Annotated in this window: 54 protein-coding genes and 1 tRNA gene; 33 read left to right on the forward strand and 22 right to left on the reverse strand. The window is 65.6% G+C overall.

Features of this window, described 5'->3' with window-relative positions; translation table 11 throughout:
- The first annotated feature begins 216 nt into the window (after window positions 1-216).
- A tRNA-Ser gene (locus tag CH339_RS16045) sits at window positions 217-306 on the forward strand.
- A gap of 285 nt (window positions 307-591) precedes the next feature.
- Here CH339_RS16045 and CH339_RS16050 read toward each other — a convergent pair.
- Complete coding sequence (locus CH339_RS16050; RefSeq protein WP_111435385.1) at window positions 592-1950, reverse strand: MFS transporter; 1359 nt, start codon at window positions 1948-1950, stop codon at window positions 592-594.
- A 603-nt stretch (window positions 1951-2553) separates the two neighbouring features.
- Between CH339_RS16050 and CH339_RS16055 the strand changes: the two genes are divergently transcribed.
- The 7 genes from CH339_RS16055 to CH339_RS16085 all read left to right on the forward strand — a co-directional run bounded on the left by CH339_RS16055 (window position 2554) and on the right by CH339_RS16085 (window position 10547).
- On the forward strand, window positions 2554-4515 hold the full coding sequence (locus tag CH339_RS16055) for an FTR1 family iron permease (RefSeq protein WP_201241021.1): 1962 nt from the start codon (window positions 2554-2556) through the stop codon (window positions 4513-4515).
- Window positions 4516-4738: 223 nt separating this feature from the next.
- Window positions 4739-5245, forward strand: coding sequence for an iron transporter (locus CH339_RS16060; RefSeq protein WP_170138549.1), 507 nt, complete (start codon window positions 4739-4741; stop codon window positions 5243-5245).
- Between the two features lie 168 nt (window positions 5246-5413).
- Window positions 5414-6877, forward strand: coding sequence for a Fe-S-containing protein (locus CH339_RS16065; protein WP_111435387.1), 1464 nt, complete (start codon window positions 5414-5416; stop codon window positions 6875-6877).
- A 3-nt stretch (window positions 6878-6880) separates the two neighbouring features.
- The gene (locus CH339_RS16070) at window positions 6881-8185 is read left to right on the forward strand and encodes an ABC transporter permease (protein WP_111435388.1); all 1305 of its coding nucleotides are present in this window, start codon (window positions 6881-6883) and stop codon (window positions 8183-8185) included.
- Window positions 8175-9332 (forward strand): ABC transporter permease, encoded by a 1158-nt coding sequence (locus CH339_RS16075; protein ID WP_111435389.1) that lies wholly within the window; start codon window positions 8175-8177, stop codon window positions 9330-9332. Before CH339_RS16070 ends, CH339_RS16075 begins: the two co-directional genes overlap by 11 nt.
- A gap of 4 nt (window positions 9333-9336) precedes the next feature.
- Window positions 9337-10047, forward strand: coding sequence for an ABC transporter ATP-binding protein (locus CH339_RS16080; RefSeq protein ID WP_244669140.1), 711 nt, complete (start codon window positions 9337-9339; stop codon window positions 10045-10047).
- A gap of 11 nt (window positions 10048-10058) precedes the next feature.
- Entirely contained in the window at window positions 10059-10547 is a 489-nt protein-coding gene (locus CH339_RS16085) for a TlpA family protein disulfide reductase (protein ID WP_184443263.1), read from the forward strand.
- A 49-nt stretch (window positions 10548-10596) separates the two neighbouring features.
- Here CH339_RS16085 and CH339_RS24400 read toward each other — a convergent pair whose 3' ends face one another.
- A complete protein-coding gene (locus CH339_RS24400) occupies window positions 10597-10920 on the reverse strand; it encodes a c-type cytochrome (RefSeq protein ID WP_170138551.1) in 324 nt (107 codons plus the stop codon).
- 57 nt (window positions 10921-10977) lie between these two features.
- Between CH339_RS24400 and CH339_RS16090 the strand changes: the two genes are divergently transcribed.
- The gene (locus CH339_RS16090; RefSeq protein ID WP_170138552.1) at window positions 10978-11478 is read left to right on the forward strand and encodes a TlpA family protein disulfide reductase; all 501 of its coding nucleotides are present in this window, start codon (window positions 10978-10980) and stop codon (window positions 11476-11478) included.
- Here CH339_RS16090 and CH339_RS16095 read toward each other — a convergent pair.
- Window positions 11471-12244 (reverse strand): LamB/YcsF family protein, encoded by a 774-nt coding sequence (locus CH339_RS16095; RefSeq protein WP_306461183.1) that lies wholly within the window; start codon window positions 12242-12244, stop codon window positions 11471-11473. The genes CH339_RS16090 and CH339_RS16095 overlap by 8 nt on opposite strands.
- A 118-nt stretch (window positions 12245-12362) precedes the next feature.
- Between CH339_RS16095 and CH339_RS16100 the strand changes: the two genes are divergently transcribed.
- Window positions 12363-13283 carry a LysR family transcriptional regulator gene (locus tag CH339_RS16100; protein WP_111435393.1) on the forward strand — a complete coding sequence of 307 codons (921 nt, stop codon included), beginning with the start codon at window positions 12363-12365 and terminating at the stop codon, window positions 13281-13283.
- Here the strand turns inward: CH339_RS16100 and CH339_RS16105 are convergent.
- The 3 genes from CH339_RS16105 to CH339_RS24735 all read right to left on the reverse strand — a co-directional run bounded on the left by CH339_RS16105 (window position 13251) and on the right by CH339_RS24735 (window position 16240).
- Entirely contained in the window at window positions 13251-14729 is a 1479-nt protein-coding gene (locus tag CH339_RS16105; protein WP_111435394.1) for a tripartite tricarboxylate transporter permease, read from the reverse strand. The genes CH339_RS16100 and CH339_RS16105 overlap by 33 nt on opposite strands.
- A gap of 109 nt (window positions 14730-14838) precedes the next feature.
- A complete protein-coding gene (locus tag CH339_RS16110; protein ID WP_111435395.1) occupies window positions 14839-15306 on the reverse strand; it encodes a tripartite tricarboxylate transporter TctB family protein in 468 nt (155 codons plus the stop codon).
- 1 nt (window position 15307) lies between these two features.
- Entirely contained in the window at window positions 15308-16240 is a 933-nt protein-coding gene (locus CH339_RS24735; protein ID WP_170138553.1) for a tripartite tricarboxylate transporter substrate binding protein, read from the reverse strand.
- Window positions 16241-17148: 908 nt separating this feature from the next.
- Here CH339_RS24735 and CH339_RS24405 point away from each other — a divergent pair.
- On the forward strand, window positions 17149-17466 hold the full coding sequence (locus CH339_RS24405; RefSeq protein WP_146610211.1) for a hypothetical protein: 318 nt from the start codon (window positions 17149-17151) through the stop codon (window positions 17464-17466).
- Between the two features lie 49 nt (window positions 17467-17515).
- Window positions 17516-18091 (forward strand): hypothetical protein, encoded by a 576-nt coding sequence (locus CH339_RS16125; protein WP_111435398.1) that lies wholly within the window; start codon window positions 17516-17518, stop codon window positions 18089-18091.
- 25 nt (window positions 18092-18116) lie between these two features.
- Here CH339_RS16125 and CH339_RS16130 read toward each other — a convergent pair whose 3' ends face one another.
- The 5 genes from CH339_RS16130 to CH339_RS16150 form a co-directional block, all read right to left on the reverse strand.
- The gene (locus CH339_RS16130) at window positions 18117-18434 is read right to left on the reverse strand and encodes a hypothetical protein (protein WP_111435399.1); all 318 of its coding nucleotides are present in this window, start codon (window positions 18432-18434) and stop codon (window positions 18117-18119) included.
- Window positions 18435-18578: 144 nt separating this feature from the next.
- Window positions 18579-20093, reverse strand: a complete 1515-nt coding sequence (locus tag CH339_RS16135; RefSeq protein WP_111435400.1) for a DUF1254 domain-containing protein — start codon at window positions 20091-20093, stop codon at window positions 18579-18581.
- A gap of 63 nt (window positions 20094-20156) precedes the next feature.
- Window positions 20157-21098 carry an HlyD family secretion protein gene (locus CH339_RS16140; protein WP_111435401.1) on the reverse strand — a complete coding sequence of 314 codons (942 nt, stop codon included), beginning with the start codon at window positions 21096-21098 and terminating at the stop codon, window positions 20157-20159.
- Window positions 21098-21340: a DUF3302 domain-containing protein gene (locus CH339_RS16145; RefSeq protein WP_111435402.1), complete on the reverse strand. Its 243-nt coding sequence runs from the start codon at window positions 21338-21340 to the stop codon at window positions 21098-21100. The genes CH339_RS16140 and CH339_RS16145 overlap by 1 nt, the downstream gene beginning before the upstream one ends.
- 16 nt (window positions 21341-21356) lie before the next feature.
- Entirely contained in the window at window positions 21357-22403 is a 1047-nt protein-coding gene (locus CH339_RS16150) for a helix-turn-helix transcriptional regulator (RefSeq protein ID WP_146610212.1), read from the reverse strand.
- 494 nt (window positions 22404-22897) lie between these two features.
- On the opposite strand from CH339_RS16150, the gene CH339_RS16155 reads away from it, so the two are divergent.
- The 5 genes from CH339_RS16155 to CH339_RS16175 all read left to right on the forward strand — a co-directional run bounded on the left by CH339_RS16155 (window position 22898) and on the right by CH339_RS16175 (window position 26586).
- Window positions 22898-23227 carry a hypothetical protein gene (locus CH339_RS16155; protein ID WP_111435404.1) on the forward strand — a complete coding sequence of 110 codons (330 nt, stop codon included), beginning with the start codon at window positions 22898-22900 and terminating at the stop codon, window positions 23225-23227.
- A 22-nt stretch (window positions 23228-23249) separates the two neighbouring features.
- Entirely contained in the window at window positions 23250-23693 is a 444-nt protein-coding gene (locus tag CH339_RS16160; RefSeq protein ID WP_170138554.1) for a cysteine rich repeat-containing protein, read from the forward strand.
- A gap of 76 nt (window positions 23694-23769) precedes the next feature.
- Window positions 23770-24777 carry a DUF1214 domain-containing protein gene (locus CH339_RS16165; protein WP_111435406.1) on the forward strand — a complete coding sequence of 336 codons (1008 nt, stop codon included), beginning with the start codon at window positions 23770-23772 and terminating at the stop codon, window positions 24775-24777.
- A complete protein-coding gene (locus tag CH339_RS16170; RefSeq protein ID WP_201241022.1) occupies window positions 24774-25466 on the forward strand; it encodes an acid phosphatase in 693 nt (230 codons plus the stop codon). Before CH339_RS16165 ends, CH339_RS16170 begins: the two co-directional genes overlap by 4 nt.
- Before the next feature lie 310 nt (window positions 25467-25776).
- On the forward strand, window positions 25777-26586 hold the full coding sequence (locus tag CH339_RS16175; protein WP_111435407.1) for an outer membrane protein: 810 nt from the start codon (window positions 25777-25779) through the stop codon (window positions 26584-26586).
- A 58-nt stretch (window positions 26587-26644) separates the two neighbouring features.
- On the opposite strand, the gene CH339_RS16180 is transcribed toward CH339_RS16175, so the two are convergent.
- The 4 genes from CH339_RS16180 to CH339_RS16195 all read right to left on the reverse strand — a co-directional run bounded on the left by CH339_RS16180 (window position 26645) and on the right by CH339_RS16195 (window position 30356).
- Complete coding sequence (locus tag CH339_RS16180) at window positions 26645-27190, reverse strand: PilZ domain-containing protein (RefSeq protein WP_111435408.1); 546 nt, start codon at window positions 27188-27190, stop codon at window positions 26645-26647.
- Between the two features lie 261 nt (window positions 27191-27451).
- A complete protein-coding gene (locus CH339_RS16185) occupies window positions 27452-28738 on the reverse strand; it encodes a TRAP transporter large permease (protein WP_111435409.1) in 1287 nt (428 codons plus the stop codon).
- 35 nt (window positions 28739-28773) lie between these two features.
- Window positions 28774-29247, reverse strand: coding sequence for a TRAP transporter small permease (locus CH339_RS16190; protein ID WP_111435410.1), 474 nt, complete (start codon window positions 29245-29247; stop codon window positions 28774-28776).
- A gap of 62 nt (window positions 29248-29309) precedes the next feature.
- Entirely contained in the window at window positions 29310-30356 is a 1047-nt protein-coding gene (locus tag CH339_RS16195) for a TRAP transporter substrate-binding protein (RefSeq protein WP_111435411.1), read from the reverse strand.
- Between the two features lie 192 nt (window positions 30357-30548).
- Here CH339_RS16195 and CH339_RS16200 point away from each other — a divergent pair, with 192 nt between their 5' ends.
- Window positions 30549-31019, forward strand: coding sequence for a MarR family winged helix-turn-helix transcriptional regulator (locus CH339_RS16200; protein WP_111435435.1), 471 nt, complete (start codon window positions 30549-30551; stop codon window positions 31017-31019).
- 153 nt (window positions 31020-31172) lie between these two features.
- On the opposite strand, the gene CH339_RS16205 is transcribed toward CH339_RS16200, so the two are convergent.
- Window positions 31173-31847, reverse strand: coding sequence for a L,D-transpeptidase (locus CH339_RS16205; RefSeq protein WP_245408158.1), 675 nt, complete (start codon window positions 31845-31847; stop codon window positions 31173-31175).
- Between the two features lie 392 nt (window positions 31848-32239).
- On the opposite strand from CH339_RS16205, the gene CH339_RS16210 reads away from it, so the two are divergent.
- Complete coding sequence (locus CH339_RS16210) at window positions 32240-33655, forward strand: pilus assembly protein (protein ID WP_111435413.1); 1416 nt, start codon at window positions 32240-32242, stop codon at window positions 33653-33655.
- Between the two features lie 83 nt (window positions 33656-33738).
- Here CH339_RS16210 and CH339_RS16215 read toward each other — a convergent pair whose 3' ends face one another.
- Window positions 33739-34224, reverse strand: coding sequence for a hypothetical protein (locus tag CH339_RS16215; protein ID WP_146610213.1), 486 nt, complete (start codon window positions 34222-34224; stop codon window positions 33739-33741).
- Between the two features lie 119 nt (window positions 34225-34343).
- Here CH339_RS16215 and CH339_RS16220 point away from each other — a divergent pair, with 119 nt between their 5' ends.
- On the forward strand, window positions 34344-35348 hold the full coding sequence (locus CH339_RS16220; RefSeq protein WP_111435415.1) for a Gfo/Idh/MocA family protein: 1005 nt from the start codon (window positions 34344-34346) through the stop codon (window positions 35346-35348).
- 103 nt (window positions 35349-35451) lie between these two features.
- On the opposite strand, the gene lepA is transcribed toward CH339_RS16220, so the two are convergent.
- Complete coding sequence (gene lepA / locus CH339_RS16225; RefSeq protein WP_111435436.1) at window positions 35452-37257, reverse strand: translation elongation factor 4; 1806 nt, start codon at window positions 37255-37257, stop codon at window positions 35452-35454.
- 174 nt (window positions 37258-37431) lie between these two features.
- Between lepA and CH339_RS16230 the strand changes: the two genes are divergently transcribed.
- Complete coding sequence (locus CH339_RS16230; protein ID WP_111435416.1) at window positions 37432-37935, forward strand: MarR family winged helix-turn-helix transcriptional regulator; 504 nt, start codon at window positions 37432-37434, stop codon at window positions 37933-37935.
- Here the strand turns inward: CH339_RS16230 and CH339_RS16235 are convergent.
- Window positions 37932-39572 (reverse strand): pentapeptide repeat-containing protein, encoded by a 1641-nt coding sequence (locus CH339_RS16235; protein ID WP_111435417.1) that lies wholly within the window; start codon window positions 39570-39572, stop codon window positions 37932-37934. The two genes, CH339_RS16230 and CH339_RS16235, sit on opposite strands and share 4 nt — an antisense overlap.
- A 162-nt stretch (window positions 39573-39734) precedes the next feature.
- Between CH339_RS16235 and CH339_RS16240 the strand changes: the two genes are divergently transcribed.
- The 8 genes from CH339_RS16240 (at window position 39735) to CH339_RS16275 (ending at window position 46955) form a co-directional block, all read left to right on the forward strand.
- Window positions 39735-40100, forward strand: coding sequence for an XdhC family protein (locus tag CH339_RS16240; protein ID WP_111435418.1), 366 nt, complete (start codon window positions 39735-39737; stop codon window positions 40098-40100).
- Window positions 40100-40735, forward strand: a complete 636-nt coding sequence (locus tag CH339_RS16245; protein WP_111435419.1) for a LysE family translocator — start codon at window positions 40100-40102, stop codon at window positions 40733-40735. Before CH339_RS16240 ends, CH339_RS16245 begins: the two co-directional genes overlap by 1 nt.
- A gap of 1 nt (window position 40736) precedes the next feature.
- On the forward strand, window positions 40737-41435 hold the full coding sequence (locus tag CH339_RS16250) for an XdhC family protein (RefSeq protein WP_111435420.1): 699 nt from the start codon (window positions 40737-40739) through the stop codon (window positions 41433-41435).
- Window positions 41432-43105, forward strand: coding sequence for an NTP transferase domain-containing protein (locus tag CH339_RS16255; protein ID WP_111435421.1), 1674 nt, complete (start codon window positions 41432-41434; stop codon window positions 43103-43105). The genes CH339_RS16250 and CH339_RS16255 overlap by 4 nt, the downstream gene beginning before the upstream one ends.
- A gap of 727 nt (window positions 43106-43832) precedes the next feature.
- Entirely contained in the window at window positions 43833-43997 is a 165-nt protein-coding gene (locus CH339_RS16260; protein ID WP_276329884.1) for an SDR family oxidoreductase, read from the forward strand.
- 45 nt (window positions 43998-44042) lie between these two features.
- Window positions 44043-45248 carry an acyl-CoA dehydrogenase family protein gene (locus CH339_RS16265; protein ID WP_111435423.1) on the forward strand — a complete coding sequence of 402 codons (1206 nt, stop codon included), beginning with the start codon at window positions 44043-44045 and terminating at the stop codon, window positions 45246-45248.
- Window positions 45249-45840: 592 nt separating this feature from the next.
- Window positions 45841-46302 (forward strand): GNAT family N-acetyltransferase, encoded by a 462-nt coding sequence (locus CH339_RS16270; RefSeq protein WP_111435424.1) that lies wholly within the window; start codon window positions 45841-45843, stop codon window positions 46300-46302.
- 92 nt (window positions 46303-46394) lie between these two features.
- On the forward strand, window positions 46395-46955 hold the full coding sequence (locus CH339_RS16275) for a hypothetical protein (RefSeq protein ID WP_146610214.1): 561 nt from the start codon (window positions 46395-46397) through the stop codon (window positions 46953-46955).
- Window positions 46956-46964: 9 nt separating this feature from the next.
- On the opposite strand, the gene CH339_RS16280 is transcribed toward CH339_RS16275, so the two are convergent.
- On the reverse strand, window positions 46965-47447 hold the full coding sequence (locus CH339_RS16280) for an Lrp/AsnC family transcriptional regulator (RefSeq protein WP_111435426.1): 483 nt from the start codon (window positions 47445-47447) through the stop codon (window positions 46965-46967).
- Window positions 47448-47594: 147 nt separating this feature from the next.
- Here CH339_RS16280 and CH339_RS16285 point away from each other — a divergent pair, with 147 nt between their 5' ends.
- On the forward strand, window positions 47595-48908 hold the full coding sequence (locus tag CH339_RS16285) for an aspartate aminotransferase family protein (RefSeq protein ID WP_111435427.1): 1314 nt from the start codon (window positions 47595-47597) through the stop codon (window positions 48906-48908).
- Between the two features lie 422 nt (window positions 48909-49330).
- Here CH339_RS16285 and CH339_RS16290 read toward each other — a convergent pair whose 3' ends face one another.
- Together CH339_RS16290 and CH339_RS16295 are read right to left on the reverse strand one after the other, a co-directional pair.
- On the reverse strand, window positions 49331-50167 hold the full coding sequence (locus tag CH339_RS16290; RefSeq protein ID WP_111435428.1) for a TrmH family RNA methyltransferase: 837 nt from the start codon (window positions 50165-50167) through the stop codon (window positions 49331-49333).
- Window positions 50164-51162: a class I SAM-dependent methyltransferase gene (locus CH339_RS16295; protein ID WP_111435429.1), complete on the reverse strand. Its 999-nt coding sequence runs from the start codon at window positions 51160-51162 to the stop codon at window positions 50164-50166. The genes CH339_RS16290 and CH339_RS16295 overlap by 4 nt, the downstream gene beginning before the upstream one ends.
- 331 nt (window positions 51163-51493) lie before the next feature.
- On the opposite strand from CH339_RS16295, the gene CH339_RS16300 reads away from it, so the two are divergent.
- The 3 genes from CH339_RS16300 to CH339_RS16310 all read left to right on the forward strand — a co-directional run bounded on the left by CH339_RS16300 (window position 51494) and on the right by CH339_RS16310 (window position 55061).
- Entirely contained in the window at window positions 51494-52108 is a 615-nt protein-coding gene (locus CH339_RS16300) for an SRPBCC family protein (RefSeq protein ID WP_111435430.1), read from the forward strand.
- An 88-nt stretch (window positions 52109-52196) separates the two neighbouring features.
- Entirely contained in the window at window positions 52197-52685 is a 489-nt protein-coding gene (locus CH339_RS16305; protein ID WP_111435431.1) for a (2Fe-2S)-binding protein, read from the forward strand.
- Between the two features lie 30 nt (window positions 52686-52715).
- Window positions 52716-55061, forward strand: a complete 2346-nt coding sequence (locus tag CH339_RS16310; RefSeq protein ID WP_111435432.1) for a xanthine dehydrogenase family protein molybdopterin-binding subunit — start codon at window positions 52716-52718, stop codon at window positions 55059-55061.
- Window positions 55062-55098: the final 37 nt, after the last annotated feature.

Consider the following 55098-nt stretch of genomic DNA (forward strand, 5'->3'; position numbering starts at 1 on the left):
GCGGATGCATCCGCGCCTTGGAAGGATTTCAATTGTCTTCGTCCTGTCGTCATTTAGTCCAGTCGCCCGCCGGCCTCAATGGGCGTTGCCCGGGAAAGGGTTTGCGAGGCATCAACTCATTTTCATCGGATCGTTACATTGGCTGTCGGAAGCGCTTGAAAGCGCGGCCATCATCGCTATAGTCCCGCCCTGTTCCGGCGCCCTCGCGCGCCGCGCGGAGGGGTGGCCGAGTGGTCGAAGGCGCACGCCTGGAACGCGTGTATACGGGTAACCGTATCGTGGGTTCGAATCCCACTCCCTCCGCCATTTTCTGACTTCGCGCTGTCGCCCTCCGGGCTTCGCTCCAGTCGGGACCTCGCATCGGCTCGGGCGGCTGCTCGCCTTGCGAACTCTTTGAGTTCGAACGTTCTCCCCATTTGTCCGGCATTTTTCTCGCTCACGGCGGTCTCGCTGCGCTCGACGCCTCGGCGGGGGCAGCGAGACCGGCCGACGCCCGGTCGGGCTTGCGAACCCTTGCGGGTTCGGACTGGGCTCGGCGCCGCGACTATCGCGCCGTCGGGCAGTTCTTTCAGGTGCCGTGAGCCGGGCGGTTCAGGCGTTGGTCGCGTCGCCGCCGGGACCGGACGCGCTCTGACGACCCCGCGGCCATTCGCCGTGTAAATCGTCGATCACGAAGGGGTGGCGGTGGCGGCCGGGCGCGGCGGGTTCGCCTTCCAGAAGATGCGGGTGGTCGGCGGCAAGGTCGGAATGGTCGTGCTCCGGGGCATCGTCGTCGGCGGCCGGCCAGACCACGACGGCGAGCAACCCGCCGACCGCGGTGATCGCTGCCAGAACGCCGGCTGCCACGGCAAGGCCGGCATTTGCCCCGAGCCAGCCGGCCAGCGGATAGGTCACCAGCCAGCAGGCATGGGAGAGGGCGAACTGGGCGGCAAAGACGGCCGGACGGTCCGCCTGGTGCGCGGAGCGGCGCAACAGCCGCCCGGACGGCACCTGCGCCAGGGAAAATCCGGCGCCGATGGCGAACCACAGCACCAGCAGCATGGCGTAGCCGCCGAGGAAGACGGCAAGGGTCGCGGAGACAAACAGCAGCATCGCCCCGCCCAGCATGACGCTGCGGTCGGACAGGCGGGTGAGCAGCCGCGGCAACAGGACCGCGACCAGCATCGATCCGGTCCCGAAGCTTGCAAGGGCGAGCGCCGTTGCCCGCTCGCCGAGCCCGAACGAAGCCTGGACGTAGACGACGGTGTTGACGATGACGATCGCGCCCGCCGCAGCGGTCGCCAGGTTGACGGCCAGAAGCCCGCGCAGGCGCGGCGTCGCCAGATAGATGCGCAGACCGCGCAGGGTCCGGTCGTAGAAGCTTCGTGTTTCGGTTGCCGTTGCCGCCGGCAGGACCACGGAGACGACCAGCGCGGCGGAGGCAAGAAAGCCGATCGCCGTGCCGACGAACAGGTAATGGAAGCCCATCACCGTCAGAAGGGCCGCGGCAAGCACCGGGCTGACGAGGTTTTCCAGATCGTAGGCGAGCCGCGACAGCGACAGGGCATTGGTGTAGCTCGCCTCGTCGTCGACAATGTCGGGAATGGTCGCCTGGAAGGCCGGGGTGAACGCGGCGGAGGCCGATTGCAAGGCAAAGATCAACAGATAGACCTGCCAGACCTCGGTGACGAAGGGCAGAAAGGCGACGATCGCCGCCCGCACGAGATCGAGCCCGACCAGCAGCGCCCGGCGCGGGAGGAGACCGACCACGGCCGCGGCGACCGGGGCAACGCCCACATTGGCGAGCATCCGGATGGCGAGCGCCGTGCCGAGCACCGTGCCCGCCCTGTCGCCGGCAAGGTCATAGGCAAGGAGCGCCAGCGCCACCGTGGCAAGGCCTGTGCCCAGAAGCGCGACGATCTGGGCCAGGAACAGGTGCCGGAAGGTCGGATTGGCGAGAACGGCAAACATCTGGAAGAGCGGTCCGATGGTGCAAGGGGCGCAAAGGTACGCCGTTGATCGGAAACCCTCGGGCGCAGGACTCAGCGGGCGCGGGATTCCATCGGTGCATTATGGCGGCACGTGGCACCGTTTACGATGGCGGCCCGCGCGAAAAGGTCACAGGGTCCGGCGATTTTTTTCGCGCATGCCGGGCCGCCGAATTGCAGGGCGCAGGCACGCGGCGTGTCCGGAGGGGAAGCGGCATCGTCCGCGGGCGGCAAGATTCCGCGCCCCACGGGCGCCTTGCAGGCGCGGTTTCGCGCGCCGGACCTTCGCAACAGCGCATATCGCGGCGGCGGCTCCGCATCAAAAAATGGTCCGGGACCTAGTCAATTTACCGGATGCAATTGCGAATTAATTGCAAATACGCTTTATACAGATGACCTGATCGCATCGGCGGGGGCCTGGCCTGCCGCGGCGACTTGATCGGGATCAAAGCCGGAGACGACCGGCCGGGCCTAATGTGTTGCGACTGAAACGCATTGGCTTTTGCAAAACGCCATGCCGCCGGAGTCCCGCAGGTCGGGCCGCGCGGCGGCCGTGTCGATGCGCGAGACTGTGGAGCGACGAGACGTGTTTTTTCGAGTGATTGCCCTTGCCCTGTTGATCTGCGTTGCCGCAGTGCCGGGCCATAGCCTCGCCGAGCCCGACTACCGCGGCATGATGGAGCGCATCGAGGCGCTGCTGAGCGAGGCCGCGGCGGACTACCGGGCAGGCGACGCCGACAGCGCCAAGGACAAGGTGCAACGCTCCTATTTCGAGATTTTCGAGAACCTGGAAGGGCCGATCCGCGTCAACGTCTCGGCCAAGAAGAACATCGTCCTTGAGGGCGAATTCGGCGATATCCGCAAGCTGATCATCGACGGCGCTCCGGTCGAGACGGTCGAGGCGCGGCTCAACGCTCACATCGCGGCGATCTGGGCCGTGCTGCCGGAGCTGGAAGGCGGCCACGTGCTGGAAGCGGAACCCGCTGCCGGCGCGGCGACGGCTCCCGAAACGGCGCAGGCGGCCCCGGCCGAGCCGCAGACCGTCGAGCCGCACTGGGTCAGCGTCACCGAGCGGATCGGCGCGCTGATCGACAGCGCTGCCGACGCCTATGAGGCGGGTGATCCGGACAAGGCCCGCGACCTCATCACCGAGGCCCAGTTCGACGGCTACAAGAACTCGCTGCTGGAGACCGTCGTCCGGCGCTATGTCAGCCAGGCCCAGGACGTTGCCTACAACGCCGAATTCCGGCGCATCTCCGGGCTCGTCGACGACGGCAAGCCGGCGCGCATGGTGCGCGCCTCGGGCCAGGTGCTGGTCAACGACATGCAGGATGTCCTGCCCGGCCTGCCGCTGATCGAGGGCACCTCGGTCGTGGAAGAGGCCCCGCAGGAGACCGGCGAACGGAATTGGCGCACCGTTGCCGACAATGTGCTCGACGAGATGCGAAAGGCCATAGCCCTGCATCAGGACGGCGACACCGGCAAAGCGGTTGGCGCCGTTCAGGATGCCTATTTCGATGTCTTCGAGGGCTCCGGCATGGAGAGCACGCTGGGCGCGCGCGACGCCGGCCTGATGAGCCGCATCGAGGCCCATTTCAGCAAGCTCATGGGCCTGATGAAGAGCGATGCTTCGGCCGGTGATCTGGATGCGGCGCTCGCAACCATGTCCGCCGACCTCGACGCCGCCGTTGCGCTCCTCGGCAGCGGTTCCGACACGCCGTGGGCGCTGTTCCTCTATTCGCTGATGATCATCCTGCGCGAGGGCTTCGAGGCGATGCTGATCGTCACCGCGGTCATCACCTACCTCGTCAAGACCGGCAACCGCGACAAGCTCGGCGTCGTCGTCAACAGCGTCGTCGTCGCGCTCGCCCTCAGCGTCGCCACCGCGGTGCTGGTGAAATGGGTGTTCCAGGTCTCCGCGGCCAGCCAGGAGGTGCTGGAAGGCGCCACCATGCTGCTCGCCACCGTCGTCCTCTTCTCCATGAGCTACTGGCTGATCTCCAAGGCCGAGGCCGAGAAGTGGATGGCCTATATCAAGGACACCATGGCCCGCTCGCTGTCCTCCGGATCGCTGAAGGCGCTGTGGTTCGTCGGCTTCCTCGCCGTCTACCGCGAGGGCGCGGAAACCGTCCTCTTCTACGAGGCGCTGACCGCCAATGCCGAGACGTCTGCCGGCCTCTGGGCGATCGTCGGCGGCTTTGCCCTCGGCTGCGTCGGCCTTGCCGTCATCTATCTCGCGTTCCGCCTCGGCGCGGCGCGGCTGCCGATCCGGCCGTTCTTCATGGTGACCAGCGCGCTGCTCTACTACATGGCCTTCGTTTTCGCCGGCAAGGGCGTGATGGAGCTGATCGAGGGCAAGATCATCGCGCCGACACTGGTGCCCGGCATGCCGGAAATCCCGTTCATCGGCCTCTATCCCTATCTGGAAACCCTGGCGCCCCAGGCCGTTCTCATCGCTGCCGCGCTGCTCGCGCTCGTCGCCGTCGGCCGCCGCAAGCCCCCGCACAAGGAGCCCGCCACCGAAGCCTCCGAACTGAAAGCCTCCTGACAGGAAGGGCCCGAGACAGATCACCGGCGCTTCCCGTCACAGAATTGCAAATGATTTTCATGAGCAATTGCGAAGCGTCGATTCCCCACCTCCAAACGTCACGCGGACAGGAAAGGAGAGAATCGACCGCAACGATGTCACGTCGCGATGCGCGCACACGCATCGCATCAACAGGCAACACCATTTGGGACAGAACATCATGAAAATGCATTGTGTTTTCGCAATGGCGACGGCCATCGGCCTGTCGCTGCCGCTCGCCGCGAACGCCGAGGAGTTCAAGGAATTCCCGATCGGCGAGGCGCTGGAACTGAACACGCTTGAGGTCGCCGCCGTCTATCTGAAGCCGATCGACATGGAACCGCGCGGCATCGACCTGCCGGCCTCCCAGGCCGACATTCACCTGGAAGCCGACATCCACGCCATGAAGGGCAACGCCAACGGCTTCGGCGCCGGCGAATGGGTGCCCTACCTTACCGTCTCCTACCGGCTGGAAAACCAGGATACCGGCAAGGTCATCGCCGGCAACCTGATGCCGATGGTCGCCGTCGACGGCCCGCACTACGGCTCCAACATCAAGATGCCGGGCGCCGGCAACTACAAGCTGACCTTCCACGTCGATCCGCCGTCGCGCCAGGGCTTCGGCCGCCACACCGACGAGGCGAGCGGCGTCGGCAAGTGGTTCCAGGCCTTCGACGCGGACTACGATTTCAAATACGTGCCGATCGAATAGCCGGCGCGCAATGCGGCGGTGCGCTGTCATGACCTGCGCCGCCGGACAAGAAAGCCTTTGCAGGGATTCGTTCCGGGTTTGCCCGGAGCGGGTCCCTCAAGGCGTCTTCAAGACCGGGACGATAGTCCCGCAACACCACCAGACCCGGAGGCGGCGGAGCGGCCTTTCATGATTGTCTATCTCACAAATATCGCCGAGGCGTTCCTGCCGGCGGCCCTCATCACCGGGATTCTCGTCGCGCTGGCGCCCGGCGAGACCAAGCGGCGCGATGTCGTTGCAGCGGCATGGGCGGTCGCGGCGGCGCTCGGCGTCGGCTGGGTTGTCTATGGCCTTGCCGCGGCAAACGGCGTCGAGGTTCGCGCCAAGACCGTCATCCGGATCGTCGCCATCGCGGCGCTCGTCGGCGCACTGGTGCTGGCGGTGCTGCGCTGGCGCCTTGCCGACCGGCGCCGCGTCTGGTTCGTGATTGCCACGATCGGGGTTGCCGCTGTTCTGGCATTCCAGGCAATGTTCGACGTCCTTTCCGGCACGGCCGACCGCAGCTTCACGGCGACCGCCGTCCTCAACACCGAACTCATCGCCAATTCGGCGGCCGTCGCCCTCGGTGCCATTCTCATGACCGCGCTGACGGCGTTCGTTGCCCATATGAGTCGGCGGGTGGTTCGCACGGCGACCGGCGTCCTCGTTGCCGCCGCCGCCGTCCTTGCCGCGACCTGGGGCGCGGAGGTCATGCTCGGCGCCCTGCAGATGGGCCTCCTTGAGGTGACCTCGGGCCGCGTCAGCTTCGTCGCCAAGGCGACCCAGTATGGCGGCTCGACCGGCTATGGCGCGCTGGTCCTGCTGGCACTCCTCGCCGTGGCTTTCTTCCTTGCTCGTCCTTCAAGCGACGACGGCATGAGCGAGGCGAGCGACGGACGGGCGGAACGGCGCAAGCGCCGGGCCTTTGCCCTCGGTGAGGCGCGCTGGCTGCGGGCGACGCTTGCCGTCGGCACGTTCCTGACGGTGACACTCCTCTATTACGACCTCTACGCCTCGCTGCCGCCGACCCTGTCGAAGGCCGAGGCCGCCGTGCCGAACGATGAGGGTGTCGTCCGCGTCCCCATCGACAGCGTCAAGGACGGCAAGCTCTACCGCTTCGCCTATATCGCCTCCGACGGTCACCGGGTCCGGTTCTTCCTGATCAACCGCTACGACGAGGACCACGTGAAGATCGGCGTCGTCTATGACGCCTGCATGATCTGCGGCGACGACGGCTACATCCAGGACGGCAACGACGTCATCTGCATCGCCTGCAATGTGCGCGTCTTCGTGCCCTCCATCGGCAAGGCCGGCGGCTGCAATCCGATCCCGCTGGAACACGCCGAGGACGGCGGCGACATCGTCATCGCCGCGCGCGAGCTGGAGCGCGGCGCCAAATACTTCTCCGAGGTGGTCGCGATCACCGTCACCGACCCGGTGACCGGCAACGACCTGATCAACCTCGAAGCGCCCTACCGCTACGACTTCAAGGGCAACACCTTCTTTTTCGAATCCCAGGATTCCTACGATGCGTTCAAGGCCGAGCCGGAGAAATATGCCGGCGAGGTCGAGGGGCGCCTCTACCGGGTCCAGGGCCACCAGACGCGAGGATAGGCGATGTATCTGCGCATGATCCGGCAGTCGTTCTTCGAGGGGCGCAAGCGCAAGGCGCTGGCGGCGATCACCGTGGCGCTCGCCGCCGCCCTGATCACGACGCTCCTCAACCTTTCCGTCGACGTCGGCGACAAGATGGCAAAGGAGATGAAGGCCTACGGCTCCAACATCCGAGTCGTCCCCAAGAGCGAAAACATCCCGCTGAAGATCGGCGGCGTCGACTTCAACCCGCTGAAGGGCCGCGACTACCTCGACGAGGCCGAACTCACGAAGATCAAGGACATCTTCTGGAGCAACAACATCGTCGGCCTGGCGCCGTTCCTGGACGTGCCGGTGGAAATCGCCGGCAAGGACGCAGGCCGCGTCTCCCTGATCGGCACCTATTTCAGGAAATCCATGCCGCTGCCGAGCGACGAGGAGTATCGCACCGGTGTGCGCATCACCCATCCCTACTGGCAGGTGACCGGCGCCTGGCCGGACGACGAGTCCGCATCCGAAGTGCTCATCGGCCGGTCGCTGGCCCGTCGTCTCGGCGTTGCGGCCGGCGACACCATCGGCGTCACCCGGCCGACGGAAGGGTCGGGCGGATCGGCTGAGGCGAGCTACCGGATCACCGGCATCCTTGCCACCGGCGAGGCCGAGGACAACGCCATCGTCGCCCCGCTCGGCGCCGTGCAGGCGCTCGCCGGCCTCCAGGGCAAGGTGCAGTCGGTCAGCGTCAGCGCGCTCACCATTCCGGAGAACGAGCTGTCGCGGAAGGCGATCCGCGATCAGGACTCCCTCAGCACCTCCGAATACGACGTCTGGTACTGCAGCGCCTTCGTCAGCTCCATCGCCCACCAGATCGAGGAGGCGGTGATCAACGCTTCGGCCCGGCCCGTCTGGCAGGTCGCGGCCGGCGAGGGCGTCGTCATCGGCAAGTTGCAGGTCCTGATGCTGGTGGTGACGCTCGCCGCCTTCGCCTCGGCCGCGATGGGCGTCTCCTCGCTGATGAACACCGCGGTGATGGAGCGGGCGCGCGAGATCGGCCTGATGAAGGCGCTCGGCGCCGCGGAGTGGCAGATCCATCTCCTGTTCCTCACCGAGGCCGTCATCATCGGCGTCGTCGGCGGCATTCTCGGCTTCCTGGCGGGCTCCGGCCTTTCCCAGGCGGTCGGCTGGGCGGTGTTCGGATCCAGCCTCGCCTTCCACTGGATCGCGGTTCCCGTCGTCATCGCCGTTTCCGTTGCCACTGCCCTTGCCGGCTCGATCCTGCCGGCGCGTTCGATCACACGGCTGATGCCGGTCGAGGTGCTCTATGGCCGTTAATTCCAAGCTTCGCTCCGCCTTCCTGTGGCGGATGCTCGTCAAGGCGCTGACCGTCAGGAAAGGCCGCGCCGCCATCGCCGTCGCCTCGATCATGGTCGGCGCGGCGGTGGTCTTTGCGCTGACCAGCCTCTATCTCGACATCTCCCGCAAGATGAGCGAGGAGCTGCGCGCCTACGGAGCGAATTTCTTCGTCGGCCCCGCGGCTTCCAGCCCCGACCGGCGCTTCGACCTTGCCGCCTACCGCAGGATCGTCGCCTCCGTTCCGGAGGAGAAGCTGGCCGGCGCCAGCCCCTTCCTCTATGGCGTCGTGCGCCTCGACCTCGGCAATGCGGTGCTCGCCGGCGTTGACTTTACGGGCCTCAAAGCCATCTCGCCCTACTGGCAGCCCGAAGGCGGCTGGATCACCGTCGATTTCGACGAGCGCAACTGCATCGTCGGGCGCGGGCTCGCCGACAAGATGGAGTTGACCGTCGGCAAGACGGTCACCGTCTTCAACCGCGACAAGACGTTCCGGACCGAGCTTCGGGTCAAGGGCATCGTGGAGACCGGCGAGGCCGCCGACGAGCAGATGTTCGTCAACATGTCGCTGGCGAAAAAGATCTTCGGCACCGGCGGGCGCATCGACCTCGCCATGCTGAGCGTCGTCGCCGAAGGGACGGAGGCGGACGCGCTGGCCGCGCGCATCAACACCCAGTTCCCCGAGGTCGAGGCCAAGCCGATCCGCAAGATCTCCCAGTCCGACGGGCGCATCCTCGACAAGATCGAGGGTTTCATGGCGCTGGTCGCGGCGATCATCCTCGTCATCACCACGCTGTGCGTGAACGCCATCCTGTCGGCGATGGTGGTGGAGCGCACGCCCGAGATCGGCCTGCAGAAGGCGCTCGGCGCCGACGACCGGGCGATCGTGCTGCAGTTCCTCGCCGAAACGGTGCTGATCTGCCTTGTCGGCGTCGCGCTCGGCCTCGTCGTCGGCTTCGCGCTGGCCCAGGTCCTCGGCCAGACGGTGTTCAGCGCCTGGGTGTCCCTGCGCCCCCTCGTCGTGCCGCTGACCGTCGGCATCTCGCTCGTTGCGGCCATTGCTGCCGCCGTCATCCCGATCCGGAGCGCGATCGGCGTCGTTCCCGCCCGCGTTCTGAAAGGAGAGTAATCTTATGGACAAAAGGATTGATTTCGACACCGCCGCGATGTTCGCGAGCGATTATTCGCGAACCTCCAAGCCCGTCATCGAGACGGACGGCCTGACCAAACAGTTCGGCACTGTCGCTGCGCTCGACGACGTCGACATCTGCATCCGCGAGGGCGAGTTCGTCGCCATCATGGGCCCGTCCGGATCGGGCAAGACCACGCTCCTCAATATCCTGTCCTGCCTCGACACGCCGAGCGCCGGCACCTACCGGCTGGACGGGCTCGACGTCTCGACGCTGACGGAGCCGGAGCGGGCGGTGATCCGGCGCGAGAAGATCGGCCTCGTCTTCCAGCAGTTCCACCTCATTCCGTATCTCACGGCGCTGGAAAACGTCATGCTGGCCCAGCACTACCACAGCGTCGCCGACGCCGACGAGGCGATGGAGATCCTCCAGAGCGTCGGCCTTAGCGCCCGCGCCAGCCATCTGCCGTCACAGCTTTCCGGCGGCGAGCAGCAGCGGGTCTGCATCGCCCGCGCCCTCGTCAACGAGCCGGCCATCATCCTTGCCGACGAGCCGACCGGCAATCTCGACGAGGAGAACGAGAAGCTGATCATCGAACTGTTGCAGCGGCTGCACGAGGACGGCCGGACGATCGCCCTCGTCACCCACAATCCGGAGATGGGAGCGCTCGCCGACCGCACCATCCGCCTGCGCCACGGCAAGTTGGACGGATGAGGAAGGGGACCATGACGATGCTGCGGTTTTTTCTCGTGATCCTTGCCTCCGCGTTCCTCATCGCCTGCGAGCCGGAGGCGACCGTCGAGGTCGGCAAGGCGGCGCCCGACCTGACGGTGATGGATCTCGACGGCCGGCCGGTAAAGCTGTCGGAGATGCGCGGCAAGGTCGTCTTCGTGAATTTCTGGTGGTCCGGCTGCGGCCCCTGCCTTGCCGAGATGCCGGAGATCGACCAGGTCTACCGGCGCTATCGCGACGAGGGCCTGGAAGTGCTCGCCGTCAATATCGGCCAGGACGTCGACACCATCCGCAACACCAACCGCCGGCTCGGCCTCGCCTATCCGCTGGTGTCGGACGAGCTGAAGATCTCCACCAAGCACTATGGCGTCGCGTTCGCGCCGACCTCTTTCCTGATCGACCGCGAAGGCGTCGTCCGCGAGCGCATCAACGGGCCGGTGACCGAAGAGACGCTGACGCAAAAGGTCGCCGGTTTTCTTTGAAAGACGGCCGGGACGGACGGGCGGAAAGATGGCTAGCCGCAAAAGGACCTCAGGGCTTCGGGAAGGTCGCGATATAGGCGGCGAGCGCGGCGATGCCGTCGTCGCCGAGCCCGCTCTTCATCTTGTCCTGCATAGCCTTGTGCTCGCCCGGACCCTGGTATTCGCGGAGTTTTGCGACGACCTCATCCGTCGGCACCGTGGCAAGGCGTTTGGAGCGGCCGAGCGCCTTCATGCGGCCGTCACCGCCATGGCAGGCGGCGCAGCGCTCCGCGTAAAGGGATTTTCCATGTTCAATGAGCGCTGCATCGTCTGCGGCCGCGACGGACGACGAGAGAACCAGAAACGCCAGGGTGATCGGAAAGGGACGCGGCATGCTCAGAACTCGCTCGACTGGATTCGCGGTGGCGGACATGGCCACACGATGCCGCCAATGAGAGGCATCCGCAATATGGGCGCGGCCGCAGCGGTGTTATGTCTCGGCTTCGCACTTGCCGGCTGCCAGGGTGAGACAACGGCAAAGGTCGGCGAGGCGGCGCCGGAACTCGGCGCCATCGACCTTGATGGCAACACCGTCCGGCTCGCCGATTTCCGCGGCGACGTCACGGTCGTCAATTTCTGGCAGGGCGGTTGCGCCCCGTGCCTCACCGAAATGCCGAAGATCCAGGCCTTCCACGAAAAGCACATGAGCGACGGGGTGCACGTGCTGGCGGTCAATATCGGCGGCGGCCCGCGGATCATCCGCGACACTATCGCCGAGACCGGCGTCACCTTCGACTTTGCCTTCGACGAGGTGTTCGTCGCCTCGACCCGCTACCAGGTCAATTTCTTCCCGACGACCTATATCATCGACGGCAACGGCATCGTCCGCGACCGGATCGTCGGCGAGCTCCGGCCCGGCCAGTTGGAAACGCGGCTCGCCGACCTCAGGTGAGTCCGATGCGGCTCCCGCCGGGTCCGGCAATGGCGACGACGGCGATTCCGGTGCGGTCGAGTTCGCCGCGCACGCCCTTTGCGACCTCAAGCGCCGTCGCCTCGTCGGCGTGGAGGCAGAAGGTGTCGATCGGGGTCGAAAGCCGCGTTCCGTCGGCGGCGATCAGGCATCCGGCGTCCAGCATGGCAAGGACCTGGCGGGCGGCATCGGCCGGGTCGCGAATGACGGCCTCGGGCGCGCTCCGCGGCAACAGCCGACCATCGGGCGCGTAGCGGCGGTCCGCATAGGCCTCGTGCACGACCTGCAGGCCGGCCCTGTCCGCGGCGCGGGTCATTTCCGACAGGCAATTGGCAACGAAGAGGAGATCGCGGCTTGCAGCGCGGATGCCGCGGGCAACCGCGTCGGCAACGTCGCTTTCCTCATGTGCCATGTTGTTGAGCGCGCCGTGCGGCTTGACGAACTCCACACGCACGTCCCGCCCCGCGGCAAGCGCCTGCAGGGCGCCGATCTGGTACGTCACCAGATGCTCGATCTCCGGGGGCGTCATCGGGATGCGGCGGCGGCCGAAGCCGTGCAGATCGCCGAAGCCCGGGTGGGCGCCGATCGTGACGCCGTGCTCACGGGCAAGGTCGATCGTCGCGGCCATCACGTTGGGGTCTCCGGCATGCATGCCGCAGGCAATATTAGCCGAGGAGACGTACGGCATGAGCGCCTGGTCGTCGCCCATCCGGTAGGGCCCGAAGCTCTCGCCCATATCTGCGTTCAAAGAGATTTTCATGCACACACATGCTGTTGTGCGACCAATCCTGCGCAGGGCTCCCTTGTGTGTCCAATGCATTTATGGAAGATTTCCTTATGCATCTGAAACATAGTCGGAGCGCCCTGTGCTCGAACTGCGGGAATTGAGGAACTTCGTGGCGGTCGCGGAGTGCCTGAACATCACCAGCGCCGCCAACGCGGTGAACCTCAGCCAGCCGGCCCTGTCGCGGCAGATCCAGGCGCTGGAGAAAAAGCTCGGCGTTGCGCTGTTCGAGCGCGTCGGAAAGCGTCTTGTGCTGACGGCGGAGGGTGCGGATTTCGCTGCCCAGGCGTCGGAGCTTCTGGAGCGGGCGCAGGATCTCATGCACCGCGCCCGGCAGAGCGAGCCGGACCAGAGCGGCGCCCTCAGGATCGGCGCCTCGCCGCAGACGACAGCCTGGCTGCTGTCGCCGGCGATGGCCCGGTTCCGGACCATCCACCCCAAGGTCGACCTGATGGTCAGCGAGGGCAACAACGACGAACTGGTGGAAATGGTCGAGCACGGCGCGGCGCACATGGTGGTGGCCAATCTCGGCATCAGCAACATCCTCGTCGGCCAGCCGCTGTTCTCCGCCCAGCTCTTTGCCGTTCTGCCGCCCGCCCATCGCTGCGCGACGATGGCCTCGATCACCATCGACGACATCGCGCGCGACCCGATGATGGTGATGCGGCGGGGGTTCCTGACCCGGCACCTGTTCGAGCAGACCGCCGCCGCCCATGGGGTGCGGCCGCGGATCGTGCTGGAAAGCGACAGCACCCAGACCCTTGCCGCCCTTGCCCATGACGGGCACGGGGTGGCGATCGTCTCCTCGTCGGCGCAGAACATCACCGACATCGCCAATGCCGTGGAGCTTCGCTCCACCATCTGCCAGACCTCCGCGGAGGTCTCCGCGCTCTGGAACCCGCGGCGTTACCGGCCGGCCTACGTCCAGCGCTTCTTTCAGGCACTCGTCGATGTCGCCGGCGAACGGGGGCTAACGCTTGGTGCGGAGAAACAGGAAAAGTGAGCCGACCGCGGCAATGAGGAAGCCGAGCGCGATCGGATGGTCGACGACGGCGAGGGGCGAGTGGTTGGTGACGATGAGGGCCTGGCGCAACGACAGCTCGAACAGCGGGCCGATGACGAAGCCGATCAGGAAGGTGATGACCGAGTAGCCGAAGCGCTGCATGACGAAGCCGAGAAGGCCGAGCGCCAGCATGGTGAAGACGGAAAACACCGTGTCGCGCTCCAGATAGGTGCCGACGACACAAAACAGCACGACGAACGGGATGATGAACCGCGCCGGCACCATGGTGACGCGGGCAAACAGCGTCAGGCCGAGCCGGCCGACCACCAGCATCACCAGGCTGGCGATGATCATAGAGACATAGATGCCGTAGATCAGCCTCGGGTGCTGCTCGAAGACGAGCGGGCCGGGCTGGACACCGTGCAGCATGAAGGCGGAGACCAGGATCGCAGCCGAGACGCTGCCCGGCAGGCCGATGGCAAAGAGCGGGATGAGGCTGGCCGGCAGCACCGCGTTGTCCGCGGCCTCGGTCGCGGCGACGCCCTTGAGGTCGCCCTCGCCATATTGATCGCCGGGTTTGGCGAGGCGCTTGTTGATCGCATAGGACAGGAACGCGCCGATGGTCGGCCCGAGGCCCGGGATGATGCCGGCGGCAATGCCGATGCCGGTCGCCCTCAGCGTCACCGGGAACACCCTCTTCACATCGGCGGCCCGCAGCGACTTGTCCGTCTCTCGCTCGAACCCGGTCGCCTCCGAGGCATCGCCCCGATTGGCGAACAGCGCCTGGACCTGCAGCAGCATCTCGGTGAAGGCGAGCATGCCGACGGTGGCGGCGATCAGCGGAATGCCGTCGAACAGCTCGATGAAGCCGAAGGTCATGCGCGGCGTGGCGCTTTCCGGGTCGAGCCCGACGGTGGCGAGCAACAGGCCGAGCACGCCGGAGATGATGCCGCGCGTCAGCGACGTGCCGGAGAGGGCGGCAATGAAGCTGAGGGCGAAGATCATGACGGCGGTCATTTCCACCGGGCCCATCTTCAGGGCGAAGCGGGCGAGCGAGGAGGCCAGCAGGATCAGGATGATGGTGGCGACGAGGTCGCCGAACACCGAGGCATAGAGCGCGACCTTGAGGGCGCGCGTCGCCTCGCCCTTCTTTGCCAGCGGATAGCCGTCGAAGGTGGTGGCCGCCGAACTCGGCTCGCCGGGGGTGTTGAGGAGGATCGCGCCGGTGGCGCCGCCGGCCGCGCTCGCCTTGGTCACCCCGACGAGGAAGGCGATCGCGCCGATCGGCGACATGGCATAGGTGAGCGGCACGGCAACGGAGAGCGCCGCCGGCCGGCTGAGGCCCGGCAGGACGCCGACCAGGTAGCCGAGCAGGATGCCGCCGATGACGGAGAGAATGGCCGAGAAGGTAAGGGCGTCACGCGCGCCCTGAAGGAAAACGTCCATGGACGGAACTCATTTGCCAAGCCATGACCCGGCCCGGTCTTCATGTTGTCGCGCTGCGGTCACGCTCGTGCGGGCGGCTTCGCGCCCGGGCGCCCGGCATCGATAGGCCTCAAAGACCGGACCAGTCCACGAGCAGAAGCACGGCGACGGCGCCGAGCCCCATGCCGAGGAGTGCGAGAGGGCGCCGCTCGCCGATCGCCAGCGACGCCATGAGCACGAGGGCCGTGCCGCCGATGAGAAGGCCGGCCTGGTCGATCAGCACGACGCCGGCAAGGGCCGCAAGGGACAGAAGGACGACGCCCAGCATCCCCCGCGTCGGGACGGGTTGATCTCCTCGCCTGCCGCGCAGCGGGAACAGGCCGGAGACCAGCGTGATCACGGAAAACAGCGCGATCGCCGCGGTGGTCGCGATCGGCAACATGCGCGGCGAGAGGCCGAAATTGTCGCTCTCGGCGGTGCCCGCCGGGATGACGACGAAAAGGACGACGACGCAAAGGCCGAAGACGACTGCGAATTCGGCAATGGGCCGCATCCATGGATGCGGCCCGTCCCGGCGTCCTGTGGACGGTGTCGTCATGCTACTCCATCGCCGCCTTGAACTGGGCGCTCTGTGCCCGGATCTGCTTGTCGAAGTCGTCTCCGGTCAGGATGTAGCTTCCCATATTGCGCTTGGCGAGGATATCGAGAACGGTCTTCGACGTCGCCGCGGCCTCGAAGGCTTTGACGAGCTCGGCCTTGGCCTCGTCGGGGATGCCGGCCGGGGCGACGTAGATGACCATGTTGACGCTGGAAATGTCGTAGCCGAGGCTCTTCAGGGTCGGCGCGCTTTCAAAGCCGGGAACCGGATCCGTTCCGAGCCCGGCGAGAACCATCAGTTCGCCGGCCTTGGCCTGGGCATAATAGGCGCCCGAGCTGTAGGCGTAGTCGACATGGCCGCCGAGCACTTCGGCGACGGCCTCGGCGCCGCCCTTGGTCGGCACCGGCTTCAGCGTGACGCCTTCCTTGGCCGAGATGGACTTCATCACGACGCGGTCGAGCGAGGTGGTGGAGGCATAGGTCAGGCCGTTCTCGGCCTTCTTGGCGGCGGCGATGACGTCGGAAAAGTTCTTCCATCCGCGCGACGGCAGGGCGACGAGCGCCTCGGGGAAGACGCCGAAGGCGCCGATATAGGTGAAGTCGTCAATGCCATAGCTGACATTGGCAGAATGCGGATCGAAGGACACCGTGGTGGAGATCGCCGCGGCCAGGTGATAGCCGTCGGCGGGCTTGGCCTTCAGCGCCGTCAGCGCCAGACCGCCGCCCGCGCCGGGCTGGTTCTGGACCACGATCGGCTGGCCGAGGGATTCCGACAGCGCATCGGACGCGGCGCGGGTGATGGTGTCGACGCCGCCGCCGGGGCCGAAGCCGACGGTGATGGTGACTTCCTTTTCGGGGAATTCCGCAAGGGCCGGTCCGCTCATGACCGCCAGTGCCAACCCGAAGCATGCAAGGTTCCGGAACGATCGTTTCATTTTTGGCTCCTCTCTGTCGCAGCAATTCGCTGTCTTGCCAATTTTGTAGGCATGATGAAAACAAGGAGTTCTTATGCTGTCCAATGCATTTTTATATGGCCACATGATGCATAGGACACATAAAGCCCCGGCCTCCGCCACCGGCCGGTGGCTCACAACCGGCGCCATTTCCCGCGCCCGAGGCCGTTTCGTTTCACCGGGACCCGGGGCGGCGTAGCTGGCCGGTCGAGGCCCGTTCGGCACCGCTCGCAACCCGTCGTGGCGGAAGGGTCGTTCTGCCGCCGGGATGGGCCAATTCGCTCTTTGCCTCCGATTTTTTCCCGGATGCGGGGCCGCGAGGCGGTCGCGCCACGCCCGGAACAAGGTGAGGCCCGAACCGCACACGCCGCGGCCGAAGTTCAGGCCGAGGCGGCCGTCCGATCCGGACATCGCCGGCCGATTTCGGGTCCGATGCCGCGAACCGGCCGTGTAGCGCGACACCGCCTGCCGGCGGGATGCGATCCGTTCGATGGCGCGTGTTCGGTTACCGCCGGATGAAGAATAACACGTAGAATATGTATATATTTTCAAGCTGTTGGGCGGGACGGCAACGGCCCGCGGGCCGGTCGCTCCGACATCCGGCGGCGCCGATGCCGTCGCTTGGACATGGCCGTGGAGCGGGTCGGTAGAGCTTCTACCTGAACGTTCCTTTTCAAATACTGCTCGTATTGCGAACAATCTGCATTTCGCAGTATTACTGCTGCTATCAAACGATATATCAGGTTGTATACAATTCCATATAAATGGTTTTTTCAATCAAGGATTGACAGACCAATAACCATTTGGTTCATTATTTTCGAGGCCAACGTTAAGAATTGCAGCCATACAAGTACAAGGGAGTGTGTGACATGCTGCTCAAGACGTTATCAGTGACTGCTCTTTCCGCAGGCCTTTTTCTCGGTGCCTTCTCCGCGGTAACAGGCTTCTCTACTGACGCTGAAGCTCGGACCTATACCAAGAGCCGCTACGTCAACAACGACCGCTGCTATCGGGTGAAGCGCATCCCGCAGCTCGTCGAGGTCGACACCATGGGCAAGCTGCTGCGCGGCTCTTCGCGGAGCTGGGTCGGCAACGCCCAGCGCCACGGCGCTCTGGTCATCGATCGCTACCACGATCCGGTCTATATCCAGACCGAGCGTGTGCTGGAAGACCAGCACGTGACGCTGGTTCCCGTGTCCTGCCGCTAACCCCGCGGGTGCCATCTGACCTCACTGTAGCTGCGTAGAGGCGGATCCAATGTCCTCAATCTCACGACATCTTCGGCTGGCCGTCGCCGCATCGGCGGCGGTGTGTCTTGGCGCGGCGACCGCGGTCGCAGGCGTCAAGCAGACCTCCCCGGAACCTGCCCACGAGGAACTGACCTTCAGCTTCGTCGTCAACGGTGCGTTCGACGGGGTGGCCGGGCCGATTCCGCGATCCCGCCCGGACGGTCAGATGGCCACCGGCGTGCCGGAGTTCACGGTCGGAACCGTGGTCGACAGCGACGAGGTGCTGGCGGTGCTGTCCACTTCGCAAGGCGGGGAGGGCGCCGTCGGGTCGTCGCTCTTCACCGATGCGGAGCTGGTCGCGCTGCTGGAGAACGCCTCGACCGGCGAACTGGTGCCGGTGAAGCTCGCCGACTGCCCGACCCTGACCTTCGAGCGATCGGGCACCCGGCCCTTCGAGCAATCGGTCCGCTGCGGCGACGATCTCTATTCCTATGACGTGACGCGCAAGGGCGTGGAGATCCTCGTCAACGGCGAGCCGCAATACAGCTACGCGCTGAAGGCCGGTCTTTACCGGCTGAACGGCGTCGTGGTGGCGATCCGCTAGGCGCGCGGCGACCTGAAGAACGCCATCATTTGCGAACCTCGGAAACGCGGCTGATCGGCTGCGTTTCCGACATCGTTTCGAACAGCGCGATGACATGGGGCGGGATCGGCCGGTTGAGCCGGCGATTGCGCACCTTCGGCGAGTAGCGGATGTAGTCGCCGCGCTGGCAGATCTGGTCGAGGGCGAGGCCTTCCACGATCCGGGTGTAGCAGCGGCCGCGCCGTGTGGACGAGGCCAGAAGATAGGTCTGGTTCGAAAACCCGTCCTGCCTGGAAAACAGGGTTCGCGAGTTGCATCCCGCCAGAACGGCGGCAAAGGCGATGAGAACGAAAATCCGCAGCATCCCGGGCAACCCGCGCTGATGATATGGTAAATTTTTTGTAAATCAGCATGGTTAACCGAAGGTTAAGGAGCCCGCCCGAGGACAACCCCAGCGGCATGAAGCCGGGCCGGCGGCGAGCCTCGGTCCGCGCGCCCGCCTACCGGTTCAGTCGACCCGTTCCATGTCGCCCGGCTTCCAGCTCTTGTCGAACCACGGCTCCAGCGGTCCGTAGAGCCGCAGGATGACCATGAATCCCTTGCCCGGCATGGTCTGCACCCAGTTGCCTTCCTTGCCTTTCGGCGCCTTCGGGCCGAACCAGACGGTGTAGGAGCCGTCCTCGTTCGGCTTGACGTCCTCCAGCGTGCTGTCGAGGCCGGCGAGCCGTTGGTCGGTCTCCAGCATGGAGCGGTGCTGGGTCGAGTAGACGACGAAGGACCAGAAATTGTTGATCGGTACCGGGCTGGGCAGCGTCACCTTGTAGGTCTTGCCGCCGTTAAGATAGGCGCCGGTCGCATCGTGCGGCGTGAAGGCATAGACCGATCCGGTGCCGACCTGCGGCGAGGCCATGGCCGGGGTAATGCCGGTGGCGGAGTAGTGGAACATCGCCCGGTCGTCGAGACCGCGCGCGCCCTTGTCGAGGAATTGGTGGCTGCCGCCAGTGAAGCTCGTGTACCAGGTGCGGTCCGGGTAGAAATAGAAGCGGTCCCGCTCGCGCGGGCGGAAGGTAATTGCGCGGACAGTTGCGTTGCCGACGGCAGCGGCATCGGAAAGGATCTTCTTCATCCGCGCGTCGGGCTCGAACGGCACGCCCTTCTTGATGCCGATCGCCGCGAACAGGCCGGCAATTTCCGGATCGAAGGCATCGGCAGGCTCGTTCTGCACGACCGCGTTCAACTCGTCGAAAAAGGTCACGTCGTTGGCGTGGATGGTGTTCATCTGCTTGCCGGAATAGTTGACGAAGGCCTGCTCCGGCGGCGATTTCGCTTGCGCGAGCGGATACACCTTCATCTGCGCCTTGACGCCGGCGACCGTCGCTTCGATGCCGGCTTCCGTGACGAAGGCGCGGGCGAACAGCCAGTGCATGTTGGTTCGGGTGCGCACGATGTGGAAGCCCATCTTCGGCACCGGGCCGTCATAGTGCGGCGGCAGGAACAGGTAGCGCCCGCCGCGCCCCTGGTCCGGGCCGGTGATGCCGATATCGGTGTCCCAGCGGAAGAAGGCATCGTCGACGCCGCCGAGAAGGCCGGGCGCCACCTCCATGACGACCGGGCCTTGCTTCAGGTCGAGGCAGGTCACGACGTAGACGGTCGTCGACTGCGCGGTCAGCCACAGCGATCGGGCGTCGAGCAGATCCTCGCTGATGCCGACGGTGTGGGCCGGGATGCCGGCCTGCTCCATGCCGCGGCAGAGCCCATAGATCGAGGCGGCTGGAATGCCCGTGAGGAACGCCTCGACGCCGCGTGAGAAGTCGATGTTGTCGTAGACCTTTTTGACCGTCTCCTCGTCCGGCATGCCGTCGAAGAATTTGAGCGTGCCGAGCCGTTCGGTCTCCACCACGCCGGGCGTCTCGACTGAGGCCGGCACATCGGCGGCATAAGTCTGGGCGCTCGCCTCCGGCAGCGCCGAAAAGAGCCCGAGGGCAAGGCCGGCGGCGACTGACTTCCAGTGTCGATGGGTCATGGACTTTCCTCCCACAAGGTGTCCGGGCATTCTTGTTGTGGCGGCGCCGAACCGGGCACACCGTCAGATCGGCACGACGTAGTTGAGCCAGGCGTCCATGCGCAGCATCACCCGGCGGATGATATGGGCAGGGCGGACCGACGAGGTGTAGATCGCCGCGCCGCCATTGGTGCCCGCGGGCAGCGCGTCGGCGACGGACGGATCGTCCAGCTTGAGCCGCACGGCAAAGGGCAGCGCGCCGAGCTGGGTCGTGGTCGCGGCCGCGCCCGACGGCGCCACCTGGCCCATGACGGTTGCCGGCACGATCTGCTCGACGGTGGCGGAATAGACCTCGCCGGGGACCGCCTTGAAGGTGACCTCCGCCGGCTGGCCGGGTGCGATGTGGCGCAGGTGGATCTGCTGCACCTGCATGGCGACGACGGTCTCGGACGTATCGACGAAGGCCATCACCGGCGCGAGCGGCAGCGCCGCGACGCGGGCGCCGGGCCGCAGCGCCACATTGGTCACGAAACCGTCCGCCGGCGCCGTCACGACCGTGTTGTCGAGCTCCCACCTGGCGTTGGCGAGCTGCGCCTTCAGGCCCTCGACATTGGCCTCGGCCTCCTCGACCTGGAATTTGGAGCCCGCCTGCTTGCGCTCAAGCTGGGTGAACTGGCCGAGCCGCAGGGTCGCGAAGCCGAGCTGGGCGGTGAGCTGGTCAACCTTGGCCTGGTATTGCGCCGGATCGATGCGGAAGAGGACGTCGCCCTTCCTGACCGGTGTGTTCGGCCGGACCGGCACCTCGATGACCTGGCCGGCGACGTTGGGCACGATCTGCACCGTGTGGCGCAGGACCTGGACGCCGCCTGCCGGCGCCCCCCACTGCATGGGCACGAAGAGGAATACGAAGGCGAGCAGCATGAAGCCGATGGGCGACAGCTTCATCGGCCGGCTGGCCGGCAGGATCCGCAGCTTCACCAAGAGGAAAACGACGGCGATGTAGCAAAGGGTGAGGAACAGGATCATCAGCCTGCCCCTGCGGTCTCGACCGGCTTCTCGCCATCCAGATGCGCCCAGACCATCGCCAGCGGCCACAGCGGCACCGGCATCAGCAGGCTGCACCAGCCGGCGACGGCGACCGCCTCGGCGCGCCCGTGGCCGCGCGCCCGGGCGATCCGGCCCGGCAACGCCCCGACCAGCCAAATGACGGCAAGGCCGGTGACCAGGAGGATGATCAGAACGACGAGGGCGAAGAATTTCAGCACCATGGCGCGGCACTCCGAATTAGCCGTCGACCTCGTGGACCGGGCGGCCGCCTGCGCCGATCTCGGCGCGGTACTGGCTCGGCGACATGCCCGCCCAGCGGCGGAAGGCGCGGCGGAAGCTGTTGGTCTCGCGATAGCCGAGCTGGTTCGCGATCTCGGCCGGCGACAGCCGGGTTTCCCGCAGAAGGTCGCGAGCCCGGCAGGTACGCACGCGATTAAGGCATTCCTGGAAACTGGTGGCCTCGACCATCAGCTTGCGCTGCAGCGTGCGCGCGCCGATGCCCAGGTTCTCCGCAACCGCCTCGATGCTCGGGTCGGCCCGGCGGATCTGCAGCTCGATCATGTTGCAGGTCGTCTCGGTGATGTTGCGCGGCGCGCGCGACGCCACGAGGTCTCGCATGTCCCGCATGAGATGGATGTCCCCGGGCGAGGCGGGCCGCGGGTTCTCCTTCCAGATCAGCGACTTGTGGAAGGCGATGGCGGCGAACCGGCCGCCGGTGCGGACATCGGTTTCGTGCAGGTCCTCAAGGGCGGCAGTCGATGTGGCCCTCGGAATGCGCAGCTCGGCCCAGTCCGGCCGCCAGTCGGGGCCGGCATAGGAGCGCACCAGATCGGCAAGCAGCACCGGCATCGCCTCTTCCAGGTGGCGGGCGCCGCCGACGCCGGGGTCCAGCGCGGAATCGAACTGCAGCACGATCCGCTCGCCCTGCACACGCAGATAGACGTTGGCATGGCTGAGGATGTGGCGAAGCGCGCGGACGCCGCGGTAAAGGGCAACGGCAAGGCACGGCGCCGACAGCACATAGCGCCCATAGGCGTCGAGGTCCGTGTAGGGCATCTGCCGGGCGACGTGGGCGCCGAAATGCTCCATGCCGGTGGCGCGGGCGGCGCTTTCCAGGAGGCCGGCCTGGATGCGGTACGGAATGAAGAGCGGCCTGCCGGCGAGGATGTCCGGGCTGAGGCCGACGGCGCTCCAGACCTGTCGGTGGACGCGCTCCGTGGTCATCTCGCGGATGATCTGCGAGACCGGCCTGAGGACCCGGGTGTTCTGCATTGCAATCGACACGTGCGCCCTTCCTCCCGTCGGACACCGGCCTGTTATGGTTGTGATTCAGTGCCACAAAAGTCAGGCAACATTCTCATAAAATGTGATCCGATCGCGCCAAACTCCTGCCAGGCGATGACTTGATCGACCAAATATGCTCCTTCTTATACTCCGAATTCAACACCTATAACCCTGGCAATCATTCGCAATATGGGTTTGGGCCAAGGTCTCACAAGTATCCATACGGAATTTCTTGAAAAAGATTGGGTTCCGGGACAACGGCCCCGTCCGGCGTCCCGGTGGGAGGTCAAGCACATGCGGACACCGTCTCCCCTGCTTCGCAACGGCGCCCCGACGCGATCGCCCCGGCGCGCTCCCCAAGGCCGCCCCACCACCTCAAATTGCCACGATCGTCTCGCGGTTGCCGGGCCCGTCCGGCCGTCCTGCGGTGCAGTACGCCGCGCGATTGGCGCAGGCGGTGAGCGCGGAAGAAACCAACAGCACAGGTGGGAAACATGAAACGGACCTGGACCTTTGCCATCGCCGCCGCCGCGGCGATGTTCGTCCTCGGCGCGCTGGTGCCGGGAACGCCGCAGATCTCTTCGCCGGTGGCCGGCCTTTCCGGCCTCCTCGGCTCGACCGCCGCCGAAGCCCAGAGACATCCGCCGCCGGGCGCGGCGCGCCGCTCGGTGCGGCGCACGGCACGGCGGACGTCGCGCCGGGTCACGCGCCGGCACTCGATCGCCGGCTGCCACCCCTACAACGCCTATTACAATTGCGGCGGCGTCTACTACCGGCCGGTGGTGCAGAACGGCACCACTGTCTACGTCGTCGTCAATCCCTGATCCCGGAGCGATGGAGAGAGCCATGTTTTCAATCAGAACGTCCCTTTCCGCCGTCCTCGCTCCGGCGATCCTGACGCTCGCCCTGGCCGCCGCACCCGCTGGGGCCGAGGACGCCGAAACGCCCGGCGTCTGGGAAGCCTGCGAGGCCGACGTTGCGGAATACTGCGGGGAGGTCGAGCCCGGCAACGGCCATATCCTGTCCTGCCTCTACGCCCATGAAACGGTCCTGTCGGAAGAGTGCGACGCGGCCTTTGCCGATTTCGGCAATGCCATCGACGGCTTCTTCTTCACCGTTCGCTCGGCGCTCGCCACCTGCGCTACCGACGTTGAGGAGCATTGCTCGGGCGTCAATTTCGGCAAGGGGCGGCTCTTGTCCTGCCTCGGCGCGGCCGAGGACGACCTGGAACCGGAGTGCGAGGCGATCGTCATGAACATCAACGAATTTCTCGGCGACGATCCGGAATAGGCGCTGGCCGGGCAACGACAACAAACGGTCGCTCCCTTGAGGGGAGCGGCCAAGACAGGACGAGGGAGAAAACGACATGCGTTCCTTGATCGCGGCTGGCCTCATGTTGCTGCCGCTGACGGCATTCGCCGCTGAACCGGTCACCGTCGACACTTTGGTGCGCGCTGAATCCGACACGATGTTGCGGGCCACTCTCAAGACCAACAAGGTCGGCGTGGGCGAATTGGTCCACGAACGCAAGCTGGCTTCGGCCGACGAACCGCAGCCGATCATCCGTGCGAACCAGGACACGCTCTATTCCGTGGTCGTGCTGGACCTGTCCGAACCGGCAACGATCACGCTGCCGGAGGTCGGTGACCGCTTCCAGTCCATGCTGGTGATCAACCAGGACCATTACAGCTTCGTGGAATCCTCGCCGGGCACCTATGAGCTGACGGAGGAGAAGGTGGGCACGCGCTTCGCCTTCGTCTTGTTCCGCACCTTCGTCAACGTGGGCGATCCGGACGATTTCGCGGCAGCGCACGCCGCTCAGGACGGCATTGCGGTGAGCGGTGGCGGCGACGGCCCGTTCGAGGCGCCGGAGTGGGACCTGGAAGGTCTTGCGGCGGCGCGCAAGGCCGTCAGCGACCTGGCGAGCGCTGTCGGCTTCGACGCCGCCCGCGCCTTCGGGCGAAAGGACGAGGTCAACCCCATCGACCACATGGTCGGCGCCATGGCCGGCTGGGCCGGCCAGCCGGCAACGACCGCCTCCGCCGCCATCGACAGCGTGGAGGACAATGACGGCACGACCCCCTATGCCGTGACCGTCAAGGACGTGCCGGTCGATGCCTTCTGGTCGATCACGGTCTACAACGCCGACGGCTACCTGGAGCCCAACGAGCTCGGCCGGAACAGCTACAACAACTTTTCCGCCAAGCCGAACGACGATGGCTCCTACACCATCCATTTCGGCGGCTGCGACGACGGGCGGGCGAACTGCATTCCGATACCCAAGGGCTGGAACTACACCGTCCGGATGTACCAGCCGAGCGCGGAAATCCTAGACGGTTCCTGGGTGTTCCCGAAGCCGGAGCCCGTCGAATGACGGGCCTCCCGGCACCCGGGCCGCGGATGCGGCAGGCCGCCGGCGCGATCGGCCTGTTGCTTGCCGCATCCGTTGCCGGCGCCCACCCCGCCGCGGCGGAGGACGCAGCTCAGAAAAAGATGGTCACGGTTTCGGGCCAGCAGGTCGAGGAGATCATGTCCGGCATCCTTGCCGGCTATTTGAGCGAGGACGAGCGCCTCGACAGCAAACGCTTCGTGCCGCCGGCGCCCGCAGAAGGCTCTGCCCGGCAGAAGCTGGACGCGGCCTGGTCCGCGTCAATGCTGAAGCTGAAGGACAGTCCGCGCTGGGAAATCGCGACACGCGATGCCGCCTATTTTCCCGGAGCGGCCGATACGTTCTCCTGTGCCCTCGGCATCCGCATCAGCGAAGAGACCACGCCGGCGCTCTATCTCTTGTTGTGGCGCAGCCTGACCGATATCGGCCTCGCCACCTACACCGCCAAGAACGCCTACGCCCGTGAGCGGCCCTTCATGGCGAACGACAAGCCGGTGTGTACGCCCGAGATCCAAGAGGGGATGCGCAAGGACGGCTCCTACCCCTCCGGCCATACCGCCTATGGCTGGGGCTGGGCGCTGATCCTTACCGAACTGGCCCCCGACCGGGCCGAGGAGATCCTTGCCCGCGGCCGCGCCTATGGCGAGAGCCGCAGCGTCTGCAATGTCCATTGATATTCCGACGTGGTCGCCGGCCGAATGGTCGGGGCCGGTGCGGTGGCAAGGTTGCATGCCGAACCGGAGTTTCTGGCAGCGAGGGAGGCTGCCCGCAAGGATATCGCCAAGGCGCGGGAGGATGGCCAGGTGCCGACGCGCGACTGCGCCCTGGAGGCGTCCGTGCTGGCGCCGTCGCCATGACATGCCGGCCGAATACGTGCGGCATCGATTCCAGGCGCCGCAATCAGCAATAGTGATGTTCTCACGCTACAGGCGATGTCCGATACGGCGGCGTAGCGAGCACAGGACGGGACGGGGGAAACGAGCCATGACGACGACGCGAGGCCGGCTGACCGGCCGCTTTCTTTCATGCGCCCTTGCGGCTTCGCTCTGCGCAGCATCGCCGGCATTCGCGGCGGATTTCGCGACCGAAGGCGCCGCTCCGCCCCCCGCGGAAGAGACCCTTCCCGGCTGGCAGTTCACCATCGCCCCCTATTTCTGGGGCGCGGGCGTCACGGGCGACATCGCGCAGTTCGGGCTGCCGACCACCCGCATCGACCAGTCGTTCAGCGAAATCCTCGATTCCCTGGAGTTCGCCGGCATGATCGTCGGCGAGGCGCGCTACGGGCCTTACAGCGTCTCGACCGATCTCAGCTATGTGCAGACCTCGGAGAGCGAACGCACCCCGCTCGGCCTCCTCGCCCGGCGGGTCCGGGTCACCAGCAAGTCCCTCAGATGGGCGACGCTTGCCGGCTATACGGTCTATGAGGACGCGCGTATCAGGCTCGATGCCAAGGCCGGCGTACAGCTTTCCCAGGTGGAGACGCGGATCAGGGTTTCCGGCGGCCTCCTCGGCACCCGGACCCGGACCGACGACGCGACGTGGGTCGATGGCCTCGCCGGCCTCCGAGCCCGGATCGCCCTCAGCGAGAGATTCTATCTGACCGCCTGGGGCTATGCCGGTGCCGGCGGGTCCGATTTCGCCTGGGATGCGCTCGCCGGCGCGGGCTACAATTTCACGCCGAACACCTCGGCCTTTCTCGGCTACCGCGGCAACGGCGTCGACTACCGCGACGGCGGCTTCGTCTATGACGTCGTCCAGCACGGCCCGGTCGCCGGCCTCGTCTTCCGGTTCTAGAGCGTTTCGGTAATCGCGCGAGACACTCTAGAATTTCTCAGCCTCGCCCCGAAGCGACCTAGAGAAAAACCTGATCGGGCATTTGCTTGGCGTAGTTCCATTCCAGCCGGACCCCGGCGGACTGGCCGCGGCGCCAGACGATGACGCCTTTGACCGGCCGGTTGAGGGCGGCGATCTTGATGCAGACCTCGTCCGGCAGCGTATGCGGGTCGGGGATCTGCAGGCGGCAGCCGGACTGGCTGGCATTGGTGATCACGACGTCCTGGCGCCAGGTGATGTCGCGGTCGGAGACGATGGCCTTGATGTTGACGTCGACGCGCTTTTCCTTGCGCTTGTCGTTGGCCGGCTGGGCGTCCCAGACGAAATTGACGCCGATCGCCCGGTCCTTGCGCCAGGCGATGCGGCCGTTCAGCATCTGCTCGAAATTGTCGAACTGCAGGCTGACATCCGTCGACAGCGGCAGCGGTTTCAGCAGTTCGAGCCGGCAGCCGGACTTGGAAATGTTGCGGACCTTCGCCCGGACGCTACGCAGATTGGAGCGGTCCAGGACGGACACCGGGAAAGGCGATGTGGAAATGCGTGGGCTGCCGCGCTGTTCCAACATTCTTGGTCTTCACATGCTTCAGAGAAATGTCAGTTACTTGTAACACCAGTGCATTTAAAAATGTATAAACTGAATCTCCGTGCGCCGGACTACAAAAGCGATTTTTTAGGCGCCGACTCCGAAGATCTTAAGCTTTCCAGTCCGTAAAGGTGATTTTTCAACTTTTCTCGATTGATCGCGCTCGCGAGAACGCCCCATTTTATTCCGGTTATTGCATACAACCGGTCGACTAACTTGGTAATTCTAACAGGCTGGCAATGGTTACATCTGCGACGGCAACAGCAGGACCAGCACCGGGAAGGCCAGGATCAGGCCGATACGGACGAAATCGACGGCAACGAACGGCAAGAGCCCGGAGAAGATGGTCCTTAGGCTGACGTCGCGGGTCACCGATTTCAGTACGAAGGCGTTCATGCCGACCGGCGGAGTGATGTAGCTGACCTCGGTGACGATGACGACGAAGATGCCGAACCAGATGAGGTCGAAGCCGGCCGCCTCCACCACCGGATAGAAGATCGGCACGGTCAGCGTGATCATCGACAACCCTTCCAGCAGGCAGCCGAGGACCACGTAGATCATCAGGATGACGAGGATGATGGCGTAGGGGTCGGAGCCGAAGATCGTCAGCGCGTCCTGCAGGTCGCGGGTCATGCCGGACAGGTTCACATAGTTGGTGAACGTCAGCGCGCCGAACAGGATGAAGAACATCATCGCGGTCGTCTTGGCGGTCTCGTAGAGCGTGCGGAAGGTGTCGATGAGCCGGAACCGGCCCTGCAGGAACGACAGCACCATGGCACCGGCGGCCCCCATGCCGGCGGATTCCGTCGGCGTGAAGACGCCGAAATAGATGCCGCCCATGACGAAGGCAAAGAGCAGGAGCGCGCCCGCCGTGCCCTTCAGCGCCCGGATGCGATCGATCAGCGGCAGCTTCGGCTCGGTCGGCAGGGTGACGCCGCGGATTCGGACCGAGATCATCACCGCGACGATGTAGCCGGCGATGCCGATCAGGCCCGGCACGAGGCCGGCGAGGAACAGCTTGCCGATGTCCTGCTGCGTCATGATTCCGTAGAAGACGAGGATCACCGACGGCGGGATGAGGATGCCGAGGGTGCCGCCGGCGGCGATCGAGGCCGTCGACAGCCCGTCCGGATAGCCGTAGCGGCGCATCGAGGGCAGCGAGATCTTCGACATGGTCGCCGCGGTTGCCAGCGACGAGCCGCAGACGGAGGAGAACCCGCCGCAGGCGATCACGGTCGCCATGGCCAGGCCGCCGCGGCGATGGCGCAGCCAGGCATTGGCGGCGTTGTAGAGGTTTTCCGCAATGCCGGACTGGACGACGAAATTCCCCATCATCAGGAACAGCGGCAGGATCGACAGGGAATAGGTGCGGCTGTTGTCGAAGAAGGTCTGGCCGAGCAGCGTCAGCGCCGGCTCCAGCCCGATGATGGAGACGACGCCGACCGTGCCGACCAGCGCCAGGGCAAAGGAGATCGGCACGCCGAGGAGCATCAAGGCAAAAAGGACAAGGCTACCGATCGGCCAGCTCATGGCGTCGTTTCCAGGCGTTCGGCTTCGCTGCGGCGTCAGCCGGAGCGTGCCGTCAGCGCATTCCTGAGAGTGATGAGGGCGGCAGCCGCCGTACAGGCCGCGCACAGGAAGGTCAATGGCGCGACGGGCAGGCGCAGGCTCACCGTCACCTCGTGATAGCCGGCGATCGCCTCACCATAGACGGCGAGCCGCCAGGCGACGACGGCAAGCACCGCCGCCGAGGCGAGATTGACGACGACGAGCCGGGCCGGGTGCACCCACGCCGGCATGTGCTCCACCGCAAGGTCGATGGTGACGTGCTGGTCGTCGAGGCAGACGGCCGGCAGGCCGATGAAGATGACCGCGGCAAGCAGCAGGCCGGTGATCTCCGTCGCCCCCTGCAGCGGGCTGTCGAGCAGGTAGCGGCCGGCGACGTCGATGACCGTGACCAGCATCAACGCCACCAGCAGCACGCCGCAGATCGCGGCCAGCGCCTTGTGCACCGGCGTCATCGGGGCTGACGTGGCCATGGTGCCCGGTCCAAGGGGGCGGACGTCCGGCGCCCGCCCCGTATCCGGCGCCTCAAACCGGCTCATTCGCCGCTCGATTCCTTGTCGATCTCCTGCATCAGCATGTCGACGGCGGCCTCCACGTCGATGCCGGTCTCTGCCGCCTCGGCGAGCTTGGCGTCGACCACCGGATCGAGCTTGTCCGTAATCGCCTCGACCTGGGCGTCGCTCGCCTCCAGGATCTTGATCTTGCCGTCCATGGCCTTGCGGCCGGCATCGTCGGCATCGTCCCACATCTTGCCGGCAAGGCGTGCCAGGGCCTCGCCGGAGACCTTTTCGATGGCGGCCTTGTCCGCGTCGGACAGGCTCTCCCACTTGGCCTTGTTCATGACGACGAAGAAGGAGGTGTTGTAGAGGCCGCCGGGGACCGTCAGGGCGGTATCCAGCAGCGGGATCAGCTTGAAGAAGGCAACGGACTCGAACGGAAACAGGATGCCGTCGGCGACGCCGGCGGACAGCAGTTCGTAGGTCTTGGACGACGGCCCCTCGACCGGCACGGTGCCGAGCGCCTTGGCGATCTCGCTGACGATGCCGCCGCCGACGCGCATCTTGGCGCCCTCGATGCCGGCCATGGTGGCAAGGTTGCGGTCCTTGGCGAAGATGACGCCCGGCCCGTGGGTGAAGACGCCGAGCACCTTGACCTGGTCGTACTCGCCGGCATCGCGCAGCATTGTGTCGAAGACGCGCCAGTAGGCGACGGAAATCGGCTCGGCGCGGTCGCCGAGGAACGGGATTTCGGCGATGTTCTTGGTCTTGAAGCGGCCCGGATTGTAGCCCTGGACGCCATAGGTGATGTCGGCAACGCCGTTGACGGCGAAATCGAAATGGGCGGCCGGCGGCCCGAGCGGCGCCGGCAGGATGTTGACCGTGACCCGGCCCTCGGTCGCCTCCTCGATCGACTTTGCGTAGGGCACCATGGCGTTCTTCATCAAGGGATGGGCCATCGGCAGCCAGTTGGCCATGGTCAGCGTGGTCTCGGCGGCGGCCGCCGGAAGCGACAGGGCGCCGCTCGCCAGGGTGCCGGCCGTCAGGACGCCGGCAATGAGGCGCGAAAGGTCTCGAAAGTGCATTTCAAATGCTCCTTTACTGGACAGGGTGCTTTTCTGATGGGGCCGCCTGTTGATTTTGCCGGCAAGCGGCCAATTTTCGAAGGAAGGGGTCGATTTTCCGAAGGGGCGGAAGGATTTACCCCGCCCCGCAGCCCGCCGCAGCAGCGTTCTCTTGCACCGGATGCCGCGCACAACTCCAGGACGATGTCGCCCATGTCCTTTCCCGACGTGCAAAAACCCGCAAGGGACGAGCCGCCTTTCCAAAAAGCGGACTGGCCGTTCTACTGGATCACCCAGGTGTCGGCCCGCTACTACCAACTGATGGAGAAGTCGCTGAAGCCGATGGGGCTGGACGTCGCCCAATGGCGGGTGCTGATGTCGCTTTACGAGGGTGATGCCCTCAGCATCAGCGAGATCGCCGACTTCTGCATCATCAAGCTGAACACGACCACCAAGATCATCCAGCGGATGACGGCCGAGGGGCTCGTCACCTGCCGGCCGCGCAAGACCGACGGCCGGGTGACGGAGGTGTTGATCACGGACAAGGGCAACCGGCTGCGGCGCCAGGGGCGGAGCGTCGCGAACGGCATCTTCGAACGGTCGTTCGCCTCGCTCGGCGGCGAGGATATTCGGATGCTGAACCATATGCTGGAGCAGGTCTTTCACAACCTGGACGCCGACTAGGGTCCGTTGACGATCATCGCACGGGCTGCGTTGGCCGCACGCGGCGGCAAGCTTCGCCCGTTTCCCGCCCGACATCAAGCCGGCCCTCCGCCCCGGCCGCCCGGTTGAGGCGGCACCGCGCAGCAGTGGATGCGGCGCCCCACGTGCCGGGCGTCAGCCCTGTGCCAGGTGGGTGCGCGGATCGGGAATGACGACGATCTTGGCGCCCGGCTGGACCCGGTTGTAGAGGTCGATCACGTCCTGGTTCCACAGCCGGATGCAGCCCGACGAGACGGCGCGCCCGATGGAGTTCTGCTGGTTGGTGCCGTGGATGCGGTAGAGTGTGTCCTTGCCGTCCTCGAAGATGTAGAGGGCGCGGGCACCGAGCGGATTGTCGAGGCCCGGGTCCATGCCGTCCTCATATTTGGCGAGCCGCGGCTGGCGCTGGATCATCTCCTTGGGCGGCGTCCATTTCGGCCATTTCTGCTTCCACGCGACCTTGGCCGAGCCGGACCAGGAAAAGCCCGCCTTGCCGACGCCAATGCCGTAACGGATGGCCTTGCCGCGCGGCAGCACCAGGTAGAGGAACTTGTTCGGGGTGTCGACGATCAGCGTGCCCGGCTTTTCTTCGGTCTCGTAGCGTACGACCTGGCGCTGGAACTGGCGCGGCGTTCCGCCGGTGCGGATCGCCGGCAGTTCGAAGTCCTCGTCGATCCGGGCGGTGTACATGTCCGGGCCGAAGTCGAGCCCGGCGACCAGAGCGGGGTGATAGGTGCCGACGGTCTGGCAGCCGGCAAGGACACCGGCAAGCGACAGCGCGGCGATCCCCGTCCGGAGCCACGAGGGCACCGCTCCAAGGCTGCGGAAGTGGAACGATTTCGTCACCTGACCGGTCTCCGTCTGGGGAAGGTCGGCGGGCCTTGCCCAAACCGACATGGATGGGAGTACTTATCTCCACCCGCGCGCCGGGGCAATTCACATTAAGAACAGGCCGGGAGACTGTTGCCGCGCGGCAACGGACCGCCGTTCGGCCAAGGGCGCGTGGAGCGGACTGGAGATCGGCCCGCGGCCGCCCGTTCTCTATTCGTTCGATTATACCTTTTGTTTTCCGTACAAATTGAAAGCGTTCCAGAGAGTGTCCGTTAACCTTTTGCGTTATCGAAATATTTGACAGAACCGGTGCATTCTTTTCCGCGAAAAAGCCGCAACGGGCGGGGAGCCGGCGGCGATAGGAAACGAGAATGTTCTGGCATCATCACAAAGACGCTCTGGTCCGCCATGCAAGGCGGTTCGCGGTCGACACGAACGGAAACTTCGCGGTCATCTTCGCCGCCTGCCTGCTGCCGCTCCTGTTGATGATCGGCATGGCGACGGACTACACCTACGCGAGCCGGGTGCGGAACGACCTGCAGGTCGCCGTCGACGCGGCGACCCTTGCTGCGACCAAGGCGGCGAGCGCCGGCGAGACCGATCTCGCCGAGCTGAAGCGGGTCGCCGACCAGTCTCTCCGCGCCAACTTCACGGGCAGCGAAGCCAACGACATCGAAACCGTCGTCACCTTCGATTCGGAGACCGGTGCGGTAAAGGTGGTGGCGACGACCAAGACCAAGACCGCTTTCATGAAGCTTGCCCATTTCGACACGCTCGACGTCCAGGTCGAGGCGGAAGCCGTCGCCGCCGGCGCCAATGCCGAAGTGGCGATGGTGCTCGACGTCACCGGTTCCATGAGCGGATCGAAAATCTCCAACCTGAAGACGGCGGCCAAGGATCTGGTCGACACGCTGCTGGAGGCCAACGGCGAGGACAAGGGCATCAAGGTCTCCATGGTGCCCTACGCCTATGCGGTGAACATCGGCCAGGCTGCGAAGGGAAAAGTCATCGCGCCGGCCCAAACCGACTGGACCGACTTCCTGGAAAACCTTGCCGACCTTCTCGGCGTCGACCCGGACGACAATAACAACGGCTGGGGCTGGGGCTGGGGTTGGGGTTGGGGCAACAATGAGACCTTCGAGGAACAATACTACGACAAGGTCGAGAACCGGACCGCCTATCGGCAGACCGATCTCTGCGTCACGGAGCGCGCCGGCACCGAGCGGTTCACTGACGGCGACGATCTGTTCAACAGCCCGATCCTCGACATGACGTATACCGACCCCCAATCGTATACCTGTCCGAATGCCGAGGTGGTGCCGCTGACCACCAACCCAACGACCTTGAAGAACAAGATCAATACCCTCAACGCCAGTGGCGGCACGGCCGGCCACATTGGCCTCGCCTGGGGCTGGTACACGATCTCGCCGACCCTGGCCGACATCGTCTGGCCGTCCAACCAGCACTCGCCGGCTCCTTACGAGTCCGACGCTTCGGAAGACGAAAAGACGCTGAAGGTGCTCGTGCTGATGACCGACGGCGAGTTCAACCAGCAATATTTCGGGGCGTCCTCACGCGACCAGGCCCTCGATCTGTGCGACGCCATCAAGGCCGAGGACGTGCTGGTCTACACCGTCGGCTTCCAGGCGCCGAGTTCCGCGCTGCAGATGCTGAAGCAATGCGCCACCAAAACCTCCTACTTCTTCGACGCCAACAGCGGCTCGGAACTGATCGCAGCCTTCAACAAGATCGCCGCGGAAACCAAGAAAATGCGGCTTTCCATGTAGCTGCGGCTCCCTTGCGGAGACGAGGCAACGCGGTTACCGGCGGGCGGGGTTCGAACCCCGCCCGTTTTTTCGCCGGCTATCATTCAGATGGTGATGTCGAGAAACCGGCCCGGTGCGAAAGCCTCGGCGGCGTCGCGTTCCGTCGCGGGTGTCGACTGGGCCAGGGCGTTTAGCTCCTGGAGCCTTGCGAGCGGCGCTTCCTCAGGGTCGAAGGGCTTTTGCCGGGCCTCCGCAGGCCGCTCGTCGCCCGGGGCGGTGGCATCTTGCCCGGAGGCTTGCGGCCGGTCCGCCTCGGCGGGGCCTTCGGATGCCTGCAGCGCCCGCAATTCGGCCTGCAGTTCCTTGACCTTTTCCTTTGCGTCTTCCTTGTCGCCCTCGCAGGTCGCGCATTGCGCCTCGGTCTGCGCGGACGTGATCTCGGCCGTGACGCGGGCGATTTCCCGGGCCGTGTCCGATTGCTCGCCGCCGCTTTGCTGTGGGAAGCTGGCGGATGTAAAAGCAGCGGAAGATAGAGCGCCCAGGTCCATGGCTGCCGGTTCAAACTCGGTTCGTACACGCTTGGTAGTCATCGGGCCGGACGCGGCATTGCCCGGCGGAACGACATGCAAGTCTAGCGGGCAAGACTTAACGAAATGCAGCAACGGCGCCCGCCGAGCCGCGGCGGGCACAACCAAGAGGCCCGAAAACCATGGAAAAGATCCGCTGGGGCATCCTGTCGACGGCAAAGATCGGCCTTGAAAAGGTCATTCCCGCCATCAAGCGCTCGCGCCACGGCGTTGTGGCGGCGATCGCCTCGCGCGCACCCGGCCCGGCCGAGGAAGCGGCAAAGATGCTCGGCATCGAGGCGGCCTACGGCTCCTATGAGGAACTGCTTGCCGACCCGGACATCGACGCGGTCTACAATCCGCTGCCGAATCATCTGCACGTGCCCGTGACGCTGGCGGCCGCCCGCGCCGGCAAGCACGTCCTGTGCGAAAAGCCGATCGCGCTGACGGCGGCCGAGGCCGAGGAGCTGAAGAGCCTGCCGAAGGACCGGCTGGTGATGGAGGCCTTCATGGTGCGCTTCCATCCGCAATGGCTGCGGCTGCGGGACCTGGTACGCTCGGGCGAACTCGGCGAGGTCAAGGCCGTGCAGTCGTTCTTTTCCTATTCCAACCGCAATCCGGACGACATCCGCAACAAGGCCGAGATCGGCGGCGGTGGGCTCTACGACATCGGCTGCTATCCGGTGACGGCCGGCCGCTTCGTGTTCGAGGCCGAGCCGCTGCGCGTCGTCTCGCTGGTCGAGCGGGACCCCGATTTCGGCACCGACCGGCTGACGAGCGCGCTCGTCGATTTCGGCGACGGACGGCGGCTCGACTTCACCGTCTCCACCCAGGCAACGCCGTATCAGCGCGTCCAGGTGGTCGGCACGAAACAGCGGGCCGAGGTGCTGATCCCCTACAACGCGCCGCAGGGCGCGGAGACGCTGCTGCGGCTCGACGACGGCTCAAGGCTCGGCGAAGGCGCCGGCACGCTGGAGACGCTTCCGGCCTCGGACCAGTATGCCGAGGAGGCGGACGCCTTTGCGCTGGCGGTAATGGGCAAGACGGAGCTGCCCTACGGCGTCGACGACGCGATCGCCAACATGCGCGTCCTCGACGCGCTGTTCCGGTCGGAAAAATCCAATGCGTGGGAGACGGTCGGCGGGTAGCGGCACGCGTGTGCCGTCTCCATCATTTTCCCTGCATCACCGCCGTGTCAGGCGTATGGCCCGGCGGTAACGCGCAGTGAATGGCTGTCGGAGCGGATGCGCCTCAATCGTCCATCTTCAGGGCCGCGATGAAGGCGTCCTGCGGGATCTCCACCTTGCCGAACTGGCGCATCCGCTTCTTGCCTTCCTTCTGCTTTTCCAGAAGCTTGCGCTTGCGGGTGGCGTCGCCGCCGTAGCACTTGGCGGTGACGTCCTTGCGCATGGCGGAAATCGTCTCGCGGGCGATCACCTTGGCGCCGATGGCCGCCTGGATCGGGATCTTGAACAGATGCCGCGGGATTAGTTCCTTCAGCTTTTCGCACATTGCGCGGCCGCGCCGGTCCGCCTGGCTGCGGTGGACCAGCATGGACAGCGCGTCGACGGGCTCGCCATTGACGAGGATCGACATCCGGACGAGGTCGCCGACCTGGTATTCGGTCAGGTGATAGTCGAAGGAGGCATAGCCCTTGGAGACCGATTTCAGCCGGTCGTAGAAGTCGAACACCACCTCGTTGAGCGGCAGGTCGTAGACCACCATCGCCCGCGAACCCACATAGGACAGCTCGACCTGGATGCCGCGCCGCTCCTGGCAGAGCTGCAGGATCGCGCCGAGATAGTCGTCGGGCGTCAGGATCGTCGCCCTCAGCCACGGCTCGGCGACTTCCCGGACCTTGACCTCATCCGGCATGTCGGCCGGATTGTGCAGTTCGATCTCGCTGCCGTCGGTCAGCTTGATCCGGTAGACGACCGAGGGCGCGGTGGCGATGAGGTCGAGGTCGAACTCCCGCGACAGCCGCTCCTGGATGATCTCAAGGTGCAGGAGCCCGAGGAAGCCGCAGCGGAACCCGAAGCCGAGCGCGGCCGAGGTCTCCATCTCGTAGGAAAAGCTGGCATCGTTGAGGCGGAGCCGGCCGAGCGCGTCGCGCAGGTCCTCGAAATCGGCCGCATCGACCGGAAACAGCCCGCAGAACACCACGGGCTGCGCCGGCTTGAAGCCCTCCAGCGGCTCCGTGCAGGGGCGCTTTTCCTCGGTGATGGTGTCGCCGACCCGGGTGTCGGCCACCTCCTTGATGGAGGCGATGAGGAAGCCGATCTCGCCCGGGCCGAGGCTGTCGACCGCCAGCATTTTCGGGGAAAAGACGCCGACCTTGTCGATGTCGTAGACGGCGTCCGTGCCGAGCATCTTGATGCGCTGGTCCTTCTTCATCGTGCCGTCGATGATGCGGACGAGGACGACGACGCCGAGATAGGAATCGTACCAGGAATCCACCAGCAGCGCCTTCAGCGGCGCGGCCAGGTCGCCCTTCGGCGCCGGCAGCCGCTCCACGATCGCCTTCAAGACGGCGTCGATGCCGAGGCCGGTCTTGGCCGAGATCTCGATGGCGTCGGAGGCGTCCAGCCCGATCACGTCCTCGATCTGCTCGCGGACCCGGGCCGGCTCCGCCGCCGGCAGGTCGACCTTGTTGAGCACCGGCACGATCTCGTGGTCGTTGTCGATCGCCTGGTAGACATTGGCGAGCGTCTGCGCCTCGACGCCCTGGCTGGCGTCGACGACAAGCAGCGAGCCCTCGCACGCGGCCAGCGACCGGTTCACCTCATATGCGAAGTCGACGTGGCCCGGCGTGTCGATCAGGTTCAGCGTGTAGGTCTTGCCGTCGCTGTGGTCGTAGCGCAGCCGCACCGTCTGCGCCTTGATGGTAATGCCGCGCTCGCGCTCGATGTCCATGGAATCGAGCACCTGCGCCTTCATCTCGCGCTCGGTCAGCCCGCCGGTGACCTGGATCAGCCGGTCGGCAAGGGTCGATTTTCCGTGGTCGATATGGGCAACGATCGAGAAATTGCGGATCGTGTCGAATGTCTGTTCGCTCATGGCGCCGAAATACCACCGCTTTGGGGCATCGCCAAGCGGATAAACGCCTGCCGCGTCCGGCGTTTCGGCGGGCGCGTCCTGGCGCAAGTCCGGTCGATGCCATACGCCAAAGGTTGTATGCCCGGGCCATGCGTACCCGTTGTTCCGCCGCTGAATCCATGATATGCATTAGTCATGCAGAATGATGCGCTTGCGAACCGTCTGTCCGCCCTCGCCACCGCGATCGGCGACGCCACATTGGCCGAAACCGGCGATCTGTCGGAAAGCGCGATCGCGGCGATGATCGCGATCCGCGCCCGCGAGCCGATTTCCATCCAGCACATCGCCGCCGTCGTCGGCCTGACCCATTCGGCGACGGTGCGCCTCGTCGACCGGCTGGAAAAGGACTGGCTGGTCCGGCGCCTGCGCCGCAAGGGCCGCGAGGTGATGGTCGAGACCACAGCCCGCGGCAAGCGCCGGGTCCGCGACCTGCAGGCGCGCCGGGGCGAGATCATCGCGGGCCTCGCCGCCGACCTCTCGCCCGACGAAGCGGCGACGCTTGCCGGCCTCATCGACCGCCTGCTTACTGCGGCCGTCGACGCCGGCGCCAACCCGCACCGCCTCTGCCGTTTCTGCGACACGGAGGAGGGCGCGGCGATCATGGCCACCCTTGCGCCGGAAGAGGCGGAAGAGGGCTAGCGGAACTCTCCGACCCGCTTGATCCGGTAGAGCGGCTTGCCGAGCACCAGCTCTGCCGCCCGGCCGACGATCCGTGTCGCCTGGGGATGCTGCGCCAACACCGCCTCGTCGACTTTCTCCATCGTGAACCGGTCGGCCTTGAACGTTTCCGGTTGCGCCGTCTCGGCCAGGTGCTGAAGAAAATCCTCGCGCGTCACCAGCGCGCCGTCGAGTTCGACCGCCTTCAGGCTTGCACCGGAAAAATCGGTCTCCGCGATGATCGCATTGCGGAACGAGGTGCCGGAGATCGAGGCGTTCCGGAAGCTGCTGCCGGCGATGACCGTGCCCTCGAACATCATGGCAAGCCCCTCGACGTTGTCGAACTTCGTGTCGATGACGAGGCTGTCGGAAAAGTCGGTGCCCGTCAGGCTCGTCGGCATGATCTCCATCGACGGATCGCCCTGATACGGCTCCGGCAGTGAGTCATAGCGGAGGCCGGAAAAGTCGCAGCGCATCAGCACCGAATTGGTGAAGCGGGCATGCTCCAGCTCCGCCGCGCCGAACTTGGCCTCGTTGAGGGCGAGGAAGCGGAAGCTGGCATAGCGCAGCCGGGCGAAGGAGAAGGACATCAGGTTGAGCACCGGCAGACGCACCTCGGCATAGGAGAAATCCGCGCCGACGAAGCTCAGCCGCTCCGTGTCGTAGATGCCGGAATTGAACAGCATGGAGATCAGCATGCCGCGCTCCGGGCTGACCTCCCGGTCGATAAGGATGCTTTCCGCATTATCCGGGCCGTCGAGGGCGAGGACGGAGGGATCGCCGAGGATCTCCGGCCGGCGGGCGAGCGCCAGCTTGTTGAGGGCCTCCGAATCCCGCACGTCGAACCGCGTGCCCTGCAGGTAGCGATAGGGCCGCACGGCCAGCGAGGCGGCGACCATCCGGCCGCGCAGGCCGACCGAGATTTCATCGAGGGTGAAAACCCGCGCATCCCGGCCGTCCTCCTTTGCCAACGTTTCGGTTTCCTCCGCCAGCGCCACGCCGATTTCAACGAGGCTCGGCAGGATCTCCGCGCTCCGCTGCGCCTCGCTGAGACCGATCTGGGTGGTCAGGAGGTCGTTCTGCTGTTCCAGCCGCGTCGTCTGGATGGCCAGGAGCTCGTTCTGCTGGAAGAGGAGAGCGGTGCCGGCAAGGGCGGCCATGGCCGCGAGCAGCCCGGTGAGCGAGGCGATCAGCCAGCGCCGCGTCGAGATCCAGGCCCAGCGCGCAAAGGCGAGCCGGGTCAGCTCCTCCGCCGAGGAAATGGCGTCGTCGGCGCGCCGGTCGGCGATATGGCGCGCCGCCGCGCCGAGCGGCTCGGCGAACTGTTCCAGCGTCGAGTTGGTGATGCGAAAGACCGCGCCGAGGATCGCTCGGCGAAACAGCAGCAACAGGACGCCGACAAGGCAGACGGCAAAGAGCAGCGCCAGGAGGACGGCGACGACGACGCCCACATGCTGGGTGAGGAACACGTTGCCGATGATGGTCAGCGGAAAGCCGACGCCGATGCCGAGGGCAAAGAGGAAGAGCCCGAGCCCGATCGGTCCGAGCCCTTCCAGCATGGTGCGCGTGCGCGCCGCCCCTGGCGTCTCGCCGGGGATTTCGGTTTCCGGATCGCTCATCGGCGCATGCCCTCCCGTCCCGCAATACTGCCAATGATAACCATATGCAGGGCTGCGGCGGAAGCGCGTCGACCGGCCGGAACGGGAGCCGGCGGTTGACGCCTTGCCGCCGGGCACAATTTCCGGCGTTATAGGGACAAAGCGTTACCGAGGGAGGAGCCGATGACCGAGGAAACCGCACCGGAGACGGCAACGGAAGCGGCAAGCCGCGACGTGCTGGCGATCGCCGAGGGCTGGCGCGCCGAGGGACGGGAGATGGCGCTGGCGACGGTCGTTCAGACCTGGGGCTCGGCGCCGCGCCCGGTCGGCAGCCATCTCGTCATCGATGCCGACGGCAATTTCGAGGGCTCCGTCTCCGGCGGCTGCGTGGAAGGCGCCGTCGTCGCCGAGGCCGTCGACGTCATCGCGGAGGGCAAACCGCGCATGCTGGAATTCGGCGTTGCCGACGAGACCGCCTGGCGCGTCGGGCTCTCCTGCGGTGGGCGCATTTCCGTCTATGTGGAGCGCGTCGACGGGAAATCGTCCTGATGGCCGGTCTTGAGACTCTTGCCGCCTTCGCGCTGGCGACGCTTCTGTTCGCCTATATGCCGGGCCCGGCACTGCTCTACACGACCGCGCGCACGCTCGCCCACGGACGCCGCGCCGGGCTCGCCGCCGCTTTCGGCATCCATATCGGCTGCTATGTCCATGTCTTCGCCGCGACCTTCGGGCTCTCCGCCGTCTTCCTCGTCGTGCCGACGCTCTATCTGGTTCTGAAGCTTGCCGGCGCCGCCTACCTCGTCTGGCTCGGCGTAAAACTGTTTCGCGAGCGCGCGCCCGACACCCAGGTAGCCGACCTGCCGATGCCGCCGCACCATGGCCGCCGCGCCTTTTTCGACAGCGTGTTGGTCGAGGTCTTGAACCCGAAGGTGGCGATTTTCTTCATCGCCTTCCTGCCGCAATTCGTCGACCCGGCAGCAAGCCTGCCCGTCTGGTCCCAGTTCCTCATCCTCGGCATGCTCGTCAACCTGACCTTCAGCTCCGCCGACCTCGTCGCCGTCGTCTTTGCCTCGAGTCTCAAAGAACGGCTGCAGCGCTCGCCGCGCTGGACCGGCCTCGCAAAGAAATTCGGCGGCGCCGTTCTCGTCGGCCTTGGCTTCCGCCTCGCCCTGGAAAGGACCTGAGATGCAGGCCGATCTCCTTGCCGCCCTCAACGAGGAGCGCCGCGCCCGCCGCGCCGTCATCCGGATCGTCGATCTGGATTCCGGCGCCGAGCGGCTGGTGCGCGAGGCCGACGACCTCGGCCGCGATCCGCTCGAAGTCGACCTTGCCGCCCGTTTCCGCTCCGGCAAGTCCGGCACGGTGGAGACGGAGGACGGCGCCCGGCTGTTCCTCAACGTCCACGTGCCGCCGCCGCGCATCGTCGCCATCGGCGCCGTGCACATTACCCAGGCGCTCGCGCCGATGGCCGCCATTGCCGGCTTCGACCTCGTCGTCGTCGATCCGCGCACGGCCTTTGCGACGCCGGAGCGTTTCCCCGACGCGCGGCTGCTCGCCGAATGGCCGGACACGGTGATGGAGGAGCTGGCCTTCGACGCCTACACCGCGCTCGTTGCCGTCACCCACGATCCCAAGATCGACGACACGCCGCTGATCGCCGCCCTGAACAAGGGCTGCTTCTATGTCGGCGCGCTCGGCAGCCGCAAGACCCACGCCAAGCGCGTCGAACGCCTGACGGAAGCCGGGCTCGACGAGGAAACCATTGCCCGCATCAAGGCGCCCATCGGGCTAGACATCGGCGCGGCGAGCCCGGCGGAAATCGCCGTTTCCATCCTCGCCCAGATCATCGAGTCCCTCAGGCGAAAACCGGAGGCGCCGGCGTGAAATTCGGCCCGGTACCGCTAGCAGACGCCGAAGGCGCGATCCTCGCCCACAGCGTGATCCTTGACGGCGGCAAGATTGCCAAGGGCACGGTCCTCGGCGCGGACGAGATCGCCCGGCTGGGCGAAGCGGGCCATGACGCGGTCATCGTCGCCCGGCTGGAAGACGGCGACATCGGCGAGGACGCGGCCGCCGAGGCGCTGGGGAAGGCGCTGACAGGTCATGGTGTGACGGCCGAGCCCGCCTTCACTGGCCGCGGCAATCTCTTTGCCGAGGCGGCAGGAATCTTTGCCGTCGACCGGGCGACGATCGACGACCTCAACCGGCTCGATCCGGGCCTCACCCTTGCGACGCTTCCCGCCTTTTCGCCGGTCGAGGCCCGGCGCATGGTCGCGACGGTCAAGATCATCCCCTATGCCGTGCCGAAGGCGGCGCTCGACGCCGCCCTTGCCCTCGTCGCCGAGCGCGGCCCGGTCCTCAGCCTCCATCCCTATCGGGTCAAACGCGTCGCCGTCGTCTCGACCCTCCTGCCGGGGTTAAAGGAAAAGGTCGTCGACAAGACCCTCAGAATCCTCGCCGACCGGCTGGCGCCCGCCTGCGCTGAGATCGTCGCCGAGGAGCGCGTCGCCCATGACGCGGAGGCCGTCGCCGCTGCGATCGCGCGGCTGGCACCTGAGGCCGAGCTGTTGATCCTCTTCGGCGCCTCCGCCGTCGCCGACCGGCACGACGTGCTGCCGACCGCCATCGAGCAGGCGGGCGGCGCGGTCTCCCATTTCGGCATGCCGGTCGATCCCGGCAATCTGCTTCTGGTCGGCCGGTTTGGCGACGTGCCCGTCATTGGTGCGCCCGGCTGCGCCCGCAGCCCGCGGGAAAACGGCTTCGACTGGGTGCTTGCGCGGCTTCTTGCCGGCCTTCAGGTGACGCCGGACGACATCACCGGCATGGGCGTCGGCGGCCTCCTGATGGAGATCGTCTCTAGGCCGCAGCCGCGCGAGGGACCGGTCGCGGAGCCCGGCGAAAAGGCCCCCGAAGTCGCTGCCCTTATCCTCGCCGCCGGCCGCGCCGCGCGCATGGGCGGGCCGAACAAGCTGCTCGCCACTGTCGACGGCACGCCGCTTGTCGCCCATGCGGCAAAGGCCGCGAGCGACAGCCGGGCTTCCTCCGTCACCGCCGTCACTGGCCATCGCGCCGAAGAAGTCGATGCGATTTTGAAAGAGAGCGATATCCGGATCATCCATAATCCCGACTATATGAAAGGTCTCTCATCGTCCCTTGCGGCGGGCATCAAAGCCCTGCCGGAGACGGCCGATGCCGTCCTTGTGCTCCTGGCCGATATGCCGAGAGTGACGGCCGAAACCCTCGATCGGCTGATTGCCGCCTTCGATCCCGAAGCAGGCGCCCACATCGTCGTTCCGACCTCCGGCGGCAAGCGCGGCAACCCGGTGCTGTGGTCGCGCCGCTACTTTGAGGCGCTGTCGTCGATCACCGGCGACGTCGGCGCCCGCCACCTCATCGGCGAAAATGCGGACGCGGTCGTCGAAGTGGAGATCGGCGCAGAGGTCGCCCTCGACCTCGACACGCCGGAAGCGTTGGCCGCCATCGGTGGCCGGCTGCCGGAAGAGGGCACACCGGTCAACGACAACGACCGAAAGACAACGGGGAGGGGGGAATGAGCCCCATTCGGTGTCGCGATCGTTGCTGGCGCCAGTCCTTAGAAGAGTTTCTTCAAGAAATGTTAAAACAAGTTGCGACCCTCAATATTGAGAAATTATTTGGGAGATGATTTTTTGAAAAATACTAAAAAGATTTCATATATAATTTTCTTTATTTTAATATCACTAACCATAGCTGTGCTCTCCTATTTTCTGACCAAAGAAATAATAATCAAAAGAAACAATGAGGCGTTAACAAGAAAAATACTGAACCTCGGACCCAAGCCAACACCCTTGCAGAGTTTGTTCCCCGATATTGAGTGGGACGAATTTTGCAGAATTGGAGGATATAGTATTATTTCAATAACAATAAAGGCACAATATGATATCGATATAGATAATTATACAATAAAACCAAGAGACTTCGATATTGAAGAAGGGGAGCTTGGTATCGCGTTAATAAATCATAGCCGTGAAGTCATTTATACGTACAAAATTAATAGGGTAGAAATTTCCAGTATTTCGGGGCCGGATTGCCTTTCGAAAAGAACTTCAAACGTACGGCTAATACGAAGAAAGAAAGATAAGCCTCGAAGTTGGGATACTCTGCAATTAATCTTCTCGAATGAAGATTAAACAGCGGATTTTCGATCGCTAGAATTCTGTATGTCCATCTGTCAAAGGGGGCCTCTATGGTTGATTTGCCGTCTGGTTTTAAGCTCTGTCGGCGAAGCTCTCCTCCGACGATATCTCACCGGCCGGGGAAAAGACGCTGGAGCGCGTTCCCATGCGTCGCATTGGCGCGCTGTCGGAACTTGACGGCCCGTTCCTCTTGCTTGCCGGCGACCAATCGAGCTTCATGACCGGAGCGGTCATTCCCGTCGACGGCGGCCACCTCGTCACCGGGCTTTGAGCGCGAGAGAAAACAAAAGAACGCCTGTCCGGGAGGACGCCCGAAATGGACTTTTCGCTCGACGCCGAGACCGAGGCGCTGCGTCAGCGCCTGCGCGCCTTTATCACCGACACGGTTCTGCCGCTGGAGGCCGACCCTGAGAATTGCAACGAATATGAGCACGTCAAGCTCGCCGTCCGCGACCGCATCCGAAAAGACGCGCGGGCGATCGGCATCTGGACGCCGCAGGTCTCCGAGGACTGGGGCGGCATGGGCCTGCCGATGGTCGCCCAGGCGGCCCTTTACGAAGAGGCCAACCGCTCGCTCTTCGGCCCGGTGATGATCAACGCCGCCGCGCCCGACGACGGAAATCTGCGCCTTCTGGACACTGTCGCGCGGCCGGACCAGAAGGAAAAGTGGCTGAAGCCGATCGTTGCCGGCGAGGTCAGCTCCTCCTTCGTCATGACCGAGCCCCATCCGGGCGGCGGCTCCGACCCCGGCATGATGCTGACCCGGGCCGAGCGCCACGGCGACACCTGGAAGGTGTTCGGGCGCAAATGGTTCATCTCCGGCGCCGACATCGCCGACCATTTCATCCTGATTGCTCGCACCGACCCGGACGAGACCAACACCCGCAAGCACCTGACGGCCTTCCTCTACCACCGCGACCAGCCCGGCTGGCGCGTCGTCCGGCGCATCGAGAATATGGGCCCGGACGAGCATGGCGGCGTCTGCGAGCTGGAATTCGACGGCCTGGAAATCCCCGACGAAAACCGGCTGATGGAGATCGGCGACGGCCTGAAAGTGACCCAGATCCGCCTTGGGCCCGCCCGCCTCACCCATTGCATGCGCTGGCTCGGCCTTGCCAAGCGCTGCATGGAGATCGCCCAGGACTATGCGTCCTACCGGGAAAGCTTCGGCGTCCGCCTCGCGGACCGGGAATCGGTGCAGCTAAAGCTCGGCGAGGTCGCCCACGACATCGCCATCGGCCGGCTCCTCGTCATGCACGCGGCCTGGAAGCTGGACCAGGGCGACCGAGCCCGCAAGGAAATTTCCATGGCCAAGATCGCCGTCGCCGACACGCTCCACAAGGCGGCGGACGTCGCCATCCAGATCAATGGCGGGCGCGGCTATTCCACCGACACGCCGCTGGAATGGATCTACCGCTACGCCCGCTGCGCCCGCCTCGTCGACGGCGCCTCGGAGGTCCACCGCATGGTGCTGGCAAGGGCCTATGCGGAAGAGGGCGATGATTTTTGGCAGTGGGGGTGAGGCGGCTTCGGCGTTTGGGGCGGCCATTCGGCCGATGCGTCGATATTCGAACGAATGCCGTTTCCGCAGGCGTCATCCAGGCCGTGCGGCTGCTGCACGGCCCCCTCTGTCCCGTCGTTTCAGGCGGCTTCGGCGCAGGCGAACGGAGCACTCCGGCCAAACCAAAACTCCGTCGTCACCCCGGCCCCCGAGCCGGGGTCTAATGCCCGTCTCCGCACGGTACGCCGTTGGTGTTAGAAGGAGGAATCGGCGAAGCTCCCCGAACCCATCGCGACGGCATACCGTGACGAGACGGGCAATGGCCCCCGGGCCTCGCTGCGCTCACCCGGGGTGACGTCTGAGTGTGGGGTCGCCGGGAGTGCCTCCAAAGGCACGCCCAGCCCACCGCCAACGCCGGCTGGATTGCCGCGTCGGCCTGTCGGCCTCCTCGCAATGACGTTGAAATTATTGTGCAAATAACCTTCGATTGTCATTGCGAGCGCAGCGAAGCAATCCAGAAACCACGGTCGCGACTTGTCTTGGCGCCGAAGTCGTTTCGGCTATTCTATCGGCGCTCTTCAACGCCGAAGGCCACCAGCAAAAGAAACCGCCCATGCCCTCCACCGCCTTCCACCTCCGCCTCGCCATTCCCGAAGACGTTCCTGCCATCGAGGCCATCGTCGAGGCGGCCTATGCGCCGTACGTTCCCCGCATGGGCAAGAAGCCCGGCCCGATGCTCGACGACTACGCGGCACGGGTGGCCGAGGGCGTGGTGCAGGTGGCGACGCGGGACGGAACGGTCGAGGGTGTCCTCGTGCTGCTGCCGGGCGAGGATCACCTGCTTCTCGACAACGTCGCCGTCGCGCCCTCCGCGCAAGGCTCGGGCCTCGGGCGGTTTCTGGTTGCCGCTGCGGAACGGGCGGCTGCCGACCGCGGCCACAAAACGCTCCGCCTCTACACCCACGAGACCATGACGGAGAACATCGCCATGTATCTCCGCCTCGGCTATGCCGAGACCCACCGGGTGACGGAAAAAGGCTTTGAGCGCGTCTATCTGGAAAAGCGCGTGAAATGACTGGTGCGGCCGCCGGATTTCGGCAACGATGACGTGGTCCGGCCCCTGAAAAAACGCCCACAAATGCGCCGGCTTACGGAGACGAAACGCCCATGACCATCCGTTCCATTCTGGCCGCTCTCTGTATCCTCCTTGTGGGTGCCGTCCTCGCGCCCGGCCCCGCCGGCGCCGACGAGACGACGGCGCGGGGCCGGATCGTTGCGGTGGAGGATGCCGGCTATCCGATGTTCGCCGTGACGGTCGCCTTTCCGGCCAAGGACGAGGAGACGCTGCTCCTCAATGCCGAGGAAGCGGCGATCGACCCGGGCGTGCTTGCCGGCCTTGAGGGCCGGACCGCCGAGATCGCCGTCCTCCGCGACGAGCGCAACAGCCTCTACGACCTGCACTATCAGGGGAAATCCGTGTTCGATCCGGACGCGGAAAAGCCCGGCCCGGAACGGCAGAGCATCACCGGAACGCTCAAAGGCGCCGACGAGCCGACCGGCGGCGACCTGCCCGACGAGATCACAGTCACCGATGGCAAGGGCAACAGCGAGACCTTCGAATATTTCATCCAGCCGGAAATGGTCGCCGTGAACGGCCGCGAGGTGACCGCCTATTTCGAGACCCGGACGGTCGCCGAGATCACGTCTTTGACGCCCGTCGAGGAGTAAAAGGGGGGCTCAGCCTTCGGGCGCGCCGGCGAGGAACGGGCAGCGGGTTTCGTTCTTGACGTGCTCCAGCACGAACCAGCTTTCATAGGAGCCGATGTTGTCGTCGCCGGCAAAGACCTCGACGGCAAAGTCGGAATAGGCGGCGACGTCGGCAAGAACGGCGACGACATAGAAGTCGATAGGGCCGGCGGTCTGGTAGCACTGGACCACCTCCGGCCGCGCCAGCATTTTCTGCTTGAAAGCCTCCATCAGCCGCGCCTGGCGCTGGGCGAGGGTTGCCGCGACGATGACCTTGACCGCCGGGCCGATCAGCGTCGGGTCGATGATGGAAACGTCGCGCACGATGATGCCGTCCTTGCGCAGGCGCGCCACCCGCCGCGAACAGGCCGCCGGCGACAGCCCGACCTTCTCGGCGAGCGCGATGTTGGCAATGCGGTTGTCGGCTTGCAGGATGTGGAGGATCTGGCGGTCGATCCGGTCGAGCGGGGTCATGTGCGGTGCCCTGACGGCGTGACTGACAATTATTGCACGCTAACACAACAAATCGGACTTCGCGTGCAAGGATCTGCATGAAAACGCAACCCGCGCCGACGGCCTTTGCGCTACGATATCCGCCGTCCCATCCCTCCGGAGGCCGCCATGTCCGCCAGCCTTGAGACCAGCATCGACACCAAGCAGAGCAACGATTTCAGCCGCCACCTCATCAATTACGGCTTCAATTTCGTCCCCAACCTCATCGAATCCGCCCGCGGCTCGGTCCTGACGGACGTCGACGGCAACGAGATCCTCGATTTCACCTCCGGCCAGATGTGCGCCATCCTCGGCCACAATCACCCGGACATTGTGGAGGCCATCGAAAAGGCCTGCCGCGAGGTGCTGCACCTCTATAGCGGCATGGTCAGCGTGCCGGTCATGAAGCTGGCCGAGGACCTGGCCGCGATGCTGCCGCCGAGCCTGCAGCGTATGATGTTCCTCAACACCGGTGCGGAGTCCAACGAGGCCGCGATCCGCATGGCCAAGCTCCACACCGGCCGCTACGAGGTGCTGGCCCTGAGCGGTTCCTGGCACGGCATGACGGCCGCCGCCGCCTCGCTGACCTATTCCGCCGGCCACCGCGGCTACGGCCCGGCGATGCCCGGCACCATGGCGTTGCCGACGCCCAACAGCTACCGCTGCCCGGTCAAGCACTGCTGCGGCAAGTGCGACACCACCTGCCTCGACGTCGGCTTTGCCATGGCCGACGCCCAGTCGGTCGGCTCCCAGGCCGCCGTCATCGCCGAGCCGGTGCTGTCGTCTGCCGGCGTCATCATCCCGCCGGAGAACTATTTCAAGCGCCTTCGCGAGGAATGCGACAAGCGCGGCATGATGCTGATCCTCGACGAGGCGCAGACTTCGCTCGGCCGCCTCGGCACCGACTTCGCCTTTGCCCATTTCGGTGCCGAACCGGACTTCGTCACCCTGTCGAAGACGCTTGGCGGCGGCGTTCCCATGGCCGCGACGATCACCAGCGACGAGATCGCCGACGACTGCGCGTCGAAGGGCTATCTGCACGTCACCTCCCACGTCTCCGATCCGCTGCCGGCCGAGGTCGGGCGCGCCATCCTGAAGGTCTTGAAGCGCGACAACATCAACGACCGCGTCAAGGAGATGGGCGCCTATCTGGAAAAGGGTCTTAAGGAACTGCAGTCTCGCCACGAGGCAATCGGCGACGTGCGCGGCATGGGCCTGCTGTGGGGCGTTGAGCTGGTCAAGGACCGCGAGACCCGCGAGCCGGATGCCGAGTATGGCGCGGCCGTCACCCGCCGCTGCATGGAACTCGGCCTCAACATGAACATCGTCTCGGTCGGCGGCATGGCCGCCGTCTGGCGCGTCGCGCCGCCGCTGACGGTGTCGACGGCCGAGATTGACCGGGGGCTGGAGATTCTCGACCAGGCGATGGCCGAGATGCGGTAGGCGGCGCTTTTTTGCGCTCACGCCAGGCTCGCTAACGCTCGCGGCTCCACGGGGGCGGCGCAACGGCGCCGGCGGCCGTTCGGCCTTGCGAAGCCTGACGGCTTCGATTGGCGCCGTCTCGCCCTCTCTTGTCACCCCGGGCTTGACCCGGGGCCTATTGCCCCTTTCAACGCGGTAGCCCGGCTCGGCTGGATCGCCACGTCGCCTACGGCTCCTCGCGATGACGTCGATAGTCTGATTGTTATTGCGAGCGAAAGCGAAGCAATCCAGACAACGGCGTTCCAGCAACAGCAGGCATACCGTGCGGAAACGGGCAATAGGCCCCGGCTCGGGGGCCGGGGTGACGACTGAAGGTGTGGCGGGCCGAAGCGGTTCATTGGCAAGCGCCAACACGGGCGTCAGCGCCACAGACCATCGGCGTCTCACACCGTCAGCTGCCCCCGCCGCACCTCGTAGAGCATGACCGCGGTGGAAACGGCGAGGTTGAGGGAGTCCGCCTTGCCGGCCATCGGGATCTTGACCAGCCGGTCGCAGAGACCCGCCAGGTCCTCCGGCAGGCCGGATTGCTCGTTGCCCATGAAGAGGAGGACCGGCTCCTCGTAGGAAACGGCTCGGTAGTCTTCCGTGGCGGAAAGATGCGTGCCGACGACCGTGCCCGGCCATCCGGGCCGCCAGGCCTTGAAGGCCTCGACGCTGGCGCGGGCGAGCCTCACGTGGAAGATCGAACCCATGGTCGCGCGCACGGCCTCCGTGCCGAACGGATCGACCGTGTCCCCGACAAGGAGGACGCCGGAGGCCCCGACGGCGTCGGCCGTGCGAAGGATCGTCCCGAGATTGCCGGGATCCTTGATGCCTTCCAGGGCGATCCAGACCGTCGCAGAGCTGGTATCGATGGCGTCAAGTGGCACGGTTTTCTGTTCGAAGACGCCGATGACCATCTGCGGGTTGTCCCGCCGTGTCATCTTTTCAAGCACGGCCTCGGAGACCTTGAGGACCAGCCCGCCATGGGCGACGACCCGTGCGGCCGTCCGAGTCACCAGCTCATGGCTCGCAACCTTTTCCGCATGGACGAAGGTTTTGATCGGCCAGCCGGCCTCGATGGCGTCGGCGACGAGCTTCAGGCCTTCGGCGACGAACAGCCCGGTCGCCTGGCGGTGCTTGCGCTGGGAAAGGGCGCGGATGTCCTTGACCAGCGGATTGGCAAGGCTGGTGACGGTCTTGACGAGACCCGGCCGGCCCGGTCCGTCTTGCGTGTTCATTGCCCGCTCCAGCGCGAGAACATGGAGGTGGAAAGCGCGCGCCCTCCACCGCTGCCGTCGAGCCCCTGCTCGATGAGCGCGAGTTCTCCTGACTCAACGGTGCCGCTTCGGCCGGAAAGTTCCTCGGCAAGAAGCTCATGGGTGGCAAGGAAGGAGGCGCGGATCGAATAGGCGGTCAACACCAGGAAGAGCGCGTCGGGCGCAAGGATCTCCCGGCAGAGACGCACCATCTCCGGCAGATTTTCGAACAACTGCCAGACCTCACCCTTCGGCCCGCGGCCGTATTTTGGCGGATCGAGCAGGATGCCGTCATAGGTGTTGCCGCGCCTGCCCTCGCGGGCGACGAATTTCGTGGCGTCGTCGCAGATCCAGCGGATCGGTTTTTCCTCAAGCCCGGAGAGTGCCTGGTTCTCCCGAGCCCAGCCGATCGCCTTCTTGGAAGCGTCGACATGGGTGACCTGGGCGCCCGCTTCGGCGGCGACCAGCGAGGCAAGGCCTGTATAGCCGAACAGGTTGAGCACCTTCACCGGCCGGCCGGCGCCGCGGATCTTTTCCGCCATCCAGCGCCAGTGGGCGTCCTGTTCGGGAAAGAGGCCCACATGGCGGAACGAGGTGAAGCGGCCGACAAAGCCGATCCCGCCATAGCGCATCGGCCAGGTCTCCGGCAGCTTCTTGGAGAATTTCCAGCGTCCCGGCCCTTCCTCGTCCGTGTCGCCGGTAAAGACCGCATCCGCCGCCTCCCAGACCGCGTCGCCCAGCCGGCGCGAGCCCATCGCCTGGGGCTCCGGGCGCACGATGGTGAGACTGCCGTAGCGCTCAAGCTTCTCCCCGTCCCCCATGTCGAGCAGCGCATAGTCGGACCAGCCGTCGCTCGTCAGCATCACCGGCCAGGCGCCCTTCGGCGCGGCGCCGGCAGCCGGGGGTGTCGGCCCTTTCGGGCGCGCGGCAGTATCTTTCTTGGGCGTGGGAGCGGTCAGCGTGAGGACTCCGGGCATCGATCAGGGGACGGCGTTTGAAAGACTGTTACGCGGCGAGGGCGGCAAGCGTCAATCGCCGCCGCGCCCCGCGGTCCCGTCATGCGGCGTCCGGCCGCCTTGACGGCGCCGGCGTTCATAAAAATGCCGTGAAATGATATGCACTTTCCCGTAACAATCCGGTTGCCGGAGCGTCCCCGAACGGGCAAGCTGCGCATCGGATGGCGGCGGGCCGACGCCGGTTTCACGCGCCGGGATGCGCGCATGACGCGAACCGGCCGAGCCGCGGACAAAACGAAAATCGGCGCTGCCGGTCGCAGACGCCGGGACGAATGACAAGGGAGCATCTGTCATGGATATGACGGGGGAATACCGGATACCGGCCAGGCGCGAGGACGTCTGGGAGGCGATGAACGATCCGGAGGTTCTCAAAAAGTCGATCCCGGGCTGCCAGTCCCTGGAAAAGGTTTCGGACACCGAAATGACCGCCAAGGTGGTCTCCAAGATCGGCCCGGTGAAGGCGACCTTTAACGGTCACGTCACTCTTTCCGACATCGACCCGCCGAAGGGCTACCACATCTCCGGCGAGGGCAAGGGCGGCGTTGCCGGCTTTGCCAAGGGCGGTGCCGACGTGCATCTGGCCGAGGACGGCGCGGAGACGGTGCTGACCTATGAGGCCAAGGCCCAGGTCGGCGGCAAGCTCGCCCAGCTCGGCTCGCGCATGATCGATTCCACGGCCAAGAAGATGGCCGACGAGTTCTTCGCCAATATCAGCGAGCACTTCGGCGGCACCCCCGGCGAAGAGGAAGGCGTCCTGGAACACGCCGTCCACGAGATGGAAGACGTGGCGCGCGACGCCGAGGAGAAGCTGGAGGTCGCCGCCGGCCGCGGCTATCTCGGCGGCCCGATCGCCTGGGGCTTTGCGGCCCTTGGCGTCCTGATCCTGGTCATTCTCATCTTGAGCTGATCGAAAAGACGGAATTCGCGGCGCCGGACTGCGCATTTCGAGCCGGCGCCGCATCCCAATCAAAAGCAATCCAAAGGGAGGAATATCGATGTCATCAGTGTCCATGACCGTGAACGGCAAGTCCGTTTCGGCCGATGTCGAGGACCGCACGCTTCTGGTCGACTTCATTCGCGGCAATGCCGGCCTCACCGGCACCCATGTCGGCTGCGACACGTCCCAGTGCGGTGCCTGCCTCGTGCTCATGAACGGCCGGGCGGTGAAGTCCTGCACCATGCTGGCGGCCCAGGCCGACGGCGCGGAAGTCGTCACCATCGAGGGCGTCGCCAGCGGCGACCAGTTGCATCCGGTCCAGGCCGCCTTTCGCGACAATCACGGCCTGCAATGCGGCTTCTGCACGCCGGGCATGATCATTTCCGCGGTCGACATGATCAACCGTTGTGGCCCGGGCCTCGACGAGGCGACCATCCGCCACGAGCTCGACGGCAACATCTGCCGCTGCACCGGCTACCACAACATCGTCAAGGCCATCAAAGCGGCGGCCGACGAGATGTCTGGCACCGCCGCGGCCGCTGAATAAAAAAGACAAAAACCCAAGGGAGGAACCACCATGGGCGTGGAAGGAATCGGCGCACGCGTGCTCCGCAAGGAGGACAAGCGCTTCATCACCGGTCGTGGCCGCTATACCGACGACATGACCGTCCCCGGCATGTGCCATGCCGCCTTCGTGCGCAGTCCGCACGCGCACGCGAAAATCACCTCGATCGACGCCTCGGTGGCAGAGGGCATGCCCGGTGTCATCGGCTTCCTCAACGGCCAGCAGCTCCAGGGCGACGGCATCGGCAACCTGATCTGCGGCTGGATGATCCATTCCAAGGACGGCTCGCCGATGAACATGGGCGCCTGGCCGGCGCTCGCCTCCGAGACTGTCCGCTATGTCGGCCAGGCGATTGCCGTCGTCGTTGCCGAAACGCGGGCCCAGGCGCGCGATGCGGCCGACGCCATCGTGGTGGAATTCGAGGAGCTGGACGCCGTCGCCGACGCCGTCTCGGCCCTGAAGGACGGTGCGCCGCAGCTTCACCCCGAAGCCCCCGGCAACCTCATCTATGACTGGGAGATTGGCGATTCGTCTGCCGTCGATGCGGCGATCGCCAGCGCCGCCCATGTGACGAAGATGGAGATCGTCAACAACCGGCTGGTGCCGAACGCCATGGAGCCGCGCGCGGCGCTCGGCGTCTACGACCCGGCCGACGAGCACTACACGGTCTGGACGACGAGCCAGAACCCCCATGTGGCACGCCTCGTCATGAGCGCGTTCTACAATGTGGCGCCGGAGCACAAGCTGCGCGTCATTGCGCCCGATGTCGGCGGCGGCTTCGGCTCCAAGATCTACATCTATCCGGAAGAGATCGTCTGCCTGTGGGCCTCCAAGCGCACCGGCGTGCCGGTGAAGTGGGTGGCGGATCGCACCGAGGCGTTCCTCACCGATGCCCATGGCCGCGACCATGTCAGCCATGTGGAAATGGCCTTCGACGCCGACAACAGGATGACCGCACTGAAGGTCGACACGGTGGCCAATTTCGGCGCCTACATGTCGCTCTTTTCAAGCTCGGTGCCGACCTATCTCTACGCGACGCTGCTCTCCGGCCAGTATGTGATCCCGGCCATCCACTGCAACGTCAAGGCGGTCTACACCAACACCACCCCGGTCGATGCCTATCGCGGCGCCGGCCGTCCGGAAGCCACCTACGTTCTGGAACGGATCGTGGAGACGGCCGCCCGTGAGCTCGGCGTCTCGCCGGCGGAACTGCGGCGCAAGAACTTCATCCGCGAGTTCCCCTACCAGACGCCGGTGATCATGGCCTATGACGCCGGCGATTACGAGGTCTCGTTGGAAGCTGCGATGGCGGCTGCCGACTGGAACGGCTTTGCCGACCGGCGCGCGGAAGCCGAGAGCCGCGGCAAGAAGCGCGGCATCGGCATGAGCTGCTACATCGAGGCCTGCGGCATCGCGCCGAGCCAGGCCGTCGGCTCGCTCGGTGCCGGCGTCGGCCTCTGGGAATCGGCGGAGGTCCGGGTCAATCCGGTCGGCACGGTGGAGATCCTCACCGGCTCGCACAGCCACGGCCAGGGCCACGAGACGACCTTCGCCCAGCTCGTCAACGAGCGTTTCGGCCTGCCGGTCGACAACGTCCAGATCGTCCACGGCGACACCGACAAGGTGCAGTTCGGCATGGGCACCTATGGCTCGCGCTCCGGCGCCGTCGGCATGTCGGCGATCGTCAAGGCCCTCGACAAGGTCGAGAGCAAGGCCAAGAAGATCGCTGCCCATCTGCTCGAGGCCTCCGAAGGCGACATCGTCATCGAGAATGGCGAGGTCAAGGTCGCCGGCACCGACAGGAAGCTCGGCTGGCACGAGGTCTGCCTTGCCGCCTACACCGCACACAATCTGCCCGACGGCATGGAGCCGGGGCTGAAGGAGGGGGCGTTCTACGACCCGACCAACTTCACCTTCCCGGCGGGCTGCTACATCTGCGAGGTCGAGGTCGATCCGGACACCGGCAAGACCCAGATCATCCAGTTCGTCGCCGCCGACGACTTCGGCAAGATCATCAACCCGATGATCGTGGAAGGCCAGGTCCATGGCGGTCTGGCCCAGGGCATCGGCCAGGCGATGCTGGAAGGCTGCTCCTACGACAAGGAGTCCGGCCAGCTCATGACCGCGTCCTACATGGACTACACCATGCCGCGCGCCGACGACATGCCGTCCTTCAACGTCTCGACGACGGAGACGATCTGTCCGGGCAATCCGCTCGGCATGAAGGGCTGCGGCGAGGCCGGCGCCATCGGCTCGCCGCCGGCGGTGATCAACGCCATCACCGACGCCATCGGTACCAACGACCTGAACATGCCGGCAACGCCGGAAAAGGTCTGGCGCGCCATCCACGCGGCCTAAGGGACGACTTGCCGGGCCGCCCCACTCGGTGCGGCCC

Origin of the sequence: Rhodobium orientis, assembly GCF_003258835.1 — a bacterium.
GTDB classification, from domain to species: domain Bacteria; phylum Pseudomonadota; class Alphaproteobacteria; order Rhizobiales; family Rhodobiaceae; genus Rhodobium; species Rhodobium orientis.

Excerpts from the sequence above, each read along its gene's own strand:
- CH339_RS16210 (WP_111435413.1), top strand. The coding sequence starts at position 32,240 with ATGTTCTGGCATCATCACAAAGACGCTCTGGTCCGCCATGCAAGGCGG.
- CH339_RS16190 (WP_111435410.1), bottom strand. The coding sequence starts at position 29,247 with ATGGCCACGTCAGCCCCGATGACGCCGGTGCACAAGGCGCTGGCCGCG.
- CH339_RS16215 (WP_146610213.1), bottom strand. The coding sequence starts at position 34,224 with ATGACTACCAAGCGTGTACGAACCGAGTTTGAACCGGCAGCCATGGAC.
- CH339_RS16300 (WP_111435430.1), top strand. The coding sequence starts at position 51,494 with ATGGATATGACGGGGGAATACCGGATACCGGCCAGGCGCGAGGACGTC.
- CH339_RS16310 (WP_111435432.1), top strand. The coding sequence starts at position 52,716 with ATGGGCGTGGAAGGAATCGGCGCACGCGTGCTCCGCAAGGAGGACAAG.
- CH339_RS16085 (WP_184443263.1), top strand. The coding sequence starts at position 10,059 with ATGACGATGCTGCGGTTTTTTCTCGTGATCCTTGCCTCCGCGTTCCTC.
- CH339_RS16050 (WP_111435385.1), bottom strand. The coding sequence starts at position 1,950 with ATGTTTGCCGTTCTCGCCAATCCGACCTTCCGGCACCTGTTCCTGGCC.
- CH339_RS16250 (WP_111435420.1), top strand. The coding sequence starts at position 40,737 with ATGCAGGCCGATCTCCTTGCCGCCCTCAACGAGGAGCGCCGCGCCCGC.
- CH339_RS16105 (WP_111435394.1), bottom strand. The coding sequence starts at position 14,729 with ATGGACGTTTTCCTTCAGGGCGCGCGTGACGCCCTTACCTTCTCGGCC.
- CH339_RS16155 (WP_111435404.1), top strand. The coding sequence starts at position 22,898 with ATGAAACGGACCTGGACCTTTGCCATCGCCGCCGCCGCGGCGATGTTC.
- CH339_RS16220 (WP_111435415.1), top strand. The coding sequence starts at position 34,344 with ATGGAAAAGATCCGCTGGGGCATCCTGTCGACGGCAAAGATCGGCCTT.
- CH339_RS16110 (WP_111435395.1), bottom strand. The coding sequence starts at position 15,306 with ATGACGACACCGTCCACAGGACGCCGGGACGGGCCGCATCCATGGATG.
- CH339_RS16305 (WP_111435431.1), top strand. The coding sequence starts at position 52,197 with ATGTCATCAGTGTCCATGACCGTGAACGGCAAGTCCGTTTCGGCCGAT.
- CH339_RS16280 (WP_111435426.1), bottom strand. The coding sequence starts at position 47,447 with ATGACCCCGCTCGACCGGATCGACCGCCAGATCCTCCACATCCTGCAA.
- CH339_RS16265 (WP_111435423.1), top strand. The coding sequence starts at position 44,043 with ATGGACTTTTCGCTCGACGCCGAGACCGAGGCGCTGCGTCAGCGCCTG.
- CH339_RS16290 (WP_111435428.1), bottom strand. The coding sequence starts at position 50,167 with ATGAACACGCAAGACGGACCGGGCCGGCCGGGTCTCGTCAAGACCGTC.
- CH339_RS24735 (WP_170138553.1), bottom strand. The coding sequence starts at position 16,240 with ATGAAACGATCGTTCCGGAACCTTGCATGCTTCGGGTTGGCACTGGCG.
- CH339_RS16185 (WP_111435409.1), bottom strand. The coding sequence starts at position 28,738 with ATGAGCTGGCCGATCGGTAGCCTTGTCCTTTTTGCCTTGATGCTCCTC.
- CH339_RS16175 (WP_111435407.1), top strand. The coding sequence starts at position 25,777 with ATGACGACGACGCGAGGCCGGCTGACCGGCCGCTTTCTTTCATGCGCC.
- CH339_RS16125 (WP_111435398.1), top strand. The coding sequence starts at position 17,516 with ATGTCCTCAATCTCACGACATCTTCGGCTGGCCGTCGCCGCATCGGCG.
- CH339_RS16140 (WP_111435401.1), bottom strand. The coding sequence starts at position 21,098 with ATGATCCTGTTCCTCACCCTTTGCTACATCGCCGTCGTTTTCCTCTTG.
- CH339_RS16145 (WP_111435402.1), bottom strand. The coding sequence starts at position 21,340 with ATGGTGCTGAAATTCTTCGCCCTCGTCGTTCTGATCATCCTCCTGGTC.
- CH339_RS16245 (WP_111435419.1), top strand. The coding sequence starts at position 40,100 with ATGGCCGGTCTTGAGACTCTTGCCGCCTTCGCGCTGGCGACGCTTCTG.
- CH339_RS16170 (WP_201241022.1), top strand. The coding sequence starts at position 24,774 with ATGACGGGCCTCCCGGCACCCGGGCCGCGGATGCGGCAGGCCGCCGGC.
- CH339_RS16240 (WP_111435418.1), top strand. The coding sequence starts at position 39,735 with ATGACCGAGGAAACCGCACCGGAGACGGCAACGGAAGCGGCAAGCCGC.
- CH339_RS16070 (WP_111435388.1), top strand. The coding sequence starts at position 6,881 with ATGTATCTGCGCATGATCCGGCAGTCGTTCTTCGAGGGGCGCAAGCGC.
- CH339_RS16080 (WP_244669140.1), top strand. The coding sequence starts at position 9,337 with ATGGACAAAAGGATTGATTTCGACACCGCCGCGATGTTCGCGAGCGAT.
- CH339_RS16195 (WP_111435411.1), bottom strand. The coding sequence starts at position 30,356 with ATGCACTTTCGAGACCTTTCGCGCCTCATTGCCGGCGTCCTGACGGCC.
- CH339_RS24400 (WP_170138551.1), bottom strand. The coding sequence starts at position 10,920 with ATGCCGCGTCCCTTTCCGATCACCCTGGCGTTTCTGGTTCTCTCGTCG.
- CH339_RS16180 (WP_111435408.1), bottom strand. The coding sequence starts at position 27,190 with ATGTTGGAACAGCGCGGCAGCCCACGCATTTCCACATCGCCTTTCCCG.
- CH339_RS16230 (WP_111435416.1), top strand. The coding sequence starts at position 37,432 with ATGCAGAATGATGCGCTTGCGAACCGTCTGTCCGCCCTCGCCACCGCG.
- CH339_RS16165 (WP_111435406.1), top strand. The coding sequence starts at position 23,770 with ATGCGTTCCTTGATCGCGGCTGGCCTCATGTTGCTGCCGCTGACGGCA.
- CH339_RS16200 (WP_111435435.1), top strand. The coding sequence starts at position 30,549 with ATGTCCTTTCCCGACGTGCAAAAACCCGCAAGGGACGAGCCGCCTTTC.
- CH339_RS16275 (WP_146610214.1), top strand. The coding sequence starts at position 46,395 with ATGACCATCCGTTCCATTCTGGCCGCTCTCTGTATCCTCCTTGTGGGT.
- CH339_RS16160 (WP_170138554.1), top strand. The coding sequence starts at position 23,250 with ATGTTTTCAATCAGAACGTCCCTTTCCGCCGTCCTCGCTCCGGCGATC.
- CH339_RS16130 (WP_111435399.1), bottom strand. The coding sequence starts at position 18,434 with ATGCTGCGGATTTTCGTTCTCATCGCCTTTGCCGCCGTTCTGGCGGGA.
- CH339_RS16065 (WP_111435387.1), top strand. The coding sequence starts at position 5,414 with ATGATTGTCTATCTCACAAATATCGCCGAGGCGTTCCTGCCGGCGGCC.
- CH339_RS16135 (WP_111435400.1), bottom strand. The coding sequence starts at position 20,093 with ATGACCCATCGACACTGGAAGTCAGTCGCCGCCGGCCTTGCCCTCGGG.
- CH339_RS16075 (WP_111435389.1), top strand. The coding sequence starts at position 8,175 with ATGGCCGTTAATTCCAAGCTTCGCTCCGCCTTCCTGTGGCGGATGCTC.
- CH339_RS16270 (WP_111435424.1), top strand. The coding sequence starts at position 45,841 with ATGCCCTCCACCGCCTTCCACCTCCGCCTCGCCATTCCCGAAGACGTT.
- CH339_RS16060 (WP_170138549.1), top strand. The coding sequence starts at position 4,739 with ATGGCGACGGCCATCGGCCTGTCGCTGCCGCTCGCCGCGAACGCCGAG.
- CH339_RS16235 (WP_111435417.1), bottom strand. The coding sequence starts at position 39,572 with ATGAGCGATCCGGAAACCGAAATCCCCGGCGAGACGCCAGGGGCGGCG.
- CH339_RS16285 (WP_111435427.1), top strand. The coding sequence starts at position 47,595 with ATGTCCGCCAGCCTTGAGACCAGCATCGACACCAAGCAGAGCAACGAT.
- CH339_RS16295 (WP_111435429.1), bottom strand. The coding sequence starts at position 51,162 with ATGCCCGGAGTCCTCACGCTGACCGCTCCCACGCCCAAGAAAGATACT.
- lepA (WP_111435436.1), bottom strand. The coding sequence starts at position 37,257 with ATGAGCGAACAGACATTCGACACGATCCGCAATTTCTCGATCGTTGCC.
- CH339_RS16090 (WP_170138552.1), top strand. The coding sequence starts at position 10,978 with ATGAGAGGCATCCGCAATATGGGCGCGGCCGCAGCGGTGTTATGTCTC.